Consider the following 57,213-nt stretch of genomic DNA (forward strand, 5'->3'; position numbering starts at 1 on the left):
CCACCCACGCCCGCACCGCCGACCGCATCCTGCTCCTGGTCCAGGGCCGCGTCACCGAAACCGGCACCCACCGCCAACTCCTGCTACGCGGCGGCGCCTACGCACGCCTGTACGCCCTGCACCGCCACACCGGCTGAACACACATCCACCAGGGCAGCCCCCACGCCGCACGCCCTAGGATGAACACGTGTCACCCATCACCAAGGAACTCACCGTCGGCCAGGTCGCCGAACGCGCGGGCGTCGCCGTCTCCGCCCTGCACTTCTACGAACGCCAGGGCCTCATCCACAGCCGCCGCACCGCCGGCAACCAGCGCCGCTACCGCCGCGACACCCTGCGCCGCGTCTCCTTCATCCGCATCTCCCAGCGCGTGGGCCTGCCCCTGGCCCGCATCCGCCAGGCCCTGGACGCCCTGCCCGACAACCGCACCCCCACCCCCCGCGACTGGGCCCGCGTCTCCGAACAGTGGCGCGACGAACTCGACACCCGCATCGACCAGCTCATCCGCCTGCGCGACGACCTCACCGACTGCATCGGCTGCGGCTGCCTGTCCCTGGAGACCTGCACCCTGTCCAACCCCGACGACGAACTCGCCGCCGCCGGCACCGGACCCCGCCGCCTGATGGTCGACACCATCAAGGCCGAGGACCGCTAGGGCCTCTTCCGAGGACGCCGTCCCTCGCGAGCGGTGCATCCACTTGTGCCCTGGCAAGGCCGGAGAAGACGCCGGCCCGGCCGTCGACTGAAGAGAACGCGGCGACAGTGCCGCTGGAGCGCCGCGCAGCAGGGCGCGTGTCCGCCGAACACGCCCGAGGAGCATCCGCGGGCGTTCGGGTGGGCGCTCGCCCACCGGGCCGCCCCGACGATGCGCCGCTCCCCACACCCCGGCGCGGGGCCCTGGCCCGTCCGCGCCCCCGTACAGGAGCTCCCCCGCGCCGTCTCACTCCCCAGAGGGACCCCCGCCCCACCACGGAGGGAGGCCCACACCCCCGCACGGCGCCACACTCAGACCATGACCGCCACCCGCGCACCCGCCGACCCGGCCGCCGCCCACCCCCTGGCCACCGCCACCGCCGCCTGGGCCGCCCTCTACGGACTCCTGCGCCTGTACTGGACCCTCACCGACACCCGCCCCCGGCTACCGCCCGTCGGCGACGACCTCATCGCCTTCTCCGACTGGCCCATCATCGCCCTGGCCGCCACCACCCTGGCCCTGACCGCCGCACTGACCCGACCCACACCGCCCCTGCCCGCCCGCGCCCTGATCGCCGCCGCCTGGACCACCGCCGCCCTCATCACCGCCAGCGCCGTCCTGCTCCTGCTCGACGTCGTCGCCCTGCTCCTGCTCAACACCTCCGGCGTCCCCCTCTCCCCCGCCCCCATGGCCACCCGCCTGGGAGCCCTGGCCCTGGCCCTGGCCCTCGCCCACACCCCCCCCGGCGCCCACCGCCGCTGGATCGCCGACTGCCCCCGCTGCGGCCGCTCCGCCCGCACCCGCCCCGCCCCCCCGGCCACACCCGCCTGGGCCCACGCCGCCGCCTACACCGCCATCGCCGGCTGCCTCACCCGGATCCTGGTCCAGCTCCCCTTCGGCGAGCACAGCCCCATGACCCCCACCGACCCCCTCCAAGCGGCCATCGCCACCACCGGACTGCTCCTCCTCTTCGGCTCGGCCGGCGTCCTGCTCCCCCTGGCCCTGGTCCACCCCTTCGGACGCACCTGGCCCCGCTGGGTCCCCCGCCTGGCCACCCGACCCGTCCCGCGCCCACTCGTCCTGGGCCCCGCCCTCTTCGCCACCCTGGGCATGAACACCTACTTCGGCATGAACCTCACAGGGCTGCTCCTGCGGGGCCCCGACTCCTACGGCGGCCACTTCCCCGACTGGTTCTGGTGGGCCTCCATCGGCTCCTACGTCGTCTGGGGACTGGGCCTGGCCGCCGCCACCCTCTTCTACGCCCGGCGCACCCGCCCGGCCTGCGACCACTGCCACCGGCACTGACCCCGCACACACCAGTGGCGGCGGCCCCCGGCCACCGCCACCCCCGCCCCGGACCCGCTCAGAGCCCGGCGGCCTCGTCCCTGCCCCGCCGCGCCAGCTCGTCCGCGCGCTCGTTGCCCTCATCACCGCTGTGCCCGCGCACCCAGCGCCACTCCACGTCATAGCGCGCCGACACCTCGTCCAGGCGCTGCCACAGGTCCACGTTCTTGACCGGCTTCCTGTCGGCCGTACGCCACCCGCGCCGCTTCCAGTTCGCCACCCACGACGTGATGCCGTTGCGCACATAGGAGGAGTCGGTGTGCACCAGCACCGGCAGCGGCCGCTTCAGGCTCTCCAACGCCTGGATGGCCGCCATCAGCTCCATCCGGTTGTTGGTCGTCTGCGCCTCGCCCCCGTACATCTCCCGCTCGTGGTCACCGTAGCGAAGCCACACACCCCACCCTCCCGGGCCGGGGTTGCCGCTGCACGCCCCATCGGTGTAGATGACCACCTTCTGCGTCGGCTGCCCGCCGACCTCGTCCCCGTTGTGCATGCGCCGAAATCTACCGCCCCGCGCCCCGCCGCGGCACACCACCCCGCCCCCGACAGAGCCGAAAACCAGACCAATCCACCATATTGGTCGGCCACACAGCCCATATTGGCCCCACACCACCCGCCACCAACCCCAATCCCCACCCCGCCACCGGCCACAAAACCGCTTGCCGCCACCCAGACCCGCCCACCACAATGGCCCGGCACACCCGCACATCCGCGAAAGGACCACGTGCACCTCCACGCCATCACCATCGACTGCGCCGACGCCCACACCCTGGCCACCTTCTGGTCCCAGGCCCTGGGCCACCCCCTGGACCCCGACGACAAACCCGGCGACCCCGAAGCCCTCATCCGCCTCCCCCAGGGCCCGCCCCTGCTCTTCCTGGCCGTCCCCGAACCCAAGACCACCAAGAACCGCCTGCACCTGGACCTGTGCGCCGACCCCGGCACCACCCGCGAGGCCGAGGTCGCCCGCCTGCAACAGCTCGGCGCCACCCTGGTCGAGGACCGCCGCAACCCCGACGGCACCGGATGGGCCGTCCTGCACGACCCCGAGGGCCACGAGTTCTGCGTCGTGCGCGGCGACCACGAACGCTGACACACCACACAGGGGGTGCCCCGGCCACCGCCGGGACACCCCCTGACACACCCTCCGCGCCCGGGGCTCAGCCCCCGAACTCGCGCACCAGCTCCGCCGTGCGCTCCTCGCGCCGATCGAACACGCTGTCGGCCATCTCGCTCATCTTCTTCAGCACCCGCTTGCGCTCACGCGCCGAGAGCCGGTCGATGTAGAGCCGCCCCAGCGTGTGATCGGTCTCGTGCTGCAGGCACCGCGCGAAGTAGCCCTGCCCCGACAGCACCACCTCGGCCCCCTCCCGGTCCACACCGCGCACCGTCGCCCGCTCCAACCGCCCCAGGTCCGCGTGCGGCCCCGGCACCGACAGGCACCCCTCCGACTCCACCACCAGCACGTCCTCGGCGCCGCGCTCCTCCAGCACCGGGTTGACCACGTGCCCCACGTGGCGCACACCCTCATCGTCGGGGCAGTCGTAGACGAAGACCCGCAGGTCCACACCCACCTGGTTGGCCGCCAGCCCCACGCCCTCGGCCGCGTACATCGTCACGAACATGTCGTCGATCAGCCGCGCCAGCTCCCCGCCGCCCAGCATCTCCCGCGGCACGTCGGCGCAGCGCCGGTGCAGCACCTCCTCGCCCGTCACCGTGATCCGCCGGACCCGGCCGCGGGCGGCCTCGGGCGCCAGCTCCGGGTACTCCGCCACCTCCCGGCCCTGGACGACGGCGGCTACCTGGGCAGGCGTGGACTGCTCCGACATGGTTCTACTCTCACAACGTGCTCGGGGAGACGACAGGCGGCCCAACACGCCGCCAACACCCCGAAAAATAGCACGAAACGGCAGGTCACCCCCGCGCCCGCGGGACCCTCACCGAAACCACGCGTTGCCCTGGATGAAGCACCTGGCCAGGTAGTCGCGCAGCGACACCACCACCAGGCGGCGGCGGTCGCTCTCGTGGTCCCACACCACGATCCCCGGGCCGTAGTCGGTGTGCACGTAGGCGAACTGCGGACCCATGTCCGAGTCGCCGAAGAAGATCATCTCGTCGAAGGGCGCGTACAGCTCCAGGTAGTCCGGCTCCCGCCGCATGGCCAGGTTGTCCTCCACCAGGCGCCGCGCACTCCACACCACCGCGTCCCCGTACTCGTTGGACACACCGTCGGTCTCCCTCAGCAGCGACGCCAACTCGAAGGGCAGGGGCAGCATCAGGTGCTTCTCCACCTCGGCCAGGGTCACCTCATCGGCCGGATCGTTCAGATCGGCCTCGGGATACATCTGCAGGATCAGTTCACGCCACACACTCCCGATCATCACAGGTCGTGGCAACCCACGGGAAATCGACGTCGGCGAGTTGCGCCAAAAACCCGCCAATCCGGCCCTCTCACCCCCACAAACCTCCCATCAGGGCCATACCGCCCGCCCCGGACCAGCCACCGACCCCCGCCCCCACCACGCCCGAAAAGCCCAAAAACGCCCACAACACCACCCTGCGTGACAACACCACCACACAACCGATGGAATAGACCCACCACCACCCACAAAAAAGGGCCCCACCACCACCGCGCCCACACACCACCACGCGACAGAATGGAACCATCACCACACACCAGCAGGAACGGACCGCACCACACATGGCCAACGCCCCACACCACCGAGCAGGCCCACACCACACCGGCCCGCTCACCACCCTGGCCTACCTCGTCCTGCTCATCTCCCAGAACATCGCCACCCTCCTCCTACTCCCCCTCGTCATCGCCTCCGCCGTCCTCACCCTCATCTGGATCGGCCTCCCCTTCATCATCCTCACCGCCACCCTCCTACGCACCCTCGCCGACACCCAACGCCGCACCCTCGGCCACATCCTCCACCAAGGCCGCATCCCCTCCGTCTACCGCCCCGTACCCCCCACCGGCCTCGTCCCCCGCGCCGGCGCCATCATCACCGACCCCGCCACCTGGAAAGACCTCCTCTGGCTCGTCTCCACACCAGCCAGCGTCTCCCTCATCCTCATCCCCGCCGCCTTCCTCGCCCACGGCACCCTCCACCTCCTCTTCACCCTCAACACCCTCCTCCACCTCATCCCCGCCTTCCCCCTCTACGGCTTCTACACCCCCACCAACCTCCCCCAAACCCTCCTGCCCCTCCTCACCGGCGCCATCCTGCTCTACCTCGCCTACATCACCACCCCCCGCGCCATCACCCTCTACATCCGCTTCAACCGCCTCCTCCTCTCCCCCACCGAAAAAGCCCGACTCACCGCCCGCGTCGCCCACCTCGCCACCAGCCGCGCCAACACCATCGACACCCAGGCCGCCGAGATCCGCCGCATCGAACGCGACCTCCACGACGGCGCCCAAGCCCGCCTCGTCGCCCTCGGCATGAACCTCGGCATGGCCGAGAACATCGTCGAAACCGACCCCGAAACAGCCCGCACCATGCTCGCCGAAGCCCGCGAGACCACCCGCCACGCCCTCATCGAACTCCGCGACCTCGTCCGCGGCATCCACCCACCCGTCCTCGTCGAACGCGGACTCCACGGCGCCGTCCACGCCCTCGCCCTCACCCACCACCTCCCCATCAGCGTCACCATCGACCTCGACGGCCGCCCCGCCGACCCCGTCGAATCCGCCGCCTACTTCGCCATCGCCGAGCTCCTCACCAACACCGTCAAACACTCCAGCGCCACCCACGCCTGGATCCACATCAACCACGGCCGCAACCGCCTCGTCATCACCATCACCGACAACGGCACCGGCGGAGCCGATGCCACCCCCGGCAGCGGCCTCTCCGGCATCCGTCGCCGCCTCGACGCATTCGATGGCACGATGAGCGTCACCAGCCCCCCGGGCGGCCCCACCATCGTGACCCTGGAGATCCCGTGCGCGTTGTCATCGCCGAAGACCTTGCCCTCCTCCGCGACGGTCTGATCCGACTCCTCGAAGCGCACGACTTCACCGTCGTCGCCGCCGTCGACAACGGACCCGACCTCCAAGCCGCCCTCACCGAACACAAACCCGACGTCGCCGTCGTCGACGTCCGCCTACCCCCCACCTTCACCGACGAAGGCCTCCAAGCCGCCCTCGGAGCCCGCGCCCAGGTCCCCGGCCTGCCCATCCTCGTACTGTCCCAACACGTCGAACAGCTCTACGCGCGCGAACTCCTCTCCGACGACACCGGCGCCGTCGGCTACCTCCTCAAGGACCGCGTCCTCGACATCGGCCAGTTCATCGAAGCCGTCCGCCGCGTCGCCGACGGCGGAACCGCCATGGACCCTGCCGTCATCTCCCAACTCCTCGCCCGCCAGGACCAGAGCGGCCCCCTCGCCCAACTCACCCCCCGCGAACGCGAAGTCCTCGCCGAAATGGCCGAAGGCCGCTCCAACTCCGCCATCGCCGGACGCCTCTACATCACCGAAAAGGCCGTCAGCAAACACATCAACAACATCTTCACCAAACTCGACCTGCCGCCCTCCTCCGACGACAGCCGCCGCGTCCTCGCCGTCCTGGCCTACCTCAACGGCCAGTAGACCCCGCACACGACGAAGCCGCGGCCCCCACCCACCGGGACCGCGGCACACCACACCCGCTACGACTCGCGACGCACGCGGTACAACCCGTCGATCTCCTCCGCGAACGCCCGCAACACCGCCTCACGCCGCAACTCACCCGACGGCTGCACCAGCCCCGACTGCGACGTGAACTCCTCCGCCAACACATGGAACGACCGCACCGCCAGATGCCGCGGCACCGAACGGTTCGCCTCGTACACCAACCCCTGCACCTCACGCAACAGATCACGGTCCCCCGCGATCTCCTCCGGCGCCATCGACAACGGCCGCCCGTTCACCAACCGCCAGTACTCCAACTGGTCACGCACCAACGTCACCAGCGCACTCGCGAACGGCCGCCCCTCCACGATCACCAACACCTGGCTGATCAGCGGATGCGCCCGCAACCGGGCCTCGAACTCCGCCACCAGCTCCGCGTCCGAGCGCTCACCCGGCTCCTCCACCACCGGCTCCGGCGACCACGACTCCACCGCCACACGCTCCTGCGCCGGCCCCACCGCCACACCCGGCTCCGCACGCTCCACCACGGCACCCGCCGCCGAACGCGCCGCGAACCGGCCCGGCACCTCGGCCATCGCCGCCTGCGCACGCAACCGGCCACGCAGACTCACAAAACCCGCGTCGTCGACCTCCACGGCCACACCCGTGGCCAACCACCCATCGCGGAACGCGCTCCGCGAGCCCTCCACATCCCCCCAGTAACCCGAGAACACCCCGCCACCACGCACATAGGCCTCACCCTCCGGCGAAACCCACAGCTCACGATCGTCCAACAGACGACCCACCGTCCCCGACACACGGTCCCCCACCGCGTTCGCCGAGAACGCACCCGCCGTCTCCGGCGTACCGAACACCTGCATCACCGGCACACCCACACCGCCGAAGAACGCGTCCAACTCGTGCGACAGCCCGCCGCCCCAGCACACACCCAGATGCACCCGGTTGCCGAACAGCTCCCGCACCCGCACGAACGACCAGCCGTACATCGACCGCGACAGCCGCCGCCACGCACCCTTCTTCGGCGACTGGTCGAAGTCCACCGCCGCCGCCACCGACGCGTTGAACGTCGCCAGCGAATCCCACCCCGTCGACTGCGCCCGCTCACGCTCCACGGCGAACACCGACTCCAACTGCGCCGCCGAACACACCAGCACCGTCGGCCGGAACGAGGACACACCCGCCATCAGCGTCCCCGGCGCCGTCAACCCCACACGCACCCGGCCCACCACACACGCCAGCAACGACGCCAACCCCTGGACCTGCGTCAACGGCAGATCCAACAGCGCACTCGCCCGCCCCGGATCCAACTCCGACAACCGCGGCCACATCCGGTCCACCAACGACGCCGCCGCCGTCAACAGCGCACCGTGCGAGAGCACCACACCCCGCGTCTCCCGCGAAACCGTACTCAGCGGGTACAACACCACCGCCGCGTCCTCGGGCCGCGTCTCATCACGCCGGAACCGCACCGACGTCGCGTCCATGTACGCACCCAGCGACACCACACCCGGCAGATCCGGCTCCAACCGCCACACACGCCCCAGGTCCGGCAGCTCCCGCTGCAGACCCGTCACCGTGCCCAACAGCCGCTCACCCTCCACCAGAGCAGCCGCGGGACGCGTCTGACGCACCACGTGCACCACACGCTCCGCCGAAGCCGACGGCTCCAACGGCACCACCACACCGCGCACCGACCACACCGCGAACGCGACCCGCACCCACTCCTGGTGCGAACCGGACACCACCAGCACCCGGTCGCCCTCACCCACACCGGCAGCGATCAGCCCCTTGGCCACCGACGTCACGTCCGTGGCGAACTCACCCGCCGTCCGACGCCGCCAACCATCGCCCACCGGCACCGAGAACAGTTCGGCATGCGCGTCACCGGACGCCCCCTCGTACACCAGGTCGCCCAGCCCGGACATCGCCCGAGCCCGCACACCGGGGGTGACACCAGCCTCGCCCATACCCACTCATCCTCTGCCACATCAGAAGGCGGACCAGGCACAGACCGGAGCCGCCTCAATCGGGGAATAGAGCCCTACTGTGCCCACAATCCCCTGTTCAGGCAACCCGACGCAGTCAGGAGGAAACAAGGCATCGTGTGGTTATCGGACCTTCGACCGAACCGTCCACACGAACGCCACCACCGACAGAACCGACGCACCGGCCATCACCGCGGCCATGCTCACCAACGACGCCTCACCCGACGGCGTCATCCCCGCCAGAGCGGCCACACCACCGCCCAGCGTGAACTGCATCGCCCCCATCAGAGCCGACGCCGTCCCCGCCACGGCCACCGGCTGACCGTCCAGCGCCGTCACCGTCGAGTTGGGGAAGATGAACCCGACGCTGAACATCATCAGCGCCAACAGCCCCACCGTCACCCACAACGTCGCCACACCGGTCAACGCCAGCACCAGCAGGGTCACCACCGCCACCAGCGCCAGCGCCAGACCCAGCCCCAGACGCCGCAGCGTGTCCACCCGGCCCACCAGCAGACCGTTCGTCTGCGTCCCCGCCATCATGCCCAGCGAGTTGATCGCGAACAGCCACGCGTACGTCTGCGGGGAGGCACCGAACTCGTGCTGCGAGACGAACGAGAACGCCGACACGTATGTGAACAGCATCCCGAAACTCAGACCCAGCGTCAGGACCGGCCCCATGAACCGGGCCTGACGCACCAGCCCGCCCACGGTCCCGGCCAACAGCCGCGGACCCTGCGCACGCCGCTCCTGCGGCGGAAGGCTCTCCGGCAGCCACACCAACACCAGCACGAAGCTGATCGCCGCCATCGCCGCCAGCACCCAGAAACTCACCTGCCACGGACCCACCAGCAGCAACTGCGCACCCGCCAGCGGCGCCAACAGCGGCGCCAACATCATCACCAGGGCCAGACGCGAGAAGAACCGCACCGCGTCGTCACCCTTGAACAGATCGCGCACGACCGCCCGGCCGATCACCGCACCCGCCGCACCGGCCATGCCCTGCACGAAACGCAACGCGATGAACACGGTCACGTTCGGCACGAACACGCACAGCACCGACGTCACGGTGAACACCGCGACACCGACCAACAGCGGAGTACGCCGCCCGAAGGCGTCGCTCATCGGTCCGATCACCAGCTGGCCCACGGCCAGACCGAGCATCATCGCGGTCAGCGTCAGCCCCACCTGGGCCTCGCTCGTCCCCAACTCCTCGGTGATCTGGGGGAACGCCGGGAGGTACATGTCGGTCGCCAACGGCCCGGTGGCCGTCAGCACTCCCAACACCATCACCAGTAGCGCGACGGACCGCCGCGTCGGCGTCCACGCGGGGGGCGCGGCGGCGCCGGGGGCGGAACCGGTGCCGGCGGGCGTGGCGGGGGGCGACTTCGGGGACTGCACAGGCACTCCAGAGGGAAACGTCTACGGAAGCCGGCCTGGGAGCGTGCCCACCGGCGGGGACCACTCCCATACCAACACTCCGAGGGGGACGATCGCCTCCCCTTTATCCCCCGCAATACCTGTGATGTCCGTTACGCGAGGCCCGGAGCGGGCCGGATCAGCGGACCAGCCGGTCCAGCAGGCGCTCCACCTCGACCCGCGGATCCTCCGTCAGTCCGCCGTGGATCGGACCGGGCTGCACGATCGTGCTGCGCGGCGCGGTCAGCCAGCGGAAGCGCTGACCCGGCCGTTCACGACCGGCCGCACCCGCCTCAGCACCGCCCCGGCACAGCGACTCCACCGCGGCCAGCGCCCGCCGCACGCCCTCGACGTCCGCTTCGGGGTCCACCGCGAGCAGCCGCCGCTCGTCCAGGGCCGACCGGGCGGCCAGGAAGGCGCGCTCCTGGCAGTACACGATCACCCCGGCGTTGACGCACTCGCCGCGCTCCAGACGCGGGACGACGCGAAGCAGGGCGTACTCGAACACCGCGCGGTCGCGTTCCTCACCGACCCGTCCGGTGGTCACCGCGTCGCTGTACCGCTCGACCCCGCTCACGCGACCACCTCCGGCAGCCAGGAGCGGTCCGCCGCCCGCGTGAGCAGGTGCCGCTTGTACGCCTCGCGGACCGCGTCGGGCCCGTCGAACCCGGGCTCGTCGGCCAGCCACACGTCGGGGACCAGGGCCAGGACGTCGGTGAGCAGCCGCTCGTCGACCAGGGGCGCCATCCGTGCGTCCGCGGCGGCCAGGTCGGGAGCGCACCCGGCCATCACGTGGTCGGAGGCGTCGTAGGGGCGCAGGGCGAAGCGGTCGGCCCCCGCCCAGTTGTGGTGGAAGATCAGCGTCGCCCCGTGGTCGATGAGGTAGGGCTCCCCGTGCCAGAGAAGCATGTTGGGGTTGCGCCAGGAACGGTCGACGTTGCCGATGAGGGCGTCGAACCACAGCACGCGGCCGGCGAAGAGGGGGTCCACGTCGTAGGCCAGCGGGTCGAAGGCCAGCGAACCCGGGAGGAAGTCCATGCCCAGGTTCAGTCCGCCGCTGGCCTTGATGAGTTCCTGCACCTCCGGGTCCGGCTCGCTGCGGCCGATCACCGGGTCCAGTTCCACCCGCGCCAACTCGGGCACCGGCAGCCCGAGGGCCCGGCCGAGTTCGCCCGCGACGACCTCGGCGACGAGGGTCTTGCGGCCCTGCCCGGCCCCGACGAACTTGACGACGTACATGCCCAGGTCGTCGGCCTCGACCAACCCGGGAAGCGATCCGCCCTCGCGCAACGGCAGCACGTACCGCGTCACGCTCACCTTTTTCAGCACCACGCCAGCATAGGCACCCCGCGACACGGTCGAGCCGAACCGCTGAGCCGAACGGACAGGCACGCACGCCACGGCCCCCCGCGATCACCGGGACCGGCCGCCGGACGTGCGCTTGTCGGACGCTGAACACGTTCTAGGTACCACCCACGACCGGAGACGACACGCCCGAATCCGCATGCGGGAAAGGTAAGAGAGGCGGGCGGCGTAGCCGCGCGATCTAGTTGTTGAAGTTGCTTCTACAGAAGCAGCGCGCCACCTTTACGACGTAGATTTTTAAAGCGGATGACGCGAGGGAAGACACCTCCGGAAGGATCCCGTCCGCCCCACCGCCCGGCCTCGCCCCGCGCTCGTCCCCTGGGAGGCCGCCCGCGACGCAGGCCCCCGACGACTCCCCCCGCCCGCCCCGACGGACACCTGCCCGGGACACGGTCCTGTCCCCCGGCGTGCGCGGGTCGACCCGCGCACGCGCCCCCGCACCACGCACTCCGCCGTCAGCGCGCTCCGGGTCGCCGCGACTCCGCTACAGGTTGTCCTCCGGCGGGCCGCCCCAGCCGTCCTCACCGTCGGACGGCCCCACCGAGGGCACCGGCGTCGGCTCCGCGGGCTCGCCCTCGCCCTCCTCGGCCGGTTCCGACTCCTCCCCCGAGGGCTCGGTCTGCTCCATCTCCGGCTGGGTCACGGGGATCTCCGGCGGCGGGAACTGCAGCATCCACAGGTACAGGACCGTGACCAGCAGCAGGAGCACCAGCAGGACGGCGCCCAGGCCGCCGATCAGCCACCAGTTCCCCTCCCCCGCCGCGACCGCGCTGTCGCGGCGGCCGGCCCAGGGGGCCCACCGCACCGCGGCGCCGCCCCGGTGCCCCGCCCAGTGCGGCAGCACCACCGGGCCGCGCGCCGCGACCCGGCCGGACCGGGCGGCACGCTCCAGCAGGGACCCGGCGCCGACACCGTCCTCGGCCAGGGGCACCGCCGCCCACAGCGCGCCCCGGCCCCGGGTACGGGCCGCGACCACGCCGTCCTCGGCGCGGACCGCCTCGGTGAACTGTGCCCTGGCCTGGTCGTCGACGCCCGCGCCGGAGTCCAGGACCGCGATGCTCACCCGCTCGCCGGAGGAGTCGCGGCCGACGTAGACCACCCCGAGCGCGGAGGAGCCCATCCGGCCCTCCAGACGGAACCGTCCGAGTTGGCGTGGATCACCCTCGTTCAGCCCCAACGCGCGAACCGCCACGTCAAGCCCCTCTCACCGTCGCCGCCCCGTCCCACGGGCGCGTCATCTCCCCGTCCGTGGGGAACGAAGCGGGTAGTGTCGCCACAGGCGGGTGATCACCACCATATTCGGCGTCACCGATGCAGAACGTCCGACGCGGCCGCGCGCGAGCGCGGTGGACGCGCCGCACGAACCATGAGCGCGGAGGCGGCCCCCAGGGCCCGTCGCCACGACCACCACCCGGAAGGAGGAGGGCGCTCCCACTCTGGCCCGCAGGGAACGCGCCCGAGAATCCATGGCAGAAACCTCACCCGGACACGGTGCCGCCCCCTCACCGGCGTCGGAGAGCACCCCGGGCGAGCCGACCCGGCTGCTGCGTGCCGCACTGCACGAGGTGTCGACGGTCATCGTCGGCCAGGAGCGGATGGTGGAGCGCTCCCTCATCGCCCTGGTCGCCCAGGGGCACTGCCTCATCGAGGGCGTGCCCGGCATCGCCAAGACCCTGGCCGTGTCCACGCTGGCCAAGGTGACCGGCGGCTCCTTCGCCCGGATCCAGTTCACGCCGGACCTGGTGCCCTCCGACATCGTCGGTACGCGCATCTACCACCCCTCCACGGAGAAGTTCGACGTCGAGCTGGGGCCGGTCTTCGCCAACTTCGTGCTCGCCGACGAGATCAACCGGGCTCCGGCCAAGGTGCAGTCGGCCCTGCTGGAGGTCATGGCCGAGGGGCAGGTGTCCATCGGCGGCACCACTCATCCCCTTCCCTCCCCGTTCATCGTCATCGCCACACAGAACCCGGTGGAGTCCGAGGGCGTCTACCCGCTCCCCGAGGCGCAGCGCGACCGCTTCCTGATGAAGGTCAACGTGGGCCACCCGCGCGCGCACGAGGAGATGGAGATCCTGCGGCGGATGAGCGGCACGCCGCCCACCGCGCACCAGGTGCTGGACCCGGTCACGCTCAGCGAGCTGCAGTCCGACGCCGAGCGGGTGCACGTCCACCAGCTGATCGCCGACTACATCGTGCGCCTGGTCATGGCGACCCGGGAGCCGGAGAACCACCAGATGTCGGACCTGCGCCAGGTGCTGGAGGTGGGCGCCAGCCCGCGGGCCACCCTGGGCCTGGTGGCGTCGGCGCGCGCCCTGGCGCTGCTGCGCGGGCGCGACTACGTCCTGCCCGACGACGTGCGCGTCCTGGCGCACGACATCATCGCGCACCGGCTCGTGCTGACCTTCGACGCGCTGGCGGACGGGATCAGCGCCGAACAGGTGGTCGACCGCATCCTGGCGACCGTGCCGGCGCCGCGGGTGATCTGGGACGAACCGCCCAGCGGGGAGTCGGCCTCCTTCGCGTCGGCGAGGTAGTCCCCCGTGAACATGCCCGCGATCGGGACCGATCCACGCCTGCGCGCCGCCCTGCGCCGCCTGGACCTGCGCATCGTGCACCGCCTGGACGGGCTGCTGCACGGCGAGCACCTCGGGTTGCGGCTCGGTCCGGGCTCGGAGGCGGCCGAGGCGCGCCTGTACCAGCCGGGTGAGGATGACGTGCGGCTGATGGACTGGGCGGTGACCGCGCGGACCGACACCCCGCACGTGCGCGACCTGGTGGCCGACCGCGAACTGGAGAGCTGGACGCTGTTGGACATGTCCCCGAGCATGGACTTCGGGACGGGGGAGCGCTCCAAGCACGATGTGGCCGTCGGCGCGATGGTGGCGGCCAACCTGCTGACGCAGCGGGTGGGCGACCGGTTCGGCGCGCACTTCCTGCACCGGGGGAACATCCGGCGGTGGCCCGCCCGGTCGGGCAAGGAGGCCCTGCTGGCGCTGCTGGCCACGATCGCGGCCGCGCCGACGGGTGACGAGCGCGAGCCCTCCCCGCACCGGGCGACCCTGGCCGACGCGATCGAGGACCTGGTCCGCACGCGTCGGCGGCGGGGGCTGCGGGTGGTGGTCTCGGACTTCCTGGACACGCCGGCCTTCGGCGGGGAGGTCCTGTGGGAGCGGCCGCTGCGCCAGTTGGCCCAGCGCCACCAGGTCCTGGTGGTGGAGGTGGTCGACCCCCGGGAGCTGGACGTGCCCGACGTCGGCGACGTGGCCCTGCGCGACCCGAGGTCGGGGCGCGTCAAGGACGTCCGGCTGACCCGGTCCGTCCGCGAGCGCTACCGGCGGGCCGCGGCGGCCCAGCGGGAGGCGGTGCGCGATGCTCTGCGCCGTTGCGGGGTACACCACCTGATATTGCGGACAGACCGTGACTGGGTGGTAGATATCGCCAGATTCGTGATCCATCAGCGGCGCACGGCCCACCACCTGGCGCGGCACACACCGGGAGTGCCCCGGTGAGCCGCGACGGACACACGCGGGCACGACGACGGAGCGGGAGCGGCCCGCAGGGAGCCGACGCACGGGGGACGAACCGATGACCTTTCTGGAACCCACGCGGCTGTGGTGGCTGCTGCTCCTGATCGTGCTGGTCGTGGCGTACGTGTTCGCCCAGCGCCAGCGCCGCGAGTACACGGTGCGCTTCACCAACCTGGAGCTGCTGGACCAGGTGGCCCCGCACCGCCCCGACCTGCGGCGCCATGTCCCGGCCGCGCTGTTCACCCTCACCCTGGGGATCCTCATCACGGCCATGGCGGTGCCCGCCATGCCGGTGGAGGCGCCCCGGGAGCGGGCGACGATCATCGTGGCGGTGGACGTGTCGCTGTCGATGGCCGCGACCGACATCGAGCCCGACCGGCTGGAGGCCGCCAAGGAGTCGGCGCAGGGGTTCGTGGACACGCTGCCGGACCGGTTCAACGTGGGGCTGGTGGCGTTCTCCTCGACGGCCACGGTGGTGTCCTCGCCCACGCAGGACCACCAGGCGGTCATCGGGTCGATCGAGAACCTGCGGCTGGGGCCGGGGACCGCCATCGGCGAGGGCGTGTTCGCGTCGCTGGAGGCGATCCGGACCTTCGACGAGGACTCCGAGGAGGATCCGCCGCCCTCGGCGATCGTGCTGCTCTCGGACGGGGAGAACACCAGCGGGCGCGAGATCTCCCAGGCCGCCTCGGCGGCGGGCGAGGAGGAGGTGCCGGTGTCGACGATCGCGTTCGGCAGCGGCGCGGCGATGATCGAGATCGACGGCTACCAGGTGCCCGCCGACATCGACAAGGACGCGCTGCGCGGCCTGGCGCAGGACACCGAGGGGCACTTCTACGAGGCGGAGAACGAGACGGAGCTCACCGAGGTCTACGAGGACATCGGGTCGTCCCTGGGGACGGAGTTCGTCCACGAGGAAATCGTCACACGCTTCGTCCTGGTGGCCATCGTGCTGTCCATGGCCACGGCGGTGACCTCACTCCTGTGGTTCCAGCGGCTTCCGTGACGTCCGGGCGCGGTGGAGCCGCGGCCCCACCCTCCGTATCGTGATTTTGGCCACATCCCATTAGGCGGGGTTTACACCTTTTACGTCGTCCTTACGGGTTAGCGTTGGCATGTTTTGTCCTGCCAGCCAGTTGAGGAACGATGCCGAACATACCCGCAGCGCCCATGGCGATCTGCTTCGACCTGGACGACACCCTCATCGATGACGAAGCGGCGTCGTCCACCGGTCTGCGCGCGGTCATGGACCGCCTCGGACACCCCGACTTCACCGCGGCGCGCACCCTCTGGGACGTCCAGACCGAGATCTCCTTCGGCGCCTACCTGCGCGGCGACGTGAGCCTGGACCAGCAGAGACGCGACCGGATCCGGGCCCTGGCCGTCCAGGCGGGCCACGCCGAGATCGCCGACAACCACTGTGACGACCTCTACCGCCTCTACCTGGACGCGCACCGCTCGGCGTGGCAGGTCTTCCCCGACGCCATCCCCACGCTGCACGCGCTGCACTCCTCCGGCTACCGCCTGGCCGTGGTCACCAACGGCATCGAGGCACTCCAGCACGCCAAGCTCCAGGCCCTGGAGCTGTCCCCGTACTTCCACGCCGTCGTGTGCGCCGACACCGCCGGCTCGGGCAAGCCCGACCCCGCGATCTTCCACATGGCCGCCCAGCGGCTCGGTGTGACCCCCTCCGACTGCTGGCACGTCGGCGACCAGATCCAGTCCGACGGCGTCGGCGCCGTCGCCGCCCGCATGCACCCGGTCATGGTCGACCGCCGCGGCCGCCAGCGCTTCGAGGGCGTGACCACCGTCGCCAACCTCGACGAGCTGCTGCGGCTGGTCGGACTGCCCAGCGTGGCCGCCACGGGCTCGCTGTGACCACTGTGCCCTCGGGCGAGCCGGCCCGGCGCGTCACCACGCACCTCGTGGTCCCGGGCCCCGCCCTGCTGGGCGCGCGTGTGCTGTTCGGCCAGGATCCCGCCGACGTCGCCCGCACCCTCGGGCGGCTGGCGGCGCAGGAGTCCCTGGTCGCCGTCGACGTGCTCACCGACGTGGTCACGGCCCCCGACGGCACCCCCTGCCAGGTGGACCGGATCGTGTTCGCCACACCCGCCACGGTCGGGCACTGGCCCGCCGTGGCCGCCTCGGTCCAGCGGTCCGTGGCACCCGAGCGGGTCCTGGCGGAGGAGGAGCCCGGCCGGCGGTCCCGGCTGAGCCGTCTGGCCTCCTACGGCATCGTCACCGACCCCGCCGGACGCATCCTGCTGAGCCTGATCGCCGAGGGCTTCCCCGGCGGAGGCACCTGGCACCTCCCGGGCGGCGGCGTCGACCCGGGCGAGGACGTGCGCGGAGCCCTGCGACGCGAGGTCCTGGAGGAGACCGGCCAGGAGGGCGTGGTCGGCCGCCTGATCACCGTGGCCAGCCACCACCGCGTCCCGCCGACCGGCACGGAGGTCTACGCGGTCTGGGTGTTCTCGCACGTGCACGTCCCCCGCCCGGGCGAGCCCCGCGTGCTGGAGGTGGCCGGTTCCACGGCCGACTGCGCCTGGTTCACACCCGAGGAGGTGGTCGGGCTGCGCCTGTCCACGACCGCCAAGCGCGGCCTGGCCTACCTGGTCGCCCACACCCGCTGACATCCCGCCCGCGCCGGCTCTCCCCCGCACACGGGGCTCAGAGGAGCGCGCGATCCCTCCCACCCCGCCCCGCGCCTCGGGAACCACGGCAGGGTCGAAGGCGGCCGTTCAACCTGGCCCCAGGGGGTCGGCTCGGGGCGCGCCAGTGTTCACTCAAGGACGCGGAGCCGCCTCGAGGCGGACCGCATCGCAGATGTCCGTCGAAGGGTGGCGGGCGAGGGCGTGGAGGCCCGGGAAGACGGTCCCCGGCCGCCGTACAGGGGGTGTTCTCCCGAACGCCCGGTAACAGGACAAGTAAGCGCAGTCTCCGTCAGCGGGTGTGTGCGAGGACCTCCTTCGGCCAGAGGGCGCACGTCCACCAGGCTCCGATCGCGGCGCAAGCGGTGCCGGGAGAGCAGCGCATTGGGAGACGTGGATGTCCCAGCCCGGCTTCGTTTCCTCGTGCACGCCGACCTGCTGCACGCCTGGACCAAGACGCGACCCTCAGCCCGTGCACGAGGCGTCCTCGGCTTCGATCTCCATCAGGTCCTGCACCGTCATGCCGTCCGGAAGGGCCTCATCGTGCTCCTTGAGCGCCTCGCCCTCGGGGGCCCGGGCACTCGCCTGCGGGTGCCTCGTCGGAACTCCGCGGGTTCGCGTGCGGCTCGGCGCGCGCCAGCTCGCGCGCCAGCGCCCCGACGGTCTCACCCATCATCCGGCCCTCGAAGGTCCCCTCGCCCCGCAACAGGGGTTCGGGCGAGGTGCGGCGCGCCTGGGCCGATTCCACGCGGCCCCCGCTCTCGCCGTTGCCGACCACACCGCCGTCGGCCGGGACCACCGAGTTGCTGTCCAACCCCATCCACATGGCCGGCTGGGGCTCGTCGCCCGGCGTGCAGCGGGCCTCCTCCCAGTCGATCGCGATGACGTAGTCGTGGCCCACTTCCACGCGCGGCTCGTCCTGGGTGCCGATCGGCCTCATGTCGTCCACGCCGCCGGTGAACACGAACCCCCACGTGGGGTACTCGTACGTCTCCGGTGCCGGCCGCGCCGCGTCGGGTGCCGACCACAGGACCCGCCGCACGTCCAGGGTGACCGTGCGGCCGACCATCCCCTCTCCGCGCTCGACCTCGACCGGTAGCGGTTCGTGGACCACCTCATCCACGACGCTCGCCAGGATGACGTGGTCGGCGTTGGTCACCCAGTCCTGGGCGGTCTCACCGGATTTGCGATAGGAGGCAGCGGCGTTCGTCAGGGGCAACTCGTCGGGGTCGGGTTCGTAGGTCGCGACGTTGAATGCGACCGTGGCCGCGACCGCGGCTGTGCCCATACCCGAGGCGATGAACACCCGGGTGCGCTTACTGATGCGAGACATGGCGGATCCTCCCCGGCTGGTACGTGGCATCGATCATGGCCCGAAGACCAGACATCCGCGCCGAATCGAAGTTCGACAGCTTCGGTGAGGACAGAGCCCCGTGTCGGAGACCCACCGCGTGTCCCGTCTCGTGGCAGCCAGTCCTCGGTCGTACGCAACGTAGCCCCGGATGCGCACGTACTGCTGGCCAAACCTGGCGCTGTAGCCGTTGACGGCGTCGTCGAACCAGGTCACGCCCATCACGTCGGGGGGCACATTGTCGACCCGCCCCTCCTGGTGGACGATGTCCGTCTCGCCCGGGCCGGAGAGAACCGGGGCGTCACCGTCAACGATGTAGAGGTCGGTGGGGCCGTAGTCCCGGTTCATGGTGTTGATGACAGCACCGCGGTCAGGGCTTTCCAGCTCGAACGCGTCCGCTCTGTCCATGTGGTGGTAGGTGTCGGTGTAGTCGGTGCGGCAGGGCACGTTGCTGTCAATGTTCTGGGGGTCCTGGATCCAGCGATCGTTGGGGGCGCTGGCTGTGGGGAACATGCCGTCGGTGGCCAGAGCTGCGGCCACACCGGCGGTGCCGGGTGAGGCCGCCACGGCCACACCGAGAACAGTAGCCATACGACGTCTGAGAATCCGCATGAATTGCATTCAGTAGTCAATAATAATGAACGCCAGTCGCACACTAGAGTAAAAGCACCAAATCGGAACTTGATCATGCGAAGTGGTCCAGGCTCGGAATGCGCCTACAGGCGCAGCCTGTACCTCTCCCGGGCCCACCACACGGCGGCGCCGAGGCCCAGCACCGCCAGCCCGGCCATCCCCACCGGCAGCGGCAGGCTGCACGCCAGGACCACGCACCCGACCAGGCCGACGACCGGCACCACCAGCGGCGGCCGGGTCTCGTCCGGACCCAGGCGCAGCGCGGAGGCGTTGGTGATGGCGTAGTACACCAGGACCCCGAACGCGGAGAAGGCGATCGCCCCGCGCAGGTCGAAGAGCAGCACCAGCACCAGCACCACGGCGCCGACCAGGATCTCCGCCCGGTGGGGGACCCCGTGGCGCTCGTGCACGACGGCCAGGGCGCGCGGCAGGTGGCCGTCGGCGGCCATCGCGGCGGTCGTGCGCGAGACCCCCAGCACGAGGGAGAGCAGCGCCCCCAGGCTGGCCACGGCGGCGCCCGCGACCATGACCGGGACCAGGGCCGGGTACCCGGCGACCAGGACCGCGTCGACCATCGGCGCGGTGCTGGTGGACAGGCGGTCGCGCCCCAGCACGATGAGCAGGCCGGTGCCCACGGCCATGTACAGGGCCAGGACCCCGCCCAGGGCCAGCACGATGGCGCGCGGGATGGTGGTCTCGGGGTCGCGGACCTCACCGCCCAGGGTGGCGATGCGGGCGTACCCGGCGAAGGCGAAGAAGATCATCCCGGCCGAGCCGAGCAGCCCGAAGGATCCCGGCCAGGGCCCCAGCCCCTCCACCTGGGCGACGAGGGCCAGGCGGCCGCTGAGCACCATGGCCGCGATCGCGACCGCCAGCGCCGCCAGCACCAGGACCACCAGGACCTTGACCACGAACGTGGAGCGGCGCACCCCCCGGTAGTTCAGGGCGGTGATCGCGACGACGGCGGCCGCGGCCACCGGGCGCTCCCAGCCGGGCAGCGCGTAGGCGGCGAAGGTCAGCGCCATCGCCGCGCAGGAGGCGACCTTGCCGACCACGAACGACCATCCCGCCAGGTAGCCCCACAGCTCGCCCAGCCGCTCGGTGCCGTAGACGTAGGCGCCCCCGGACTGGGGGTGGCGCGCGGCGAGCCGGGCCGAGGAGACCGCGTTGCAGTACGCGACGATCCCGGCGATGAGGATGGCGACCGGAAGCCAGGCGCCCGCGCCGACCACGGCGGGGGCGAAGACCGAGAACACGCCCGCGCCCAGCATGGCGCCGGCGCCGATGGCGACCGCGTCGACGGTACCGAGGACCCGGGCGGGTCCGGCCTGGGGTGACGAGGTGGTCAACGGGTCTCCTTGCGTGAGTACGCCCGGCTCGCACCGGGTGGCAACGCGCTTCTCCCCGGACTCCTCCGGCAAAGAGCACAGCGGTACCTCGGACGCGGCGGCCGCCTCCGTCCCGACGAGTCCTCCGTCCCTTCCCCGGCCGCCCTGCACTGGTGCCGACACGGCGGCGGTCCGGGATCCCGGAGGCCGGGACGCGCGTCCCGCCATCGGGGCGGGAGCCGTGTCCGACTTCCGAGTGTGCCCGATGCGGGTGACCACCGGGCCCGAACCGCCCGAGGCGCGGGTGGCCACTTTCGGTCTGATCGGTGACACAGGGCACACGGAGCGGCCCCCGGCCGGAGCCGGGGGCCGCGGGGCCGGCGCGGTGGGTCGCGCCGGTGGCGGTGGGTCAGGTCGGACGCCAGGGCGTACCGGTGTTGTCGTTGATGTCCTCGGCCGCGACCTGGCGGAGCTGGCGTGAGAGGTCGGACAGGGCGCGCGAGACGGCGAGCTCCTCCCCGATCTCGGGTACGTCGAGGTCGGCGGGGTGTTTGCGAGACATTCCGTGCCCTCGGAGCGCCGTCCCGTCGTCGGCGACCAGGCCGACTTCGGCCCAGGTCCGCGCGGTGTCGCCCTCGGTCTCCTCCGCGACGACGACGTCGACGTCCCAGCGCTTCATGGTCTGCATGGCTTGCGTCTCCTCCGTGTCCGCGCCCGTGCGGCCGGGCCTGTGTTCGATGTGCGCGTCCGGCCCCGGGTAGACCAGGGCGTCGTGCCCGCCGACCGCGTCCAGCCAGTGCACCTGGTACGGCGGGGACCCGCCGTCGCCCTGGACCTTGGTGACGACGCCCGTCCGGCGGTGGGTGTCGGCACGCGGGCTCTCGACGACGAGTCGGTCTCCTACCTCTGCTCGCATGTGTTCCCCCACGAGATGGTCGGTTACCTCCATCTTCCGCACCCGGTGGTCCCAGGTGCGGGGTCTTGGAGATTTCGTATCCGGCAGGTGGAGAGGTTTTTGCCCGGCCGGAGCGGGGAGCGCGTCCTGGTAGCGTCACGGCGTGGCCCAGCACTACTTCGACTCCGATCCCGACGCCGCCAGCCGGCCCTCCACGGCCGACCTGGTCCTGCCCGACCTGCACCTGCGGCTGCACACCGACCGCGGTGTGTTCTCGCCCGACAAGGTCGACCTGGGCACGCGCGTGCTGTTGGAGACCGTCCCGGCGCCGCCCGCGCGGGGGCGCCTGCTGGACCTGGGATGCGGTTACGGGCCCATCGCGCTGACGATGGCCTCGCGCGCCCCGCGGGCGCGGGTGCTCGGCGTGGACGTCAACGCGCGCGCGGTGGGGCTGGCGCGGCGCAACGCGGCCGAGTACGGGCTCGCGCACGCGCGGTTCGCGGTCGTCTCCCCCGAGGGCCGGGCGACCGCCGAGGAGGCCGCGCCCGCCGCCGGGGAGCTGGAGGGGCCCTTCGACGCGGTCTGGTCCAATCCGCCCATCCGGGTGGGCAAGGACGTGCTGCACGCGATGCTGCGCACCTGGCTGGGGCGGCTGACTCCGCAGGGCACGGCCCATCTGGTGGTCCAGCGCCACCTGGGCGCGAACTCGCTCCAGAAGTGGCTGGACGCCCAGGGCCTGCCGGCCGAGCGCGTCGCCTCGCGGGCGGGGTTCCGCGTCCTGGCGGTACGCCGTGGGGCGTGACGCGCGTTCGTGCCGTCGTCCCTGCTCCGGCCCGCGCCGGTGTGTCCGGCCCCCGCGTGCGGGGCGGGCGCCCGACCAGTATCCTGATGCGAACACCGATCCCCGGGACCGCCCGGGCAGAACCCGCCGAGGAACACACCGCAGTTGAGCACGCAGTTGCGTCCCACCGACGTCAAACGCCTGAACCGCCAGTGGCGCAGGCGCACCGAAGGGCGTCTGGCCCTTCTGGTGGAGTCCGTCACCCAGCCGTACAACCTGGGGTCGATCCTGCGTACCTGCGCGACCTTCGGCGTCGACCGGCTCTGGCTCACGGGCAACAGCGCCGACCCCGACGACCCCAAGGTCGGCAAGACCGCGCTGGGCACCGGCGCGAAGGTGGCGCACACGCGGACCGCCTCCACCGCCGACGCCCTGGCCGCGGCGCGCGGTGAGGGGTTCAAGGTCGTCGCGGTGGAACTGGCCTCCGGCGCGGTGCCGCTGCACGCCGCCCCGCTGGAGCCGGACGTGTGCCTGGCCGTGGGCGCCGAGGACCACGGCTGCTCCCCCGCCCTCTTGTCAGGCGCGGACGCGGTGACCTACATTCCGCAGATCGGCCGGGTCGGATCGCTGAACGTGGCCGTGGCCACCGCGATCGCCCTCGCCGAGGCCCGGCGGCGCGAGTGGGCGGCCTTCGGCGACGAGGCCGACGCGCCCGTGGGGAACTGAGCGGGAACTTTTCGCCCGCCTTTCAGCGTCTTTCTGACACATGGACCACTTCGGTCACAGCAACAACGCGCACCCGCGCAGAGAGAGGAACAGTGGACCCGTCCCGAAGTACCGACAGCATCCTGAACGGATGCTGTGACACAGACGACGAGCCCCCTTCTACGGAGGGTGCGCACCCTCGTAGAGGTCCGAGCCCGAAGCGGATCCAGGCGGTGCGTGCCCGATGATGAGCACCGTCCTCAGTATCGCCTTCGGCATCCTGGTGGTCCTCCTGATCACCGTGGCGACGGGATACTTCGTCGCCCAGGAGTTCGGCTACATGGCCGTGGACCGCTCGCGGCTGCGAGCGAGGGCCGCGGCGGGCGACGCCGGGGCCAAGCGGGCCCTGGGCATCACCAAGCGAACGTCCTTCATGCTCTCCGGCGCCCAGCTGGGCATCACCGTGACCGCCCTGCTGGTCGGCTACGTGGCCGAGCCCCTGATCGGTAACGGCGTCGGCGAGCTCCTCGGCGCCGTCGGTGTCCCCACGGGAACCGGCGTGGCCATCGGCATCATCCTGGCGCTCCTGTTCTCGACCATCGTGCAGATGGTCTTCGGTGAGCTCTTCCCCAAGAACCTGGCCATCGCCCGGCCCGAACCGGTGGCGCGCTGGCTGGCGCTGTCGACGGGGATCTACCTCAGGATCTTCGGCCCGCTGATCTGGCTCTTCGACCAGGCCGCGATCCTGCTGCTCAAAGCGGCGCGGATCGAGCCGGTGGAGGACGTCCAGCACGCGGCGACCGCGCGCGACCTGGAGAGCATCATCGCCGAGTCCCGGGCCAGCGGGGATCTTCCCCCCGAGCTGTCCACGCTGTTGGACCGCACCCTGGACTTCCACGAGCGCACCGCCGGGCACGCCATGATCCCGCGCCCGGAGGTGGCCACCGTCGAGGAGGGCGACCCGGTCAGCCGGGTCGTGGAGCTCATGGCCTCCGACCACTCGCGCTTCCCGGTCCTGGGCGCCGGTGTCGACGACATCGTCGGCGTCATCTGCCTGCGCGACGTCCTCGCGCTGGGGGACCGCGACCTGGCCGAGACCAAGGTCAGCGAGGTGGCCAGGCAGACCGTGATGCTTCCCGTGTCGCTGCCGCTGCCGGCCGCCCTGAACCAGCTGCGCGAGGCGGGCGAGGAGTTCGCGTGCGTGGTGGACGAGTACGGCGGTCTGGCCGGCGTCATCACGACCGAGGACCTGGCCGAGGAGCTGGTCGGCGAGATCGCCGACGAGCACAGCCCCGCGGAGGAGTCCCCCTCCTACCTGGAGGGTGAGGGCTCCTACCTGGTCCCGGGCGGACTGCACGTCGACGAGGTCGAGCGTCTGCTCGGCCACGACCTGCCCGGAGGGGACTACGAGACCCTGGGCGGTCTGGTCGTGCACGAGCTGCACCGGCTCCCCGAGGCCGGTGACACGGTCTCCATCGCCCTGCCCCGGCCGCCCAGCGCGCACGACGAGGACCCCGACATGCGGTTGACCATGGTCGTCAGCGCGGTACAGAGGCACATTCCGCACACCGTGGAGCTGCGGCTGCACGAGAGGTCGGACGAAGAGTCGCAGGAGGCGTCGGCATGAGTGACATGAATGTGTGGGTGGCACTCGCGCTGACCGTCGTGATCATCGCGCTGAGCGCCTTCTTCGTGGCGATCGAGTTCGCCCTGGTGGCGGCGCGCCGCTACCGGCTGGAGGAGGCCGCCGAGTCCAGCTTCTCGGCGCGGGCCGCGGTCAAGAGCGCCCGCGACCTGTCGCTGCTGCTGGCCGGGTCGCAGCTGGGGATCACCCTGTGCGCCCTGGCGCTGGGCGCGATCTCCAAGCCCGCCGTCCACCACCTGCTGGAGCCGCTGTTCGGCGGTCTGCCGCAGGCGGTCGGGTACGTGGTCTCGTTCGTCCTGTCGCTGATCGTGGTGACCTTCCTGCACCTGGTCGTCGGTGAGATGGCGCCCAAGTCGTGGGCGATCTCGCACCCGGAGAAGTCGGCGATCATGCTGGCCGTGCCGATGCGGGCGTTCATGTGGTTCACCCGTCCGCTGCTGCTGATGCTCAACGGCATGGCCAACTGGTGCCTGCACCGGCTGGGCGTCGAGGCGGTGGACGAGATGTCGGCCGGGCACGGCCCCGAGGACGTGCGCGAGCTGGTGGAGCACTCGGCCAAGGCCGGTGCGCTCGACCCCGAGCGCCGCGCCCAGCTGGCCACGGCGCTGGAGGTCAACTCCCGTCCGCTGAGCGAGATCGTCACACCGCGCGAGGAGATCGCGTCGGTGTCCCCGGACTCCGGGGTGGACGACATCAAGCGGGTGTCGCGGGAGTCCACGCACCTGCGCCTGGTGGTGATGGACGGTGACGAGCCGGTGGGTGTGCTGCACGTGCGCGAGGCGCTGACGAGTCCGGCGGGCACGACCGCCGCCGACCTGATGCGCCCTGTGCTCACGCTGTCCGCGGACACGCCGATGTACGCGGCGATGGGCATCATGCGCGAGAGCCGCAGCCACCTGGCGCTGGTGGAGGACGACGGTCTGATGGGCCTGGTCACGCTCCAGGACATCCTGGACCGGCTCCTGCTCCTGGAGGCCGCCGCCTAGACGGCGCGCCACCCGACATGACGAACGGCCGCCCGGGCGCAGTGCCCGGGCGGCCGTCGCGTTGTCGCGTCAGGCGGTGGTCACCGAGAGGTTGACCTCGATGTTGCCGCGGGTGGCGCGGGAGTAGGGGCACACCTGGTGGGCGGCCTCCACCAGCTCCTCGGCCTTGGCCTGGTCCTGGCCGGCGATGGTGACGGCCAGGTCGACGACCAGGGTGAGGCCGTCCTCGGCCTTGCCCAGGGAGACCTTGGAGTCGATCGTGGAGCCGTCGATCTTGACCTTGGCCTCGCGGGCGACCTTCTTCAGGGCGCCGTGGAAGCAGGCGGCGTAGCCGACGGCGAAGAGCTGCTCGGGGTTGGTGCCGGAGCCGTCGTCGCCACCCAGGCCCTTGGGCACGGAGAGGTCGACCGACAGGCGGCCGTCGTCGGTCTTACCGGATCCGGCGCGGCCCTCTCCGGTCACGGTGGCGTTGGCGGTGTACAGGATGTCGACGGACATGTGTTCCTTTCGTGCCCCGCGGACGGGGCCGTCGTGTGGTGCGGCTGGTCGGTCCTTCCGGCGGGCCGGACGCCTCAGCCGGTGTGTCGGCGCCCGGCCGACTCCACCGAGCGGGTGATCTCGTCCAGGGCCCGGCGGAGTTCCCCCGCCCGGCCCGGGGACAGGCCCGCGGTGCACAGGAGCCGCTCGGGGATGTCCTGGGCGCGGGCGCTGAGGGCGCGGCCGGCCCCGGTCGCGCTCACCCGGACGACGCGTTCGTCGTCGGAGTCGCGCTCACGGGTCAGGAGTCCCGCCTGCTCCATCCGGCGCAGCAGGGGCGAGAGCGTCCCCGAGTCCAGGTGCAGGGCGTGGCTGAGGTCCTTGACCGTGAGGCCGTCGCGCTCCCAGAGCGCGAGCATGACCAGGTACTGCGGGTAGGTCAGGCCCAGGTCGTGCAGCAGCTCCCGGTAGAGCCCGGTGAGGGCGCGCGAGGCCGCGTAGAGGGAGAAGCACAGCTGGTTGTCCAGTGCCAGGGGATCGCCCTCGTCGGTGTCGGCCACGGTGCCCCTCCCCGCGTCGTCGGTCGGACCCTCGAACACGCATGACGCTACCAGTATTGGTTGCTCACAACAAGATTGACCACAACATTTCTTGGCCGCCGGTCCCCGCGTCCGGGGGCGCGGGGACCGCAGGGGTTCAGAGGAAGCGCACGCCCTGGGCGAGGGGGAGCTCTCCGCCGTAGTTGACGGTGTTCGTCGCCCGGCGCATGTAGGCCTTCCACGAGTCCGATCCGGACTCGCGTCCGCCGCCGGTGTCCTTCTCGCCGCCGAAGGCGCCGCCGATCTCCGCACCGGACGTGCCGATGTTGACGTTGACGATCCCGCAGTCCGAGCCGGCCGCGGACAGGAACCGCTCGGCCTCCGACTGGTCCTGGGTGAAGATCGACGACGACAGCCCCTGGGGCACGCCGTTGTGCAGCTCCACCGCCTCCTCGAAGGTCCGGTAGGTCAGCACGTACAGGATCGGCGCGAAGGTCTCCTCCCGCACGATCTCGCTCTGCGCCGGCATCCGCACCACCGCGGGCTCCACGTAGTAGGCGTCCTCGGCCGCCTCCGCCAGGCGCCGGGCGCCGCCCACGAGCACCTCGCCGCCGTCGGCCTCGGCCCGCGAGAGCGCCTCGCGCATCCCGGCGTACCCGCGCTCGGAGACCAGCGGCCCCACCAGCGTCTCCTCGTCGAAGGGGTCGCCCACGCGGTCGCGCAGCTGCTTGTAGGCGTCCACGATCCTGTTCGTGACCTCCTCGGCCACGTCCTCGTGCACGATCAGGCGGCGCAGCGTCGTGCAGCGCTGGCCCGCCGTCCCCGCCGCGGAGAACACGCTGCCGCGCACGACCAGGTCCAGGTCGGCCGAGGGACCGACCACCGCCGCGTTGTTGCCGCCCAGTTCCAGCAGGCAGCGCCCCATGCGGGCGGCCACCCTCGGCGCCACGGTCCGGCCCATCGCCACCGAGCCGGTGGCCGACAGCAGGGCCACCCGCTCGTCCTCGACCAGCGCCTCGCCGACCTCGCGCCCGCCCAGGACGACGTGGTGGACGCCGGCCGGCGCGCCGACGTCGGCGGCGGCGCGGGTCAGGAGGCCGTGGCAGGCCAGCGCGGTGAGCGGAGTCGAGTCCGAGGGCTTCCACACCACGGTGTTGCCGCACACGAGCGCCACGCAGGTGTTCCAGGACCACACGGCGACGGGGAAGTTGAAGGCGGTGATGACACCGACCACGCCCAGCGGGTGCCAGGTCTCCATGAGCCGGTGCCCGGGGCGCTCGGAGGGCATCGTGCGCCCGTAGAGCTGCCGGGACAGACCCACGGCCAGGTCGCAGATGTCGATCATCTCCTGGACCTCGCCCAGGGCCTCGGAGTGGATCTTGCCGGCCTCCACGGTCACCAGGGCCGCCAGGTCCTCCTTGTGCTCGCGCAGCAGCTCGCCGAGCCGGTGGACGAGCCGGCCGCGCACGGGCGCGGGGGTGTCGCGCCAGGCGGTGGTGAAGGTGTCCCGGGCGGCGGTGACGGCTCTTTCGGCGGAGGCCGGGGTGTCGAACTCGACAGGGAAGAGGATCTGCCCGGTCAGGGGGGTGCGCGCCACGCCGGCCGCGCCGACGGGTTCGCGCAGGCGCTCGACCCCGCACCGGGCCAGAGCGGCACGCGCGCGCTCGGCGAGGTCCCGGGTGTCAGGGAGGGCAGCGGTGTCCATGGGTATCTCTCTCCGTTGAGAGGGCAGCGGTCACTACACACCCTGCCAAGTCCGCGGCCCCCGGTCCAGCCCCGGTGTCAGGTTCGGCGCCTCGCACCGCTCCCCCCGCAGCGGCGGACTTTCCGGAACGTTAGACTCGCCGGGGCCCGTTCCCGACACTAGAGTCTGCGACCCCGTGCACCACCATCCCACTCCCGAAGAGGAACGCGCCGGACTCCCCGAGCCGCGGCGGATCCTGGCCCGCTCCGGCTTCGGAGCGGCCGAGCCGCTGTTCGCCGCCGACCTGCGCGCGTGCCAGGACCTGCCCCAGGCGTGGGGAACGGTCTCCTCCCACGCCTCCCGCCTGTGGACCGAGGCCGCGCGCACCGGGCCCGGCGGGCCCGACGACCGCCCGCTGTACTGGGCCCGGCTGGTCCTGGCGGCGCGGCTGCGCGCCTGGCGGCCGGGTTTCGAGCTGTCCGACCGCGAGCGCGGGGAGCTGCTGCACCTGTGGGAGACGTCCTCGCGCGGCATCAGCGACCTCGACTTCCCACCGGGCGACAGGTGGATCCGGGTGGTCGTGACCGGGTTCGACCCCTTCCACCTGGACGAGGACCCCGGCTGCTCCAACCCCTCGGGCGCGGCGGCCCTGGACCTGAACGGCTGGACGTTCGCGGTGGGCGAGCGCACCGCGATCGTGCGCACGGCGGTGTTCCCGGTGCGCTGGGCCGACTTCGACGCGGGTCTGGTGGAGGAGGCCCTGGCGGGCCGGTACGCGCGGGCCGACGCGGTCATCACCCTGAGCCGGGGGCGCCCCGAGCGCTTCGACCTGGAGGTGTGGAACGGCTCCTGGCGCGGCGGGGGCACCGACAACCTGGGCCGGGCGCGGACGGGGCGCGTTCCCGCGCCGGGGCCCGACGCCCCGGAGTGGACCCGGTCCTCGCTGCCGGTGGAACGGATCGTGGAGCGGGCGCGGGGGCGCTTCCCCGCCGTGGCCAACACCGAGGTGACCGAGGTGCCCGCGGGCGGCGGCGACCCGGTCGTGCGGGCCCAGGGCCCCTCCCCCGGGTCGGCGGCCCGGCGCGGGGGCGGCGGCGACTACCTGTCCAACGAGATCGCCTACCGCAACACGCTGCTGAGCGAGCGGGCGGAGCGCGACGTGCCCGCCGGGCACGTCCACGTGCCCAGGACGCGCCGCCCGGAGGAACACGCCGACACCCTCGCCCAGATCAGGGCGATCGTGGCGGCGGCGGTCGGCTGAGGACCGGGCCGGACCACAACACGTTGACCAAATTGTCACATTTGACACACAAACCGTCGCGCTAAGTGATGTGACTTCGGCTCGGCTCCGATAGTGTCCCCCTCGTGGTTGACACCTCACTGCGACGAAAAATCTCTGTCTGCGCCGCCATGGGACTGCTCCTGGTGCCCGGCTGCCATGCCGCCGACGACGGCCTGCCCTTCGCCGAGGCGATCGGCACGCCCCTGGAGGAGGTCCCCGGTGTGGTGGCGGGCTCCGGATCGGTGACCGCCGACCACAGCGTGGTCGACTACCGGTATCCGCGCCTGGGCGGTTCCCATCCGCTGACGATGGAGATCCGCACCACCATGGCCGAACGGCAGACGGCGTTCCTGGAGGACCTGCCCGAACGCGGCACGCCCGAGCTCAGCCAGGACACCACCATCCTGGCCATGTCGGAGGAGGTCGTGGGCGCCCGCCTCACCTCCGTCACCCGAAGCGGCCTGCGCGAGACGCACACGGCCACCACGCTCTGGTACGCGGCCGAGGGCGAACGGGTCCTGCCCTGGACCGCCCTCTTCCGCGACGAGGCCGCCCTCGAACAGGCGCACCTGCACCTCGCGGACGTCCTGACCGAGGGCTACCACCTGCCCGTCGAGCAGCTGCCCGGCCTGATCGGCGAGGTCTTCGCCCGGGCCGGCGCCGAAGCCGACGCCGTGGCGGAGCCGGCCGAGGGCGGGGCGCTGGCGGACCCGGCGGCGACGCCCGTGCCCGACGCGGCACCGACGCCCGAGGAGCCGACCGTGCCCGGGGAGGGTGAGCCGCTGGACCTCGCCGACCCGGAGCAGGCCTGGACGGCCGCCGAGGAGTGGGCCGGCTCCCCGCTGGAGGACCTGGCCTTCAGCACCTCCGGCGGTCTGGTGGCGCGCATGGACCCCGACGACGTGCCGGGGGCGGGCGGCGGCGAGGTCCTGCTGCCCGTGGAGGCCGAGGACGCCGAGGAACTGCTCTCCGGCCTGGGCTTCCAGGCCCGCGACGCCGCCCTGGCCGGCAACGACGACGTGCCGCCCCTGGGCGAGGGGCTGACCGCCCAGGGCAGCGAGCTGAACTGCCAGCGGCTCAAGTGCGTGGCGCTGACCTTCGACGACGGCCCCGGTGAGCACACCGAGGAGCTGCTCGACATGCTGCAGGAGTACGACGCCACCGCGACCTTCTACGTGCTGGGGTCACTGGCGGAGGAGTTCCCCGAGGTGCTGGAGCGCACGGCCGCCGAGGGACACGAGATCGGCAACCACAGCTGGAAGCACGACGACCTGTCCGGGATGTCCGAGGCCGGGGTCGCCAAGGACCTCGAACGCACCAACCGCGCGGTGGAGGAGGTCATCGGATCGGAGCCGCTCACGCTGCGCCCGCCCTACGGGGCGCTGAACGGCACCGTCCGCCGGTCGGCCGACATGCCCATCATCCTGTGGGACGTGGACACCCTGGACTGGCAGAGCCGCGACACCGCGATGATCTCCGAGCACGCGCTCACCCACTCGGTGCCCGGCAGCGTGGTGCTCTTCCACGACATCCACCAGACGTCGGTCGACGCGATCCCCGCGGTCCTGGAGGGCCTGCACCGGCAGGGGTTCCACTTCGTCTCCGTCACCGACCTGTTCCACGGCGAGCTGGAGCCGGGCGACGTCTACACCGACGCCCAGCCGACGTAGGGACGCGCACGACGACCAAGATTTTTTACCCGTTCTCGGACGCCTCAAAAGCGCAGATCGTCACTTTTTACCTTCGAACGCCGTTTTCGTGACGAAACGCAGATACATTCGATGCGTGAACGCGACACTCTCATCCCAGCGCATCCTCGTCCGGTCCGCGGTCGCCGTCGTATCCGCGGTGAGCGCCTGCGCCGCTCTGGCCGCGCCCGCCGCCGCGGCGGTGCCGGACGTCCCCGGGCCGGCCGGGTACGCCACGTCAGCGGTGGTCGGCGGGCTCAGCGGAGGGCCGCTGGACTGCGCCCAGCTCAAGTGCGTGGCCCTGACCTTCGACGACGGCCCCGGTGAGCACACGGACGAGCTGCTGGACACCCTCGCCGGGTACGACGCCCAGGCTACCTTCTACGTCCTGGGCTCCAAGGTCGCGGGCAACACCGGCACCCTCCAGCGGATGGTGGAGGAGGGGCACGAGATCGGCAACCACTCCTGGGACCACGCCGACCTGGCCACGCTCTCGGCCGGCGCCGTCGAGAAGGACATGGAGCGCACCAACGAGGCCATCCGCGAGGCGACCGGGACCGAGCCCGTGACCATGCGCCCGCCCTACGGCTCGCTGGACGACACGGCGCGCTCGGCCATCGACCAGCCCATGGTCCTGTGGGACGTGGACACCCTGGACTGGCAGAGCCGCGACGCCGACGCGGTCACCGACGTGACCCTGGACGAGACCGCCCCGGGCAGCGTGGTGCTCTACCACGACATCCACGAGTCCACCGTCGAGGCGGTACCCGAGGTGCTCAAGGGCCTGCACCGGCAGGGGTACCACTTCGTCACGGTCGACGAGCTGTTCGCCGACACGATGAAGCCGGGCGACCTGTACACCGACGCCCGGCTCTAGGGCTCTGAGGCTCTGGGGCAGCGCCCGCCGCACACGCCCCGGCACCGGCGGGGCCGCCCGGGGCACGGCACACGCCCCGGCTCCGGGGTCAGAGCATCCTGCGCAGCAGGCGCTCCTTGAGGTCGGTGATCGGCGCGTAGGCCACCCGCATGGTGTCCAGGCGCAGCGACTTGTCGAGCACCGACTTGGTGTGCGAGAAGGTCTCGATCGAGGCGGCGGAGTGGTAGGCGCCCATCCCGCTCTCACCGACCCCGCCGAAGGGCAGGTCGGGGACGGCCAGGTGGGCGATGGGCAGGCCGAAGGCCAGCCCGCCCGAGGAGGTCTCGGTGGTCAGGCGCCGCTTGGTCTCCTCGGACTCGGTGAAGGCGTACAGGGCCAGCGGCTTGTCGCGCTCGTTGACGAACGCGATCGCCGCGTCCAGGTCGGGGACGCCGATCACGGGCAGGATCGGTCCGAAGACCTCCTCGGCCATCACGGGCGCGTCGGCCGGGACCCCGCCCAGGACCGTCGGGGCGATGTAGAGGTCGTCGCGGTCGTGTTCTCCTCCGGCCACGACCGTGCCCGAGTCCAGCAGGGCGGTGAGCCGGTCGAAGTGGCGCTCGTTGACGATGCGGCCGTAGTCGGCGCTGCGGGCCGGGTCCTGGCCGAACATCTCGGTGATGGCCGCGGCGAGTTCGCGTTCGAGCGCGGGGGCGCTGTCGCCGATGGCGAGCACGTAGTCGGGTGCCACGCAGGTCTGGCCGGCGTTGGTGAACTTGCCCCAGGCCAGGCGGCGGGCGGTGGTCGCCGGGTCGGCTCCCGGCTCGACGATGGCGGGGCTCTTGCCGCCCAGTTCCAGGGTGACCGGGGTCAGGTGCTTGACCGCGGCGGCCATGACGATGCGGGCCACGGCGCCGTTGCCGGTGTAGAAGATGTGGTCGAAGCGCTGCTCCAGCAGGGTGGTGCTCTCGGGCACGCCGCCCTCCACCACGGCGACCGCCTCGGTGTCGAGGTAGCGCGGGACCAGGTCGGCCAGGGCGGCCGAGGTGGCCGGGGCGAGCTCGCTGGGCTTGACCAGGGCGGCGTTTCCGGCCGCGAGGGCGCCGACCAGCGGGGCCAGGGCCAGGTTCACCGGGTAGTTCCACGGGGCGATGATCAGCACGGTGCCCAGCGGCTCGCGCACGCGGCGGGCCCTGGCGGGGGCCAGGGCCATGGGCACCGACACCCGCTGGGGGCGCAGCCACGACGCCAGGTGCCTGAGGGTGTGGTCGATCTCGTTGACCACGAACCCGATCTCGGTGGTGTGCGACTCCACCGGGCTCTTTCCGAGGTCGGCCCTGAGCGCCCGCTCCAGGGTGGCGCGCTCCTCGGTGAGCAGTCGGCGCAGGGCGCGCAGCTGGGCGCGCCGCCAGGCCAGGGGCTTGGTGCGGCCGTCGGCGAACGCGGAGCGCAGCCGGGCGACGGTCGCGACGATGTCGGCGGTCGTGACGATGTCGGCGGTCAGGGGTGCACTGGTGGCCTCGGTGTTCGACATGGGCTGATACTAAACGAAAGCTTTTCGTTTCGATAGGGACGCTCGCGTAGGATTCCGGTCATGACCACCGACCATCTGCCCGAGGCGTCCGCCGCCCCCGCCCGGGGACGGCCGCGGGACGCCGCACGGGACCGCGCGCTGATGGACGCCACCCTCGCCGAACTCCAGGCGCACGGCTACAGCGGCCTGACGACGGCCGCCGTCGCCAAACGCGCCGGGGTCTCGACCGCCACCCTCTACCGCCGCTGGCGCTCCAAGGAGCACCTGGTCGTGGGGGCCGCCCAGGCCTGGGCCGAGGACCTGGGGCCCGACGTCGACCACGGCGGTCTGCGGGCGGATCTGGCGGCCCTGCTGCACGACAAGGCCGACGCGCTGGACGGCCCCTCGGGCCGCCTCCTGCGGGCCGTCCTGGGTGAGGCCGCGCACAACCGGGCGCTGGCCGACGTGCTCTTCGACGCCTTCGTCCTGCCGCTGCAGAACCGGGTCTCGGCCCTGCTGGTCCGCGCCGCCGCCCGCGGCGAGATCGAGCCGGTGGCCGATCCCCTGGTCGTCGGCGAGATGGTCATCGGTCCGATGGTCAGCCACACCTTCCTCATCCCGCACACGCCCGGCGCGAGTCCGGGCGCGGACATGGCCGAGCGCCTGCTCCCCTACCTCCTGCGCGCCCTGGGCGCTCGCGACCGCTGACCCGGTACCGGACCGGGGGCGGCCGGCACGGCGGGACACCGGATCAGGGAAACGACCTGTCCCTGGCCAGGGCCCCTCTGCCCCCGTTGTGGGCGGTCCCGGCGCGCTGTACGTTCGCCTGGCCCCACCAGTGAGCGGGCGCGGACCCCCTGCGCGCCCGAGGAAAGGTGATCGCCGTGGCACCACGCCCACGCCGGCTCGGGGCGGCCGCCGCCCTCGGGCTCGGCCTCCTCCTGTGCACGTCGACGGTCTCGGCCGCTCCGGCCCCCGCCGACCTCCTGCCCGTCCCCCTGCCCGACGTCGAGGGCCCGCTGCCGAGCGCCGTGCCCGGCGACCCGGCCGCCGACGACATCGGGGACACCGCCCCGTTCTTCGCGACCGACGCCGACCTGGAGGCCCACGGCTACGTCGAGGAGGAGTTCCTGGTCTCGGGCACCGCCCGTCAGTACTCCGACGGCGCCGCGGACTCCGAGCACCCCTACCGGACGCGGGTGGTCGTGCGCCGGCCCGCCCAGGAGCGCGACTCGAACGGGACCGCGCTGGTCGAGTGGCAGAACGTGACCGCGGGCTACGACATCGACGCCCTGTGGGCGCCCAGCTCCGACCACATCATGCGCTCGGGCTACACGTGGGTGGGGGTCTCGGCCCAGAACGTGGGCGTGTCCCACCTGGCCGGGTGGAGCCCGGCCCGCTACGGCGACCTGGACGTGACCGACGGCGGGACGGTCGGCGACGACCAGCTGTCCTACGACGTGTTCGCCCAGGCCGCCCAGGCCCTGCGGGTCCCCGGCGGCGGGCCCCTGGCCGGCGGCCTGGAGTACGACGGGGTCCTGGCGATCGGGGCGTCGCAGTCGGCCGCCAGGATGACGGTCTACCACGAACAGGTCCTGCCCCACACCGAACCGGTCTTCGACGGGTACGGCTTCATGGTGGGCCCGGCGCCCTCGGGCGAGCGCCCCGAGCCGGTCTTCCAGGTGCTCTCGGAGACCGACGTCGCCGGATCCGTGCCGCGGGAGGACACCGACACCCTGCGGGTGTGGGAGGTGGCGGGCGCGGCCCACTCGGGCTGGGCCGGGCGCGCGGCGCGGGCGGACCTGGAGGAGCGCGACCTGGGCGGGCAGACCGAGTTCGAGTGCGCCGACCCGCCGTTCAGCCGGGTTCCGTTGCAGCATCCGCTCAACGCCTCCTACGACCACCTCCGGGACTGGGCCGCCCACGGGACCCCGCCGCCCGGGGCCGATCCGATCGAGCGGACCGCCTCGGGCGAGATCCTGCGCGACGAGGACGGGCACGCGCTGGGCGGCATCCGGCTGTCCCAGCTGACGGCGCCCACCGCTCTCAACACGGGCACCAACCGCGCGGCCGACCCGGACAGCGCGTTCTGCTACCTCTTCGGCACGCACCTGCCCTACGGCGAGGAGGAGCTGTCCGAGCGCTATCCGACGCGCGGCTCCTACGTGTCCGCGGTCGTGCGCTCGGACGTGCACAACGTGCGCTCGGGCTACCTCACCCGCGCCGACGCCCGGGAGAACCGGCACACGGCCGTCCGCTCGGGCATCGGCGGCCGGCACTAGCCGGCGGCGCCCGCGACGTCTAGGGGACGATGACGGGCGTCCAGTACGGGTGCTCCATGGAGTGGCGCTGGTCGTCGGGGAGTCCGTGGCCGTCCGGGTCCGGCTCCCCGGTGACGAGCCAGTCACCGAAGCCCACCCGGGCGACGGGGTCCCACTCGATGACGTGGCCGTGGACCTCCGTCCGTTCCAGCTCCAGTCCCTGGCCGTCCTCGACGCGCTCCTCGGCGAGGACGTACACCTCGACGGTGGAGGCGCCGGCGGTGCGCCACATCACACCGATCGGCGTGATGCGGTGGGACGAATCGGGGGAGGGATACCTTTCCGGGTCGAAATCCGCGCCGACCGAACGCGCCGCCTCGGAGATATCCACCGCGCGCTCGGACAGGAATTCCGTGCCCACCGATTCGGGGTCCGACTCCTGGTCATCGGCGTGGTAGACGGTGAGGGCTCCGCCCAGTTCACCGGTGTCGTTGGTGGAGATCGCGCGCAGGTAGGCCAGGACCATCGACACGCCGCCCTCGGCCTCACGGGAGAACTCGACCGGGTAGCTGTCCTGCATCCTGCCTCCGCCCTCCCGTGGTTCGAAGGCGGCCAGATCGACGTTGTCGGGCGGGGGCGGGCCGTCGGGATCGCCTGTCCCGTCGGGGCCCTCGGAGCCGGAGGGGTCGGTGGCGTCGCCGCCCCCGTCGGCCGGAGCGGTGAGCACGGTGCGGCCGTCGCCGGATCCGGCCGAGCAGCCGGACACCAGGACCAGACTGACCAGGACCGGGCCGAGCACGGGTGCCAGGGCGCGGCCCGCACCTGCTGTTCCTCTGGCCCCGATCCGTCGTGCCACGGGTGGAGTGAACGAAATTCCGGCGATCTCTCCGGTCGGCTCGAACGGCATGGGTCTCATTTTCGGCATCGTCGGCTGAATTCTCTTCCGATTTATATGGAGGGCACCGGATTTATATCATCCGTGCCCAGCCGACGACATTTCCGGGAGGTTAATCGTGGCTCTGCCGCACACGGCGGAGCCCCGGACCTGCGGTGGCGGGTCCGGGGCTCGGTGCGGCCGGTGCGGAGCGGCGTCCCTACCGTGCGGGCAGGACGCGGCCGGCGACCTCGCCGAAGTCCACCCGCGTCCCGCCGGGTCCCGGCGCGGTGGCGGTGATGGTGACCTCGTCGCCGTCCTCCAGGAACGTGCGCTCCGTACCGTCGGGCAGGCGCAGCGGTTCCCGGCCGGCCCAGGTCAGCTCCAGGAGGCAGCCGCGCTGGCCCGGTTCGGGGCCGCTGACCGTGCCGGAGGCGTAGACGTCCCCGGTGCGCAGGGAGGCGCCGTTGACGGTCATGTGCGCGAGCTGCTGGGCGGCGGTCCAGTACATCAGCTCGAAGGGCGGCCGGGACACGACGTGCCCGTTCAGACGCACCTCCAGGCGCAGGTCCAGGCCCCACGGCCGCGAGCCCCGGAGGTAGGGCAGCGGCTCGGGGTCCTGGGCCGGCTGCTCCACCCGGGCGGCCGACAGGGCGGCCAGCGGCACGATCCACGGCGAGACCGAGGTGGCGAACGACTTGCCGAGGAAGGGGCCGAGCGGCACGTACTCCCAGGCCTGGAGGTCGCGCGAGGACCAGTCGTTGAGCAGGAAGACCCCGAACACGTGGTCGGCGAAGTCGTCGACGGCCACGCGCCCGCCCATGGGGCTGGGCGCGCCCACGACGAACCCGACCTCGGCCTCGATGTCCAGGCGGGCCGAGGGGCCGAACACGGGGGCCGGTTCGGTCGGCGGCTTGCGCTGGCCGGTGGGCCGCACGATGTCGGTCCCCGAGACCACGATGGTGCCCGAGCGGCCGTGGTAGCCGATCGGCAGGTGCCGCCAGTTCGGGGTGAGGGGCTCCTGCTCGGGCCGGAAGATGCGGCCGACGTTGCTCGCGTGGTGTTCGGAGGCGTAGAAGTCCACGTAGTCGGCGACGGTGAACGGCAGGTGCAGCGAGACCGAGTCGCGCTCCACCAGGTGCGGGCGCACGGCCGCCTCGTGGACCGGGTCGGTGAGCCAGGTGGTCAGGGCCTCGCGGACCTGGTCCCACACCGGTCGCCCGGCCGCCATGAGCGCGTCGAGCGAGGGGCCCGCGACGGTGTCGGTGAAGGGGGCGCCCACGGCGCGGGCCGCCGCGCCCAGGTCCAGGACGTGGGCGCCCACGGCCACGCCGGTGCGCGGCGCGGGGTCGGCGGCGGTGCTGAACACCCCGTAGGGCAGGGTGGCGAGTCCGAAGGGCGCGTCCGGGTCGAGGTCGAGCCAGCTGTCGGGCATGGGGGTCGCTTCCTGGTCGGTGTCGGGTGGTCAGTGGGTGCGGGCCGCGGGCAGCGCGCCGAGGACCACGAGGTCCTCCAGCGGCTCGGTGACGCTGCAGGTGCCGAAGGAGCGGAAGGCGTGCCGGACGGACGCGGCCTCCTCGCGGGTGAGCGCGCCGATCCGTGCGGCCACCGCCGGCCCGTCGCGCTCGGCCAGCACGCCGGCGGCCTCCTCGGGGTCGGCGCCCGCCACCAGGGCGTGGGTGGCCAGCAGCACGTTGAGGAAGCCGTGCTGTTCGAACCCCTCCGCGGTGGTGTGGCGGACGGCGCGGTGCAGCCCGGCCGTGCACTTGAACGGCACGCCCGCCGCGACGGCCGCGTGCAGCAGCCGGGCGAGCTCCGCCTCGTCGGGGTGGGCCTCGGGGACCAGGCCTCCGGTGCGGTACTTGGCCCGGTGGCCGGTGGCGGCCAGGGCCGCCAGGTCGGCGTTGACGTCGCCCACGCGTGAGAGCTCGACGTAGCCCTCGGCGCCCTCGGGCAGGTGCCGGTCGAGTTGCTCGGCCGCGTCGCCGGCCCGGCCCGGTTCGGCGGCGACCTCCACGGCGGCCAGGCGCAGCCCGGGGTCGGCCCGGACGGCGGCCACCGCGGATTCGACCGCGTCGGGCCCGCCGGGCACGGTGACGACGACGGCCAGCGGATCGTGCCGTGCGTCCTCCCTGCTCAGGAAGGTGCGCAGCTCGGCCGTGCGGGCGTCGGAGACCACGAACGGCCCCACGTAGAGGGCGCGGCGCCCGGCCAGGTGGGCGCGGTGGGCGGGCACGGCCTCGCCCATGGGCGCGTTCCCGGGCGGGAAGAGCGCGGCGTCGTCGAACAGGTGGGCGTACAGGGCGTCGCTCATGGGGTCGCCTCCCCCCGTGCGCGGGCGCTCACCGGCGTCCTCCGGCCCAGGTCCACGCGTAGCCGCCGTCGTCGCAGGCCCGGCCGCCCTCGCCCAGGTCGAGCGGGCGGAAGGTGTCCACCATGACGGCCAGTTCGTCGAAGTAGTGGACGCCGACGCTGCGCTCGTAGGCGCCGGGCTGGGGGCCGTGGGAGTGTCCGCCGGGGTGCAGGGAGATCGATCCCTGGCCGATCCCCGAGCCCTTGCGTGCCTCGTAGTCGCCGCCGCAGTAGAACATGACCTCGTCGGAGTCGACGTTGGAGTGGTAGTAGGGCACGGGGATGGACTCGGGGTGGTAGTCCACCTTGCGGGGCACGAAGTTGCAGATCACGAAGTTGTGCCCCTCGAAGACCTGGTGGACGGGCGGCGGCTGGTGGACGCGGCCGGTGATGGGCTGGAAGTCGGCGACGTTGAACGCGTAGGGGTAGAGGCACCCGTCCCAGCCCACGACGTCGAAGGGGTGGGTGGGGTAGGTGTAGCGGGTGCCGGAGATCCCGCCGGGCCCGTCGCCGCGGTGCTTGATGAGGACGTCGACCATCTCGTCCTCGGCCAGCAGCGGCTCGGTGGGTCCGCGCAGGTCGCGTTCGCAGTAGGGCGCGTGCTCCAGGAACTGCCCGTAGCGGGACAGGTAGCGCTTGGGCGGCGCGATGTGGCTGTTGGCCTCGATGGCGTAGGCCCGCAGCGGCCCGTCGCCGGTGGGCACCCAGCGGTGGGTGGTGGCGCGGGGCAGGATCACGTAGTCGCCGCCGCCGACCTCCAGGGCGCCGAACACGGTCTCCACGCGGGCCGCGCCGGACTCCACGTACACGCACTCGTCGCCGATGCCGTTGCGGTACAGCGGCGAGGGCGCCCCTGCGACCACGTAGGAGATGCGCACGTCGTCGTTGCCCAGGACGAGGCGGCGCGACTCCACGACGTCGGCGGCCTTCCAGTCCTGGTCGGAGAACAGTTCGTGCAGGCGCAGGTGGCGGGGGACCATCGGCGCGTTGGGCGTGCGGGTCAGGTCCGGCACCGGCCATGGCGCGGCGTCGGCGATGGCCGAGGGGATGGCGCGGTGGTAGAGCAGCGAGGAGTCGCTGGAGAAGCCCTCCTCCCCCATCAGTTCCTCGTAGTACAGCCCGCCCTCGGGGTTGCGGTGCTGGGTGTGGCGGGTGTGGCGGGTGCGGGGCACCTCGCCGACGTGGCGGTAGTGGGCCATGGCGGTGATCTCCTTACCGTGGGCTGGGTGCGTGCGTGGCGGGAGCGGCCCCCGGGCCCGGGGGCGTGCCGTCGGTGCGTGCGGAGCCGTGGGCGCCGTCAGTGCTTGCGGCGCCTTCGGTGCCGTCAGTGCGCGCGGTGCCGTCCGCGGCTTCGTCCCGGTCGGCGCTCCCGGCCGCCGGGCGGACCGCGGCGCCCAGGGCCGTGCGCACGGCCCGGCGCAGGGCCTCGGTGTCGGTCCCGGCCAGGACGGCGGCGACGTGGGCGTCGGGGCGCACGAGCCAGACCTGGCCGGGCTCGGGGGCCAGGGCGGCGGCCAGGGCGCCGGTGGTGTCGATGTCGTCCAGGTACAGGGCGGTGACGGGGGCGTGGGTGGCGTCCTGGGCGGCGCCGCGCACGCGGGCGAGGAAGCCCGCCCGGTCGGCGGCGGGTACCGCGCCCACGAGCAGGGTCAGCCCCTCCCGCAGCAGGGCGCGGATCCGTGTGGGCCCGGGGCCGCCCGGGAGCGTGACGGGGGCGTCGGGCAGCATGACGCCGGGGCAGGGGGCCGGGGCCCGCCCCCGGGGCGGCCGGCCGCCGAAGGGCCGCTCGGGGCACGGGGTGGTCAGGGCGGAGTCGGTGTACCAGAAGGGTTCGGCCAGACGCCCCGAGTCGACCTGGGCGTGGACGCCGTCGTCGGTCAGGGCCCGGTCCAGGACGCTGACGCGCCGCTCGCGCTCGGCCTCGTCATGGGGCACGAGGAAGCGCATGGTGGCGCTGGTGACGTCGGCGTTCTCCAGCGCGGCGGCGTGGCGCTCGGTCTCGTAGGTCTCCAGGAGTTCCGGCGGGGCCCATCCGGCGCGCACGTAGGCGAGCTTCCAGGCGGCGTTCTCCGCGTCCTGCACACCGGAGTTGAGGCCGCGCGCCCCGAAGGGCGCCACCAGGTGGGCGTTGTCGCCCGCCAGGAGGACGCGCCCCGCACGCATGCGGTCGGTGGTGCGGGTGTGGAAGCGGTACACCGAGTGCCACACGATCTCGTAGGGCGTGTCCCCGATGATCTGGCGGATGCGGGCGTCCAGTCGGCCGCTGGAGCGCTCGGTGTCCAGGTCGAAGTCCGGGGGGACCTGCCAGTCGATCCGGAAGACGGAGCCGGGGCAGGGGTGGATGAGCACCTGGCGGCCGGGGTTCCACTCCGGGTCGAAGTAGAAGCGGCGCTCGCGCTCCCAGCCGGGCAGTTCCGCGCGGATGTCGCAGATGAGGAAGCGGTCGTCGAAGGAGGTGCCCTCGAAAGACGCGCCGATCGCCTCGCGCACGACCCCGCCGTGGGCGCCGAGGCAGGACAGGGCGTGGGTCCCGCGCAGGTCCACGGGCCCCTCGGGTGTGTCGCAGGTGACGGTGACGCCCTCGTCGTCCTGGGTCAGGCCGCTGACGCGGTGGTCCCACCGCACCCGGACGCCCGCCCGGTCCAGGAGTTCGTCGAGCACCTGTTCGGTGCGGGACTGGGAGATGTTGACGAAGGGCGGCAGGGGTGAGGCGCCCGGGTCCGGCAGGCGGACGCTGAACAGCTCCTGGCCGCGGTAGAAGGTGCGGGCGGTGTCCCAGGTCAGGCCTTCGCGGACGATGGTGCCGCCGCCCAGCCAGTCCCAGACGTCCAGGACGTCGCGCTGCTGGCAGATGGCCTTGGACCCGACGGCGTCGCGTGCCGGGCGGCCGTCCACGACCAGGACGGGGACGCCGCGCCGGGCCAGCAGCAGGGCCGCGGTCTGGCCCACGGGGCCGGCGCCGAGCACCAGGACCGGGTCGGCGGCGGGTTCGGACGGACTGCGGGGAGCTGGGGGGCGCATGGTGGCTCCGTTCTGGGATCGGTGGCGGGCGGTGGTCGGTGGTCGTCCGGCGCGGGGGCGGCCGGACCGACCCGGGTCAGTCCTGGAGCCGGTCCCAGACCTCGCGGTCGCGCTCGGCGGTCCAGATCACGGGGCGCTCGATGCCGGAGAACTCGTCCCACAGGCGCGAGACGTCGAAGGGCAGGCAGTGCTCGAAGATGGGCCAGTGCCCGTAGGTGCCCTCCAGCGCGCCGTGGGCGGCGGTGAAGGCCTCCTTGAGGGTGCCGCCGCGCTCGTGGACGGCGCCGACCTCGCGGATCATGGTGGTGAGGAAGCCGCGGGTCTGGGCGATGGCGGCGTCGACCTGGTCGCGGCCCCGGGTGACGGCGCCGCGCCCGCCGACGAGCATCTCCGCCTCCAGCGCGGCGACGGCGTCCAGGGTGGGGCCGGCCCAGTCGTGGTGGAAGGCGTCGCCGGTGTAGAGCGCGGCCTCGGCCTCGACGAGGTCCCCGGCGAAGAGGATGCGGTGCTTGGGCAGCCAGGCGACGATGTCGCCCTCGGTGTGGCCGCGCCCGAAGTACTCCAGGACCAGTTCACCGCGGTCGCCGCCCAGGTCGATGGTGGTGCGGTCGGCGAAGGTCTGGGTGGGCCAGGTCAGGCCGGGGACGGAGTCGGGGTCCTTGGCCAGGCGCGGCATGCGGCCGAACTCGCTGGCCCAGTCCTCCTTGCCGCGTTCGCGGATGAGTTCGTGCGTCTTCTCGTGGGTGAGGATGATCTCGGCGTCGAAGGCGCTGGCGCCCAGGACGCGGACCGCGTGGTAGTGGGACAGGACCAGGTAGCGCACGGGTTTGTCGGTGTGCTCGCGCAGCAGGGCGAGCCAGTCCCGGGCGGCGGCGGGGGTGGCCAGGGCCTCGAAGGCGACGACGAAGTCCTCGCCCTCGATCGCGCCCACGTTGGGGTCGCCCTCGGCGGTGAGCGCGTAGACACCGTCGGCCAGGATCTCCAGGGTCTGCTGCTTGGCCTCGGTGTCGGCGGAGGAGGCGAACGGCTTGGCTGCCATGGTCGAAGGCCCTTCACTCGCGCGGGCGGCGGTCACCGCCCTTATGATCAAACATTTGATTAGTTGGACCATAACGTGTCCCGCACCACACCCCCAAGAGGGGAAGAAGAGGTGATGTGGTGATACACGTCACAGCCACAGACTACTGTCCGTCCCCGCGGGTGTCCCCGAGGCGCCACCGCGCGCCGGTGGCGCCCGCACCCGACCGGTCCCGGATGTCGATGTGTCCGCGCGCTCCGCGGACTCCCCTGCGACGCGGCGTCCGCGGAGGACGCCCTAGTCTGGGTCCGTGACCCACAACACCGCTCCCCCCAGCGATCTCACCTTCTGGTCATTCGTGGACTACGCGGTGCAGAAGGCCGAGCAGGAACTACCCTCCGTCAACGCCGACGCCATGCGCCTGGTCCTCACCCTCAACCGGGCGACGAGCATGGTGATCTACGACCTGGAGTCGAGCGTCCACCGGCCGCGGGGCCTGACCTGGCCCGGGTTCCGGGTGATCTTCGCGCTGTGGCTGGCGGGCCCCATGGAGGCCAAGACCACCGCCGAGATCTCGGGGATGAGCCGCGCCGCGCTGTCCGCACTGCTCAACACGCTGGAACGGGACGGGCTCATCCTGCGCGAACGCGCCACCCACGACCGCCGCGCCCTCCAGCTCAGCCTCACCGAGGACGGCTACCGGGCGATCCTGGGCGGCTTCCGCGCGCACAACCGGCGCGAGAGCGCCTGGGCCGAGGCCCTGGAACCCGCCGAGCGCCAGGAGCTCGTCCGCCTCCTCAACAAGCTCATGGCCGGCTCCACCGAGGCCAAGGCCAAGTTCCGCAGCTGAGGAGGTCCGGCCCGCGGCCGGAATTGGCCCTTGAGCCCGCCGCGGCCGGCTGTGAGCATCGGGGCATGGACGACTCCCAGCGCGCGCGGCTGCACGCCGCCCAGCAGCAGTTCGCCCCTCAGACCACCTACCTCAACACGGCCACCCACGGACTGGCGCCCCTGCGGGCGACCCGGGCTCTGGAGGAGCACGTGCGCGAGGTGGCGTCGGGGCGCTTCTCAGCCGACTCCGCCGACCCGGCCATCGCGGCGGTCCGCGCCGCCTACGGGCGGATCACCGGGGTGCCCGCCGAGCGGATCGCCATCGGAACCCACGTCGCCCAGTTCGCGGGGACCGTCGCCGCCTCCGTTCCCGCGGGCGCCGAGGTGCTCGCGCCCGCGCACGAGTTCGCCTCGGTGGTCTTCCCCTTCATGGCCAGGGAGGGCGTCACCGTCCGCGAGGTGCCCCTGGACCGGCTGCCCGACGAGGTCGGTCCGGACACCGCCCTGGTGGCCGTCTCGGCCGTGCAGTCCGCGGACGGGGCGATCGCTCCCCTGGAGGACCTGATCTCCGCCTGCCGCGCCCACGGTGCCCGGCTGATGGTGGACACCACCCAGTCCGCCGGATGGCTGCCGGTCCCCGCCGAGCGGATCGACTACACCGTGTGCAGCGCCTACAAGTGGCTGCTCGGGCCGCGCGGCGCCGCGTTCCTGACGGGTACGGCCGAGGCGCTGGCGGAACTGGCGCCGCTCGCGCCGAACTGGTTCGCGGGCGCGGAGCCGTGGGACTCCCTCTACGGCGGGCCGCTGCGGCTGTCCGAGGACGCGCGCCGCCTGGACCTGGCGCCGGTGTGGGCGGCGTGGATCGGTCTGGCCCCGGCCCTGGAGCTCATCGAGGAGGTCGGAGTGCAGACGATCCGCGCCCACAACGCCGCACTCGGCGACCGGCTGCGCGCCGCGCGGGACCTGGAGCCCACGGGATCGGCGATCGTCTCGCTCCCGGCCCCCGAGGGGGCCGCCGAGCGCGTGGCGGAGGCGGGGGTGGCCGTGGCCGTGCGCAACGGGCGGCTGCGCGCCTCGTTCCACCTGTACAACGACGAGTCCGACCTGGACCGCCTGGTCAAGGCCCTGGGCTAGGGCGTGTTCCGTCCCGCCCCGCACGTCCGGTCGGGCGTGCGGGGCGGCGGCGCTGGTCCGCGGGTGGGGTGTGTGGGAGTGCGGTCTAGAAGATGACGGCGCACAGCGGCGCGTGCGGGACGCGCAGCGCCGCGTCGAACCGCTCGGCCGCGCCCGGGGTGTGCTCGGTGATCACGCCCGCGGCCAGCTGCGCCGCCAGCGTGTTCTGGCCCAGGTAGGCCGCGCCGAGGTGGGACACGTCCATCGACAGGTCCGGGCCGCTCTCGGTGGCCTCGGCCCGGGCGGCGTCGCGGTCGGCCTTGAGCCTCCAGCGCCCGGCGTTCCAGGGCGCGTGGCGGTCGGTGAGCTCCACGACCGTCTCCACCGGAGCGGCGTAGCCGCGCTCGGACAGGGCCGCGCGCACGTCGACCAGGCGTATCCACAGCGCGGTGCCCGGGACGGCGCCGATCCGCTGCCGGTCGGCCGCCAGCGCCCACAGCGGATCGTCCACTGCGGCGGAGCCGAAGACGACCTTGGCGACCAGGTCCCGGGAGAGGACGTGCTCGTACAGCGCCACGCGGGCGGCGGGGGTGGTGGAGACCATCTCCTGGACGCGCAGTTCGCTCCGCGGGCCCGTGTGTCCCCAGTCGGCCCGGACCCGGTAGAGGGCGTAGCCCTGGGGGCCGCCGGGTCCGTCCACCAGGGCCGCGCGCAGGGGGCCGTGGTCGCCCCGCTCGTCGCGCTCGTCGCGCAGCACGCGGTCCCACCAGGCCTCCGAGCGCTGGAAGCGCCCGATCCGGGTGGCGGCCTCCTGGCGGAAGAGCGCCTCCAGCTCATCCCGCACCCGGCCGGGGTCGGTCAGGCGCACGGTCAGCTCCGGGTCGCGGGGCGCGTCGGCGCGCAGCGCGGCGTGGGGGGAGGCGATGGACAGCTCCGCCTCCATGGAGGCGGCCCCGTACCCGAACCGCCCGTAGATGCCGCCCTCGCTGGCCCAGAGCGCCGCGACGCTCTCACCGGCCCCGCGCAGGTCGGCGAGCTGGCGGCGCATGAGCGCGCTCAGGACGCCGCGCCGCCGGTACGTGGGCCACACACCCACGCCGGTCACGCCCGCGACCTGGCGCGGGCCGCCCGGCATCGCCATCTCGAAGTCGAAGGAGTTGACGGCGCCGACCACCTCGTCGCCGTCCACGGCCACCAGGATCCGGTCGAGGCCGGATTCGCCGATGATCGGCCGGAGCCGCTCCACACGGCTCTCCACGTCCACCGGGGACAGCAGCGCCTCCCCCACCACCCTGGCCACCTCGGGGAACTCGTCGCCACCGATGCCGCGCACGGTCCAGTCGTCGGGGCGCCTACCGGACGGACCGGTTACGGAACTGTTCGTCATGCACGCATGCCTACCAGGCGCGCCGCGGCTCCGGCCACAGGTTTTCCCGCGTGCGAGTAACGGCGTGTCGAGACGGGCAAGCCTTCCTTGTGACGCACTCGACCACCACCCGCCCCGACCGCAGCGACCGCCACCCCGTCGGTGGCCGACCCAGACTCGTGGTGGGGGTGGACGCGGGCGGCACGAGCGCGCGCGCCCTGGTCACGACGCTCACGGGCCGACGGCTCGGTGAGTCGTGGGCCGGCGGGGCCAACCCCAACGCCCACGGGGCCCAGCACGCGGCCGCCCAGCTCGCCGAGGCGGTCGAGGGCGCCCTGGACCAGGCGGGGCCGCGGTCGCGCGGCGCGGTCGCCACCGTCGTCGTGGGGCTGGCCGGGGTGTCGGCGCTGCGCGACTCCGATGTGCGCGCGGCCATGGAGGGCGCGCTGGCCGAGGCGGGCCTGGCGTCCGTGGACAGCGTGTTCACCGGTGACGACGAGATCGCCTTCGCGGCGGGGACCGCGGTGCCGGACGGAACCGTGCTCATCGCGGGCACGGGGGCCATCGCCACCAGGATCGTGGCCCGGCGGCGCGACCGGTCGGCCGACGGGATGGGCTGGCTCATCGGGGACGACGGGTCGGCGTTCTGGATCGGGCACCAGGCCGCCAAGGAGACCGCCCGACAGCTCTCGCGCGGCGGGGAGCTGAGCCCGCTGGCGCGCTCGGTGGCCAAGGAGGTGATCCCGGGCCAGCGGCCGGTCGACGGACACGACCACCTGCCCGAGGAGCACGCCCGCAACTTCGCGCGCACCCTGACCGCCGCTCCCCCGGTCCGGCTGGCCGCGTTCGCGCCGATGGTCAGCCGGGCCCACGAGCAGGGGGACCCGGCGGCCGAGGTGATCATCAACGCCGCTGCGGGCCATCTGGCCCACTCGGTGCACCAGGTACGCACCCCGGGCGAGTGCCGGCCCATCGTCCTGGCCGGGGGCGTCCTGCTGCACTCCGGCCCCGTCCGCGAGGCGCTCACCCGCAAGCTGGCCCTCGGGGCCGTCGGATCGCGGATCGTCCTGGCCGGTTCCACCGCCGGGGGCGCGGCCTGGCTGGCCGCGCTGCGGGCGGGCGCCGAGGAGTCCGACCACCGGCTGCACGAGGCGTTCACGCTCGGCGAGGGGGACCGCGACCGCACCGGCGCCGCCTGAGCACGGGGGCGTCGGCGCGGGAGCGTCCCGGCCCCTTCCTAGAGTTCCAGGTTCTCCAGGGCGATGAGGTAGGCCTCGCCGAAGGTGGGGAACTGGATGATGGAGTCGGTCAGGACGGACAGGGGCAGGCGCGCCCGGATCGCCAGGGCCGCGGTGTGGATCCACTCCGAGGCCAGCGGCGCGAACGCCCACGCCCCCACCAGGACGCCCCGCTCGCGGTCGGCGACCAGGCCCAGGGTGCCGCGCGGATCGGTGGCGTAGGTCCAGGGGCGGGCCAGGGTCGCGGGCAGGTCGGCCTCGGCGGTGACGGTGTCGATCCCCCGCTCGCGCGCCTGGGCCTCGGTGAGTCCCACGGCGGCGATCTCGGGATCGGCGAACACCACCCGCGGCACGGCGGTGTAGTCGGCGGTGCGGTCGCCGCCGAGGATGTTGTCGGCGACCACGCGCCCCTGGTACTTGGCGACGTGGGTGAACAGCGCCCGTCCGGTCGCGTCGCCGGTGCCCCACAGGCCCGGCGCCGCCCGGCAGTGCTCGTCCACGACCAGGCCGGTCCGGTCCAGTTCGACGCCGGCCTCCTCCAGGCCCAGGCCGTCGGCGCGGGGGCGCCGCCCGGTCGCGAGCACGACCACGTCCGTGCGCACGGTGGTGCCGTCGGACAGCTCCGCGACGACCTCGCCCGCCCCGCGCGCGACGGAGGCGACCTCGGTGCCGGTGCGCACGGTGATGCCGTCGCGCGCGAACTGGTCGGTGACCAGGGCGCACAGGCGCGGTTCCTCGCGGTCCAGCAGCCGGGGGCCGCGCTGGACGACGGTCACGTTCGTGCCCATCCTGGCGAGGAACTGGCCGAGTTCCACGCCCACCGCGCTCCCCCCGATCACCACGGCCCGCCGGGGGACGTCGGTCAGGGTGGTGGCCTCGCGGTTGGTCCACACGGTGGCGGGGTCGAGGTCGTCCAGCCCCCGCACGGGCGGGCGGAGCGCGGCCGAGCCGGTGGCGACCACCACGTGGTCGGTGCTCACCTCGGTCCCGCCGACCTCCACCCGCCAGGGGTCGCGCCCGGTGACGCGGCCCCGGCCCCTGAGGACGAGGGCGCCCTGCTCCTGGTACCCCTCGGCCTGGGCCGAGTCGTCCAGGTGGCGGATCATCTGGTCCCGGTAGGCGCGCAGTGAGGGCCAGTCCAGGCCCGGCCGCGACAGCCCGGCGGTGCCGTCGGCACCCGCCCGGGCCTCCGGCGGGCGCAGCAGCGTCTTGGTGGGGACGCAGGCCCAGTAGGCGCACTCGCCGCCGATGAGTTCGCGCTCGGCCACCGCGACACGCCGGCCCGCGGCGAGCAGGCGGCTCGCGACCGTCTCCCCTCCGGGGCCCATGCCGATCACGACCGCGTCCATGTGTTCCATGCCTGGCTCCGTCCACCGTCCGTCGGGGTCGACTCCGATGGTGTCCGCTGGGCGGCGCGTCCGGAAGACCCGACACGCGCGCCACCGGGCCGGGCCGCCGACCGACCGGCCGCTCACCCGTGGGCGTGCCGGTCCACGGCCTGGTCGGGAGTGAGGTCACGGCCCCGACGGCGCTCCTTGTCCATGACACCGGCCTCCAGCGACGCCCCCACGCGGGACTCGATCCGGTCGACGTCGCCGCGTTCGGCCGCGGGCAGCGGCGCGCCCACGGAGTCGCGCAGGGCCTCGGCGGCGCCGAGCAGACGGGCGGCGTGCGCGTGGTCCCCGGCCAGCGCGCGGGCTCCCGCCAGGCCCTCCAGGGCGAGGGCCACCGCGCGCGGGTCGCCCGTGCGGCGCGCGGCGTCCAGGCCGCGCAGGTGGTGCGCCTCAGCACCGGCCGCGTCCCCGTCCTGTTCGGCGGCGAAGCCCAGCTCGGCGAGGATGAGCGCCGCGCCGAAGTCCGATCCGGCCCGCAGGTGCCAGTCGAGCCAGGCGCCCAGGTGCTCGCGCGCGGCGTCGGTGTCCCCGCGGCGGCGCGCGATGAGCCCGAGCCCGAGGACCGCGGACTCCTCCCCCACCACGTGGCCGTGCTCGACCGCGATGCGGCGGGCGCGTTCGTGCAGGTCCTGGCTGCGGTCGAGGTCGCGCTGGAGCAGGGCGACGCGTCCCAGGGAGGTGAGCCGCTCGCCGACCTCGGTCCACAGTCGGAGGGCCTCGGCCGTGCGCAGCGCGGCGCGGTGGTGGCGGGCGGCGCCGTCGAGGTCGCCGGTGACCTCGGCGTGGGTGCCGAGGAGGAAGGTGGCCAGGGCCTGGCCCCACCGGTCACCGAGTTCGGTGAACAGGGCCAGGGCGCGATCGGCGTGTTCGCTCATCGCGGCGAGGTCGCCGCGGGCGAACGCCCGGCGGGCCGTGCTCGCCACCAGCGCCGCCGCGACCCAGGGCTCGGTCCGTCCGCGCACACCCGCCCGGACGCGTCGGGCGAGGTCGTCGCCCTCCTCTCCCGTGGAGAAGCCGTCGCGCACGTGCAGGAGGTACCAGGCGGCCCGCAGCCGGGCGTCGGAGTCCGGGGCGCCGGTGACGGCGGGCGCGCCCGGGCGGCTGCCACCGATGCCGTTGGCCAGTCCCTCGCGCCACAGGGCGGCCGTCCGCCGTGCTTCGCCGTCGGTGTCGCCGTCCGCCGGTGCCAGGGCCAGGGCGGCGTCGAGCGCGCGCACCCCCTCGGCCAGGCGCCCGCGCATCACCCAGTACCAGGCCTGGGCGTTGACCAGGCGCAGGGCGGCCCCGGCCGCTCCGGCGGCCACGGCGGTCTCCAGGGCGAGGCGCAGATTCGCCGACTCGCCGTCCAGGTGGCGCAGCCACCGCCGCTGGTCGGCCGTGCGCAGGTGGGGATCGGCGCGTTCGGCCAGGTCGGTGTAGTGGTCGAGGTGGCGCCGCCGCACCGCGGTCTCCTCGCCCGCCTCGCGCAGCCGCTCGGCCGCGTAGGCGGCCACCGACTCCAGCAGCCGGTAGCGCGGCCCCGCCTCGCGGGCGGCCACGGTGACCAGGGAGCGGTCGACGAGTCCGGACAGCAGGTCGAGCACGCGCGGGAGGGGGACGCCGGCGTCGGCGCACACGGCTTCGGCCGCCTCCAGGGTGCATCCGTCGGCGTGGACGCTGAGCCTGCGCAGGACCGCCCGTTCGGCGTCGGCCAGCGGCTCCCAGCTCCAGTCCAGGACGGCGCGCAGGGTGCGCTGGCGGTCCGGTGCGTCGCGCGGCCCCTGGGAGAGCAGGGCGAAGCGGTCGTCCAGGCGGGCGGCGAGGGCCCGCACGCCGAGGGCGCGGACCCGGGTGGCGGCCAGTTCCAGCGCGAGCGGCACGCCGTCCAGGCGGCGGCACAGGGCGGCGACCGCGTCGGCGTCCTCGTCGGTGATCTCGAAGCCGGGGTCGGCCGCGGCGGCGCGCGCGGCGAAGAGGCGGACCGCGTCCGCGGCCCGGACGGCCTCCGCCGGGGCGCCCGGGGCGGGGACGGCGAGCGGCTGGACGGGCCAGAGGTGTTCGCCGGTCAGCGACAGGGGCACCTGGCTGGTGGCCAGGACCCGTACACCGGGCGCGGAGCGCAGCAGGGCGGCGACGAGGTCGGCGACCGGCTCCGCCACGTGTTCGCAGTTGTCCAGGACCAGGAGCGCGCTCCGTGCGCGCACGGCGTCGGCGAGGCGGTCCACGGGAGGGGCGCCCCCGGAGGCGGGGAAGGGGCTGGTGGCGGCGGTGTCGTCGCGCACGTCCAGAGCGGCCGCCACGACCGCGGTGACGGCCTCCAGCAGGCCCGGCGCGCCGGGCCGGGCGGTGACCCCGGAGAGTTCGACCAGGTGCACCCCGTCGGGCGGCGCGGCTCCGTCGGCCGCCGCCAGTGCGAGCCGGGTCTTGCCGACACCGCCGGGCCCGGTGAGGGTGACCAGGCGTGCGGTGGCGAGCAGGGCGCGGATGCGGGCGATGTCCTCGTCGCGGCCGACCAGGGAGCTGGCGGGGACGGGCAGCCCCGGCCCCCGCCCCGCCCGGACCGCGCGCGCGGGGGCCGGAGTCGCGCCCAGGGCGGGGTCCTGGGCGAGGATCGCCTGGTGCAGGGCGACGAGGTCGGGGCCGGGTTCCAGCCCGAGGTCGTCGGCCAGGTGGGCGCGCAGGCGCCGGTAGGACTCCAGGGCCTCGGCCTGGCGCCCGGAGCGGTAGAGCGCGCGCATGTGGGCGGCGCGCAGGCGCTCGCGCAGGGGGTGGCGCTCGACGAGGTCGCCGAGTTCGTCGGCGACCAGGACGTGCTCGCCCAGATCCGTGCGCGCCTGGGCCTGGTCCTCCAGCGCGGTCAGGCGCTGCTCCTCCAGACGGGTGACGGCGGCGCGCGCAAAGGGGTGGTCGGCGACGTCGCCGAAGGCGGGGCCGCGCCACAGGGCCAGTGCGTCGCCGAGCAGGGCGGCGCGGGCGGCCGGGCCGGCGGCGGCGCGGGCCCGGGTGAGCAGCGCCTGGAAGTCCTGGGCGTCGACGTCCTCGGGTGCGGCGTCGAGGAGGTAGCCGGGGGCACGGGAGACCAGGAGCGCGCGGGCGCCGGGTTCGGCGTCCTCCAGGGCGCGGCGCAGCTGGGAGGCGCGGGTCTGCAGGGAGGCGGAGGGGTGGGCGGGCAGGGCGTCGCCCCACAGGGCCTCCACCAGCCGGTCGGCGGGCACCACGCGGCCCGGGTCGACCAGCAGGCCGGCCAGCAGGAGCCGGACCTTGACCTCGGGGACGCGCACGGGCCGCCCCTGTGAGGTCCACACCGCCAACGGACCCAGAACACCGAATCGCATGCGGCAAGCCTAGGACCCGTTCGGTGCGGGCCGTCCGTCGCACAGGACGCCCCGCGCCGCAGGCGCCCGTGGGGGTGAAGGGCCACGGCCGGACGACGGGAGCGACGGGCAGGCCCATGTCGGGCGGCGGCGAGACGGCCGGGACGACGGGCGGACGGCCAGGGCGGTAGCGGGCCACGGGCGAGCGCGTCCGGGGCGCTGGGGAGCGACCGTTCGACCGGGAGGGCGAAGGGCCGAGGGGCGCCCCCGAGTGGCCGGGCGAACGGGGTGTGCCGTGCGGGCGCGCGTCGGAGGCGGGGCACACGGCCTCGACCTGCGACTTCAGGCGCCCTTCCGGTCGTCCTGAGCGGATCCGGAGGAAACCCGAAGCCCTCCTCGCCACGGTGTGTGCATCAGCCGGACGGTGAGGGGAGCGGGACATGGACGGGACTCGGCCGCGAATGGCGATCGTGATCGGCGGGGGCGGAGCGCCCCGGTTCGAGGCCGCGGTCGCGGACTGGCTCACCGGACTCGCACACGCCGGTACGGGCCTGGAGGCGGCCACGATCGACCTGGCCGCCGCCTGTCTGCCGGCGGACCCGCCTCCGCTCGGTGCCCCCTCCGGCGATCCGGACGCGGACGGTGCCCCCGGCACGCGGCCGTGCTCGGTGCGCGACCTGGCGCCGTGGCTGGCCGGGGCCGACGCGTTCGTCGTGGTCACCGCCGAGTACCACCACGGCGTTCCGGGCCCGCTCAAGACGGCCGTCGACTGGTTCGACGCCGAGTGGTGGGCCAAGCCGGTCGGGTTCTGCTCCTACGGCGGGCACGCCGGGGGCTCGCACGCCGCGCACCAGCTGCGCGAGGTCTTCGCGAGCGCCCACGCCGTCCCGGTGCCCGACCCGGTCGCCGTGCGCTCCCCCGACACCGCGCTCCTGGCCGGAGCCGCACGGCACGCCGAGGGCATGCTCCGGCGGCTCGACTGGTGGGCCCGCGCCCTGCGGTCGGCCCGCGACCGGTGTCCTCCCGCGTTCTGACGTCCGCGCGGCGCCTCAGGCGCACGCGACACCATCCATCTCCGAAGGGACATCCCTCTCATGACCTCGCACGACTCCCACACCGCGGCGCCACGGGCGACCGTACGCAGCTGGCTGGGGCTGGTGGTGCTGCTACTGCCCACCGTGCTCCTCTTCCTCGCGATGACCGTCCTGTTCCTGGCCACCCCCTACATCGCCGTCGATCTGGCGCCGAGCAGCGGACAGCTCTTGTGGATCAACGACATCTACGGGTTCGTGATGGCCGGGTTCCTGGTCACCATGGGCACGCTGGGCGACCGGGTGGGGCGCCGGCGCCTGCTCCTGGCGGGCGCGGCGGTGTTCGGCGCCGCCTCGGTGGCCGCCGCCTACGCCCCCGGGCCGGAGGTCCTGATCGCCGCACGGGCACTGATGGGCCTGGGCGCGGCGGCGCTGATGCCCGCCACCCTGTCCCTGATCACCACCATGTTCCGCGACGAACGGCAGCGGGGTGTGGCCATCGGACTGTGGGCGGCCTCGGTCTCGGTGGGCGTGGCCCTGGGCCCCCTCGTGGGCGGGCTGCTGCTGGAGTCCTTCTGGTGGGGCGCCGCCATGCTCGTGGGCGTGCCGGTGATGGCGCTGGTGCTGGTCGCCGTGCCCCTGCTGGTCCCGGAGTACCGCGCTCCGAGGGCGGGCCGCCTGGAACCGCTCAGCGTCGTGCTGTCGCTGGCCGCCCTGCTCCCGTTCGTGTACGGGATCAAGAAGCTCGCGGAGACGGGTCCGGCCGTGCTGCCGGTGGCCGCCCTGGTCGCCGGGGTGGTCTTCGCGGTGGTGTTCGTCCGCAGGCAGGCACGGCTGGCCGACCCGCTGCTGGACATCCGGCTGTTCGCGAACCGGACGTTCAGCGGGGCGCTGGGCGTGTTCATGCTCGCGGCCGTCGCCCTGGGCGGGATCTACCTGCTGTTCACCCAGTACCTGCAGCTGGTGGCCGAGGAGTCGCCGCTGCGGACCGGGCTGTGGATCCTCCCGGCGGCGATGGCGCTGGTCGTGGTGTCCGCGGTGACCCCGGTGCTGGCGCGCCGCGTGCGGCCCGCCCTGCTCATCGCGGCCGGGCTGGCGCTGTCGACCGCGGGCTACCTCGTCATGACGCAGGTCGGTTCCGAGGCCGGTCTGGGCCTGCTGGTCACGGGCTTCTACATCCTCTATCCCGGCATCGCGCCGACCATGGCGCTGGTACCCGGTCTGGTCATGGGCGCGGCCCCGCCGGAGAAGGCCGGTGAGGCCTCGGCGGTCGAGAGCACCGCCAGCGACCTGGGCGTGGCGCTCGGTGTGGCCCTGCTGGGCAGTGTGGGCGCGGCGGTCTACCGCCTCCACGCCGCCGAACCGGCGCGGGCCGCGGGAGCGGAGGCGGAACGGGCGGGCGAGAGCCTGCCCGGGGCGCTGACGGCGTCCGAGCGGATGCCCGCCGACGCCGGGGCGGCGCTGGTGGACTCGGCGCAGGCCGCGTTCACCGACGGGCTCAACGCGGCCGCGTGGGTCGCGGCGGCGCTCTCCGCCGTGGGCGCGGTCCTGGCGCTCACGCTGCTGCGCCACGTGCCGCCGACCGGGTCCGCCGCCGTGCCCGAGGAGGCCGCGCCGGTGGCCGCGGGACGCGAACGGGAGGACAGCGGGGTGTGAGATCCGGGCCGGGGCCCGTCGCGGCACGCGCCGCGACGGGCCCCGCCACGCGTGCGGGGCCAGAGGTGCGTGTGACCCCGGAGGTACACAGGGGCGTGGCGTGCCCAGGTCCCAGGCCCGCAGGAGCAGGGATCGGCCCGGAGCCAGAGGTCCCGGTGGACCCGGCGGTACGCACGGGGTCCGGGGGCACGTGCCCGACCAGGGGCGCGTGCGGCGTGTCACGTCTGGAACGTGCCGGGGCGCCGCCGGAGGCGTGGTGTACTGGCGGGTCGACACCGCCAGCATCCCCGGAAGGACGCCGTCCCGGCGCACACGCATGTCCACCCAGACCCTTCTCCTCGTCCTCGATCTCGTCGGGATCTTCGCCTTCGCCCTGGACGGCTCCCTGACGGCCGTCCGCACCGCGCGCGTGGACATCGTCGGTGTCATGTCGCTGGGCGTGATCACCGCCATCGGCGGCGGGATCATCCGCGACGTCCTGCTCGGCGTGACGCCCGCGACCTTCCAGGACTGGCGGTACCTGGTGACCGCGCTGGCCGGAGCGACCCTGGCGTTCTTCCTCAGCCGCCAGCTGGACCAGCTGAGCAAGCCGATCCTGCTGTTCGACGCCGCGGGCCTGAGCCTGTTCGTGGTGATCGGCGCGACCAAGGCGATGGAACTCGGGTTCGGTCCGCTCCAGGCGACGATCCTGGGCGTGATCACCGGCGTGGGCGGCGGCACCATCCGCGACGTGCTGCTCAACCGGGTCCCGACGGTGCTCAGCGCGAACTCCCACCTGTACGCCGTCCCGGCCACGCTCGGCGCCGGGTTCGTGGTCGTGGTGTCGGTCTTCGGCCTGGGCGCGGGCTGGGTCGCGGTGGTCGGCGCCGTACTGTGCTTCGTGGTGCGCGTGCTGGCCCTGCGCTACCGGTGGAACGCCCCGTCCCCGCCCGGGGCTCCGCCGCTGTAGTCCAGGGCGCGCGCGGCCGTGCGCCGCAGGACCGCGACCATGGCCGGGACCGGGTCGGTCACCCGTCCGCGGTGGACGGCGAAGATCTCCCGCGCCAGGCTGGCGCCCCGCAGCGGACGGCCGACCCAGCCCCCGCCGCGGGCCGCACCAAGGATGCTGCGCGGGATGAGCGCCACGCCGACACCCGCCTCGATGAGCGCCAGGGCCACCTCGTAGTCGCGTGTCTCGTAGGTGACGTTCAGGCGCACCCCGGCGGCCGCGGCGGCGTCGTCCAGGGTCACCCGGTTGTGGATGCCCGGCGCTCCGCAGATCCACTCCTCCTCGGCGAGGTCGGCCAGGGACGGGTCCCGGTCGGCGATGGGGTGCCCGGTGGGGGCGACGACCATGAGCGGGTCGACGAGGATGCGCTCCCGGTGCAGGCCCCGGGTGGCGGGCAGGGGCGCGCCCGGGTAGCGGTGGGTGATGAGCAGGTCGAGGTCGCCGGAGGTCACCAGGTCGTAGCCCCCGGGCGGTTCGATGTCCGACAGCGACAGGCGCACGTGCGGGTGCTCGCTGCCGAACGCCGCGAGCGTCGCGGGCAACAGGACCTTGCCCGCGCTGGCGAAGGCGCCCAGGGACAGGCGCCCCGGCGGCTCGCCCGCCACGGCCCGGACCGCGGCCTCGGCGTCGCGGAGCTGGCCCAGGACCCGTTCCCCGTGGTCGAGCAGGACCAGGCCCGCCTCGGTGAGCGTGGCCCCGGTGCGTCCGCGTTCGACGAGCGGGCAGCCCACCTCGCGCTCCAGCTTGGTCAGCTGCTGGGAGAGGGCGGGCGGGGTGAAGGAGAGCCGCTG

Annotated in this window: 51 protein-coding genes and 1 pseudogene (1 of these 52 only partly in view); 26 read left to right on the top strand and 26 right to left on the bottom strand. The window is 73.2% G+C overall.

What is annotated here, in order from left to right; translation table 11 throughout:
* From ADL05_RS32445 to ADL05_RS14670, 3 genes and pseudogenes are all read left to right on the top strand, one after another.
* Positions 1-137: pseudogene (locus ADL05_RS32445) on the top strand (ABC transporter ATP-binding protein); the annotation flags it as partial.
* Between the two features lie 50 nt (positions 138-187).
* Positions 188-655, top strand: coding sequence for a redox-sensitive transcriptional activator SoxR (soxR, locus tag ADL05_RS14665; protein ID WP_053617522.1), 468 nt, complete (start codon positions 188-190; stop codon positions 653-655).
* A gap of 357 nt (positions 656-1,012) precedes the next feature.
* A complete protein-coding gene (locus tag ADL05_RS14670) occupies positions 1,013-1,999 on the top strand; it encodes a hypothetical protein (RefSeq protein WP_053617523.1) in 987 nt (328 codons plus the stop codon).
* Positions 2,000-2,057: 58 nt separating this feature from the next.
* Here the strand turns inward: ADL05_RS14670 and rnhA are convergent, their stop codons facing one another.
* Positions 2,058-2,531 (bottom strand): ribonuclease HI, encoded by a 474-nt coding sequence (gene rnhA, locus ADL05_RS14675; RefSeq protein ID WP_053617524.1) that lies wholly within the window; start codon positions 2,529-2,531, stop codon positions 2,058-2,060.
* 231 nt (positions 2,532-2,762) lie between these two features.
* Here rnhA and ADL05_RS14680 point away from each other — a divergent pair, with 231 nt between their 5' ends.
* On the top strand, positions 2,763-3,131 hold the full coding sequence (locus ADL05_RS14680; RefSeq protein ID WP_053617525.1) for a VOC family protein: 369 nt from the start codon (positions 2,763-2,765) through the stop codon (positions 3,129-3,131).
* Between the two features lie 67 nt (positions 3,132-3,198).
* Here the strand turns inward: ADL05_RS14680 and def are convergent, their stop codons facing one another.
* Both def and ADL05_RS14690 read right to left on the bottom strand, forming a co-directional pair.
* Positions 3,199-3,867, bottom strand: coding sequence for a peptide deformylase (gene def, locus ADL05_RS14685; protein ID WP_053617526.1), 669 nt, complete (start codon positions 3,865-3,867; stop codon positions 3,199-3,201).
* A 108-nt stretch (positions 3,868-3,975) separates the two neighbouring features.
* Positions 3,976-4,419 carry an SMI1/KNR4 family protein gene (locus ADL05_RS14690; protein ID WP_053617527.1) on the bottom strand — a complete coding sequence of 148 codons (444 nt, stop codon included), beginning with the start codon at positions 4,417-4,419 and terminating at the stop codon, positions 3,976-3,978.
* A gap of 320 nt (positions 4,420-4,739) precedes the next feature.
* Here ADL05_RS14690 and ADL05_RS14695 point away from each other — a divergent pair, with 320 nt between their 5' ends.
* Positions 4,740-6,035 (top strand): sensor histidine kinase, encoded by a 1,296-nt coding sequence (locus tag ADL05_RS14695; protein ID WP_053617528.1) that lies wholly within the window; start codon positions 4,740-4,742, stop codon positions 6,033-6,035.
* Positions 5,987-6,634: a response regulator transcription factor gene (locus ADL05_RS14700; RefSeq protein WP_053617529.1), complete on the top strand. Its 648-nt coding sequence runs from the start codon at positions 5,987-5,989 to the stop codon at positions 6,632-6,634. Before ADL05_RS14695 ends, ADL05_RS14700 begins: the two co-directional genes overlap by 49 nt.
* A gap of 59 nt (positions 6,635-6,693) precedes the next feature.
* Here the strand turns inward: ADL05_RS14700 and ADL05_RS14705 are convergent, their stop codons facing one another.
* The 5 genes from ADL05_RS14705 to ADL05_RS14725 all read right to left on the bottom strand — a co-directional run bounded on the left by ADL05_RS14705 (position 6,694) and on the right by ADL05_RS14725 (position 12,637).
* Entirely contained in the window at positions 6,694-8,643 is a 1,950-nt protein-coding gene (locus ADL05_RS14705; protein WP_053617530.1) for an AMP-binding protein, read from the bottom strand.
* Positions 8,644-8,784: 141 nt separating this feature from the next.
* On the bottom strand, positions 8,785-10,062 hold the full coding sequence (locus ADL05_RS14710; RefSeq protein ID WP_369800941.1) for a multidrug effflux MFS transporter: 1,278 nt from the start codon (positions 10,060-10,062) through the stop codon (positions 8,785-8,787).
* A gap of 157 nt (positions 10,063-10,219) precedes the next feature.
* A complete protein-coding gene (locus ADL05_RS14715) occupies positions 10,220-10,657 on the bottom strand; it encodes a DUF3037 domain-containing protein (RefSeq protein WP_053617531.1) in 438 nt (145 codons plus the stop codon).
* Complete coding sequence (locus ADL05_RS14720) at positions 10,654-11,409, bottom strand: HipA family kinase (protein WP_197285805.1); 756 nt, start codon at positions 11,407-11,409, stop codon at positions 10,654-10,656. Before ADL05_RS14720 ends, ADL05_RS14715 begins: the two co-directional genes overlap by 4 nt.
* Positions 11,410-11,929: 520 nt before the next feature.
* Positions 11,930-12,637 carry a hypothetical protein gene (locus tag ADL05_RS14725; RefSeq protein ID WP_053617533.1) on the bottom strand — a complete coding sequence of 236 codons (708 nt, stop codon included), beginning with the start codon at positions 12,635-12,637 and terminating at the stop codon, positions 11,930-11,932.
* Positions 12,638-12,911: 274 nt separating this feature from the next.
* Here ADL05_RS14725 and ADL05_RS14730 point away from each other — a divergent pair, with 274 nt between their 5' ends.
* The 5 genes from ADL05_RS14730 to ADL05_RS14750 all read left to right on the top strand — a co-directional run bounded on the left by ADL05_RS14730 (position 12,912) and on the right by ADL05_RS14750 (position 17,605).
* Positions 12,912-13,979 carry a MoxR family ATPase gene (locus ADL05_RS14730; RefSeq protein ID WP_053617534.1) on the top strand — a complete coding sequence of 356 codons (1,068 nt, stop codon included), beginning with the start codon at positions 12,912-12,914 and terminating at the stop codon, positions 13,977-13,979.
* 6 nt (positions 13,980-13,985) lie between these two features.
* Complete coding sequence (locus tag ADL05_RS14735; protein WP_053617535.1) at positions 13,986-14,954, top strand: DUF58 domain-containing protein; 969 nt, start codon at positions 13,986-13,988, stop codon at positions 14,952-14,954.
* A 76-nt stretch (positions 14,955-15,030) separates the two neighbouring features.
* Positions 15,031-15,978 (top strand): VWA domain-containing protein, encoded by a 948-nt coding sequence (locus ADL05_RS14740; protein WP_053617536.1) that lies wholly within the window; start codon positions 15,031-15,033, stop codon positions 15,976-15,978.
* A gap of 140 nt (positions 15,979-16,118) precedes the next feature.
* The gene (locus ADL05_RS14745) at positions 16,119-16,850 is read left to right on the top strand and encodes an HAD family hydrolase (RefSeq protein WP_053617537.1); all 732 of its coding nucleotides are present in this window, start codon (positions 16,119-16,121) and stop codon (positions 16,848-16,850) included.
* Positions 16,847-17,605, top strand: coding sequence for an NUDIX hydrolase (locus ADL05_RS14750; RefSeq protein ID WP_053617538.1), 759 nt, complete (start codon positions 16,847-16,849; stop codon positions 17,603-17,605). The genes ADL05_RS14745 and ADL05_RS14750 overlap by 4 nt, the downstream gene beginning before the upstream one ends.
* 556 nt (positions 17,606-18,161) lie before the next feature.
* Here ADL05_RS14750 and ADL05_RS14755 read toward each other — a convergent pair.
* The 4 genes from ADL05_RS14755 to ADL05_RS29740 form a co-directional block, all read right to left on the bottom strand.
* Positions 18,162-18,956: a hypothetical protein gene (locus tag ADL05_RS14755; protein WP_053617539.1), complete on the bottom strand. Its 795-nt coding sequence runs from the start codon at positions 18,954-18,956 to the stop codon at positions 18,162-18,164.
* Positions 18,957-18,989: 33 nt separating this feature from the next.
* A complete protein-coding gene (locus ADL05_RS14760; protein WP_197285806.1) occupies positions 18,990-19,565 on the bottom strand; it encodes a hypothetical protein in 576 nt (191 codons plus the stop codon).
* Positions 19,566-19,690: 125 nt separating this feature from the next.
* Positions 19,691-20,956, bottom strand: a complete 1,266-nt coding sequence (locus tag ADL05_RS14765; RefSeq protein WP_053617541.1) for an APC family permease — start codon at positions 20,954-20,956, stop codon at positions 19,691-19,693.
* A gap of 388 nt (positions 20,957-21,344) precedes the next feature.
* Entirely contained in the window at positions 21,345-21,851 is a 507-nt protein-coding gene (locus ADL05_RS29740; protein WP_082376410.1) for a dsRBD fold-containing protein, read from the bottom strand.
* 142 nt (positions 21,852-21,993) lie between these two features.
* On the opposite strand from ADL05_RS29740, the gene ADL05_RS14775 reads away from it, so the two are divergent.
* From ADL05_RS14775 to ADL05_RS14790, 4 genes are all read left to right on the top strand, one after another.
* The gene (locus ADL05_RS14775; protein WP_053617542.1) at positions 21,994-22,632 is read left to right on the top strand and encodes a class I SAM-dependent methyltransferase; all 639 of its coding nucleotides are present in this window, start codon (positions 21,994-21,996) and stop codon (positions 22,630-22,632) included.
* 144 nt (positions 22,633-22,776) lie between these two features.
* Positions 22,777-23,337, top strand: a complete 561-nt coding sequence (locus ADL05_RS14780) for a TrmH family RNA methyltransferase (protein ID WP_053617543.1) — start codon at positions 22,777-22,779, stop codon at positions 23,335-23,337.
* A 223-nt stretch (positions 23,338-23,560) separates the two neighbouring features.
* The gene (locus tag ADL05_RS14785) at positions 23,561-24,943 is read left to right on the top strand and encodes a hemolysin family protein (protein ID WP_053617544.1); all 1,383 of its coding nucleotides are present in this window, start codon (positions 23,561-23,563) and stop codon (positions 24,941-24,943) included.
* Positions 24,940-25,947 (top strand): hemolysin family protein, encoded by a 1,008-nt coding sequence (locus ADL05_RS14790; protein WP_053617545.1) that lies wholly within the window; start codon positions 24,940-24,942, stop codon positions 25,945-25,947. Before ADL05_RS14785 ends, ADL05_RS14790 begins: the two co-directional genes overlap by 4 nt.
* 69 nt (positions 25,948-26,016) lie before the next feature.
* Here ADL05_RS14790 and ADL05_RS14795 read toward each other — a convergent pair whose 3' ends face one another.
* The 3 genes from ADL05_RS14795 to ADL05_RS14805 all read right to left on the bottom strand — a co-directional run bounded on the left by ADL05_RS14795 (position 26,017) and on the right by ADL05_RS14805 (position 28,668).
* The gene (locus ADL05_RS14795; protein ID WP_053617546.1) at positions 26,017-26,445 is read right to left on the bottom strand and encodes an organic hydroperoxide resistance protein; all 429 of its coding nucleotides are present in this window, start codon (positions 26,443-26,445) and stop codon (positions 26,017-26,019) included.
* Positions 26,446-26,519: 74 nt separating this feature from the next.
* Positions 26,520-26,984 carry a MarR family winged helix-turn-helix transcriptional regulator gene (locus tag ADL05_RS14800; RefSeq protein ID WP_053617608.1) on the bottom strand — a complete coding sequence of 155 codons (465 nt, stop codon included), beginning with the start codon at positions 26,982-26,984 and terminating at the stop codon, positions 26,520-26,522.
* 136 nt (positions 26,985-27,120) lie between these two features.
* Positions 27,121-28,668 (bottom strand): aldehyde dehydrogenase family protein, encoded by a 1,548-nt coding sequence (locus ADL05_RS14805; protein WP_053617547.1) that lies wholly within the window; start codon positions 28,666-28,668, stop codon positions 27,121-27,123.
* A 175-nt stretch (positions 28,669-28,843) separates the two neighbouring features.
* Between ADL05_RS14805 and ADL05_RS14810 the strand changes: the two genes are divergently transcribed.
* The 3 genes from ADL05_RS14810 to ADL05_RS14820 all read left to right on the top strand — a co-directional run bounded on the left by ADL05_RS14810 (position 28,844) and on the right by ADL05_RS14820 (position 32,494).
* Entirely contained in the window at positions 28,844-29,908 is a 1,065-nt protein-coding gene (locus ADL05_RS14810) for a pyroglutamyl peptidase (RefSeq protein ID WP_053617548.1), read from the top strand.
* 149 nt (positions 29,909-30,057) lie between these two features.
* Positions 30,058-31,599: a polysaccharide deacetylase family protein gene (locus ADL05_RS14815; protein ID WP_053617549.1), complete on the top strand. Its 1,542-nt coding sequence runs from the start codon at positions 30,058-30,060 to the stop codon at positions 31,597-31,599.
* A gap of 115 nt (positions 31,600-31,714) precedes the next feature.
* Entirely contained in the window at positions 31,715-32,494 is a 780-nt protein-coding gene (locus ADL05_RS14820) for a polysaccharide deacetylase family protein (RefSeq protein ID WP_053617550.1), read from the top strand.
* 88 nt (positions 32,495-32,582) lie between these two features.
* Here the strand turns inward: ADL05_RS14820 and ADL05_RS14825 are convergent, their stop codons facing one another.
* The gene (locus tag ADL05_RS14825) at positions 32,583-34,007 is read right to left on the bottom strand and encodes an aldehyde dehydrogenase family protein (protein ID WP_053617551.1); all 1,425 of its coding nucleotides are present in this window, start codon (positions 34,005-34,007) and stop codon (positions 32,583-32,585) included.
* Positions 34,008-34,067: 60 nt separating this feature from the next.
* Between ADL05_RS14825 and ADL05_RS14830 the strand changes: the two genes are divergently transcribed.
* Both ADL05_RS14830 and ADL05_RS14835 read left to right on the top strand, forming a co-directional pair.
* On the top strand, positions 34,068-34,694 hold the full coding sequence (locus tag ADL05_RS14830) for a TetR/AcrR family transcriptional regulator (protein WP_053617552.1): 627 nt from the start codon (positions 34,068-34,070) through the stop codon (positions 34,692-34,694).
* A gap of 176 nt (positions 34,695-34,870) precedes the next feature.
* Complete coding sequence (locus ADL05_RS14835; RefSeq protein ID WP_231640757.1) at positions 34,871-36,268, top strand: alpha/beta hydrolase domain-containing protein; 1,398 nt, start codon at positions 34,871-34,873, stop codon at positions 36,266-36,268.
* A gap of 19 nt (positions 36,269-36,287) precedes the next feature.
* On the opposite strand, the gene ADL05_RS14840 is transcribed toward ADL05_RS14835, so the two are convergent.
* The 6 genes from ADL05_RS14840 to ADL05_RS14865 form a co-directional block, all read right to left on the bottom strand.
* Positions 36,288-37,103: a hypothetical protein gene (locus ADL05_RS14840; RefSeq protein WP_156365853.1), complete on the bottom strand. Its 816-nt coding sequence runs from the start codon at positions 37,101-37,103 to the stop codon at positions 36,288-36,290.
* Between the two features lie 238 nt (positions 37,104-37,341).
* Entirely contained in the window at positions 37,342-38,556 is a 1,215-nt protein-coding gene (gene fahA, locus ADL05_RS14845) for a fumarylacetoacetase (protein WP_053617554.1), read from the bottom strand.
* A 30-nt stretch (positions 38,557-38,586) separates the two neighbouring features.
* A complete protein-coding gene (locus tag ADL05_RS14850; protein ID WP_053617555.1) occupies positions 38,587-39,435 on the bottom strand; it encodes a hypothetical protein in 849 nt (282 codons plus the stop codon).
* Positions 39,436-39,463: 28 nt separating this feature from the next.
* Positions 39,464-40,672 carry a homogentisate 1,2-dioxygenase gene (locus ADL05_RS14855; RefSeq protein WP_053617556.1) on the bottom strand — a complete coding sequence of 403 codons (1,209 nt, stop codon included), beginning with the start codon at positions 40,670-40,672 and terminating at the stop codon, positions 39,464-39,466.
* Positions 40,673-40,685: 13 nt separating this feature from the next.
* Positions 40,686-42,494, bottom strand: a complete 1,809-nt coding sequence (locus tag ADL05_RS14860) for an FAD-dependent monooxygenase (protein WP_082376413.1) — start codon at positions 42,492-42,494, stop codon at positions 40,686-40,688.
* Positions 42,495-42,570: 76 nt separating this feature from the next.
* A complete protein-coding gene (locus tag ADL05_RS14865) occupies positions 42,571-43,533 on the bottom strand; it encodes an MBL fold metallo-hydrolase (RefSeq protein ID WP_053617557.1) in 963 nt (320 codons plus the stop codon).
* Between the two features lie 289 nt (positions 43,534-43,822).
* Here ADL05_RS14865 and ADL05_RS14870 point away from each other — a divergent pair, with 289 nt between their 5' ends.
* Positions 43,823-44,362: a MarR family winged helix-turn-helix transcriptional regulator gene (locus ADL05_RS14870; protein ID WP_053617558.1), complete on the top strand. Its 540-nt coding sequence runs from the start codon at positions 43,823-43,825 to the stop codon at positions 44,360-44,362.
* Positions 44,363-44,427: 65 nt separating this feature from the next.
* Complete coding sequence (locus tag ADL05_RS14875) at positions 44,428-45,477, top strand: aminotransferase class V-fold PLP-dependent enzyme (RefSeq protein WP_053617559.1); 1,050 nt, start codon at positions 44,428-44,430, stop codon at positions 45,475-45,477.
* Positions 45,478-45,562: 85 nt separating this feature from the next.
* Here the strand turns inward: ADL05_RS14875 and ADL05_RS14880 are convergent, their stop codons facing one another.
* Positions 45,563-46,843 (bottom strand): GNAT family N-acetyltransferase, encoded by a 1,281-nt coding sequence (locus tag ADL05_RS14880; protein ID WP_053617560.1) that lies wholly within the window; start codon positions 46,841-46,843, stop codon positions 45,563-45,565.
* A gap of 167 nt (positions 46,844-47,010) precedes the next feature.
* Between ADL05_RS14880 and ADL05_RS14885 the strand changes: the two genes are divergently transcribed.
* On the top strand, positions 47,011-48,021 hold the full coding sequence (locus tag ADL05_RS14885) for an N-acetylglucosamine kinase (protein WP_053617610.1): 1,011 nt from the start codon (positions 47,011-47,013) through the stop codon (positions 48,019-48,021).
* A 38-nt stretch (positions 48,022-48,059) separates the two neighbouring features.
* Here ADL05_RS14885 and ADL05_RS14890 read toward each other — a convergent pair whose 3' ends face one another.
* On the bottom strand, positions 48,060-49,418 hold the full coding sequence (locus ADL05_RS14890; RefSeq protein WP_053617561.1) for an NAD(P)/FAD-dependent oxidoreductase: 1,359 nt from the start codon (positions 49,416-49,418) through the stop codon (positions 48,060-48,062).
* 113 nt (positions 49,419-49,531) lie between these two features.
* Positions 49,532-52,768, bottom strand: a complete 3,237-nt coding sequence (locus ADL05_RS14895; protein WP_053617562.1) for a BTAD domain-containing putative transcriptional regulator — start codon at positions 52,766-52,768, stop codon at positions 49,532-49,534.
* Between the two features lie 440 nt (positions 52,769-53,208).
* Here ADL05_RS14895 and ADL05_RS14900 point away from each other — a divergent pair, with 440 nt between their 5' ends.
* The 3 genes from ADL05_RS14900 to ADL05_RS14910 all read left to right on the top strand — a co-directional run bounded on the left by ADL05_RS14900 (position 53,209) and on the right by ADL05_RS14910 (position 56,383).
* Complete coding sequence (locus tag ADL05_RS14900) at positions 53,209-53,781, top strand: NADPH-dependent FMN reductase (protein WP_053617563.1); 573 nt, start codon at positions 53,209-53,211, stop codon at positions 53,779-53,781.
* A 60-nt stretch (positions 53,782-53,841) separates the two neighbouring features.
* Complete coding sequence (locus ADL05_RS14905; RefSeq protein ID WP_053617564.1) at positions 53,842-55,434, top strand: MFS transporter; 1,593 nt, start codon at positions 53,842-53,844, stop codon at positions 55,432-55,434.
* Between the two features lie 316 nt (positions 55,435-55,750).
* Positions 55,751-56,383 carry a trimeric intracellular cation channel family protein gene (locus ADL05_RS14910; protein WP_053617611.1) on the top strand — a complete coding sequence of 211 codons (633 nt, stop codon included), beginning with the start codon at positions 55,751-55,753 and terminating at the stop codon, positions 56,381-56,383.
* Here ADL05_RS14910 and ADL05_RS14915 read toward each other — a convergent pair.
* A protein-coding gene (locus ADL05_RS14915; RefSeq protein WP_053617565.1) for a LysR family transcriptional regulator crosses the window boundary here: on the bottom strand, positions 56,338-57,213 show its 3' portion. 69 nt of this gene lie beyond the right edge of the window; only the last 876 of its 945 coding nucleotides appear in the window; its start codon lies off the right edge, out of view — the gene reads right to left on this strand; the stop codon is at positions 56,338-56,340. The genes ADL05_RS14910 and ADL05_RS14915 overlap by 46 nt on opposite strands.

Source organism: Nocardiopsis sp. NRRL B-16309 (assembly GCF_001279585.1).
In the GTDB taxonomy this organism is placed as follows: Bacteria; Actinomycetota; Actinomycetes; order Streptosporangiales; family Streptosporangiaceae; genus Nocardiopsis.

Coding starts and splice junctions, on each gene's coding strand:
- ADL05_RS14670 (WP_053617523.1), top strand. CDS start 1,013: ATGACCGCCACCCGCGCACCCGCCGACCCGGCCGCCGCCCACCCCCTG.
- rnhA (WP_053617524.1), bottom strand. CDS start 2,531: ATGCACAACGGGGACGAGGTCGGCGGGCAGCCGACGCAGAAGGTGGTC.
- def (WP_053617526.1), bottom strand. CDS start 3,867: ATGTCGGAGCAGTCCACGCCTGCCCAGGTAGCCGCCGTCGTCCAGGGC.
- ADL05_RS14690 (WP_053617527.1), bottom strand. CDS start 4,419: ATGATCGGGAGTGTGTGGCGTGAACTGATCCTGCAGATGTATCCCGAG.
- ADL05_RS14695 (WP_053617528.1), top strand. CDS start 4,740: ATGGCCAACGCCCCACACCACCGAGCAGGCCCACACCACACCGGCCCG.
- ADL05_RS14705 (WP_053617530.1), bottom strand. CDS start 8,643: ATGGGCGAGGCTGGTGTCACCCCCGGTGTGCGGGCTCGGGCGATGTCC.
- ADL05_RS14730 (WP_053617534.1), top strand. CDS start 12,912: ATGGCAGAAACCTCACCCGGACACGGTGCCGCCCCCTCACCGGCGTCG.
- ADL05_RS14740 (WP_053617536.1), top strand. CDS start 15,031: ATGACCTTTCTGGAACCCACGCGGCTGTGGTGGCTGCTGCTCCTGATC.
- ADL05_RS14745 (WP_053617537.1), top strand. CDS start 16,119: ATGCCGAACATACCCGCAGCGCCCATGGCGATCTGCTTCGACCTGGAC.
- ADL05_RS14755 (WP_053617539.1), bottom strand. CDS start 18,956: ATGTCTCGCATCAGTAAGCGCACCCGGGTGTTCATCGCCTCGGGTATG.
- ADL05_RS14760 (WP_197285806.1), bottom strand. CDS start 19,565: ATGGCTACTGTTCTCGGTGTGGCCGTGGCGGCCTCACCCGGCACCGCC.
- ADL05_RS29740 (WP_082376410.1), bottom strand. CDS start 21,851: ATGCGAGCAGAGGTAGGAGACCGACTCGTCGTCGAGAGCCCGCGTGCC.
- ADL05_RS14785 (WP_053617544.1), top strand. CDS start 23,561: ATGATGAGCACCGTCCTCAGTATCGCCTTCGGCATCCTGGTGGTCCTC.
- ADL05_RS14790 (WP_053617545.1), top strand. CDS start 24,940: ATGAGTGACATGAATGTGTGGGTGGCACTCGCGCTGACCGTCGTGATC.
- ADL05_RS14795 (WP_053617546.1), bottom strand. CDS start 26,445: ATGTCCGTCGACATCCTGTACACCGCCAACGCCACCGTGACCGGAGAG.
- ADL05_RS14805 (WP_053617547.1), bottom strand. CDS start 28,668: ATGGACACCGCTGCCCTCCCTGACACCCGGGACCTCGCCGAGCGCGCG.
- ADL05_RS14815 (WP_053617549.1), top strand. CDS start 30,058: ATGGGACTGCTCCTGGTGCCCGGCTGCCATGCCGCCGACGACGGCCTG.
- ADL05_RS14825 (WP_053617551.1), bottom strand. CDS start 34,007: ATGTCGAACACCGAGGCCACCAGTGCACCCCTGACCGCCGACATCGTC.
- ADL05_RS14830 (WP_053617552.1), top strand. CDS start 34,068: ATGACCACCGACCATCTGCCCGAGGCGTCCGCCGCCCCCGCCCGGGGA.
- fahA (WP_053617554.1), bottom strand. CDS start 38,556: ATGCCCGACAGCTGGCTCGACCTCGACCCGGACGCGCCCTTCGGACTC.
- ADL05_RS14850 (WP_053617555.1), bottom strand. CDS start 39,435: ATGAGCGACGCCCTGTACGCCCACCTGTTCGACGACGCCGCGCTCTTC.
- ADL05_RS14855 (WP_053617556.1), bottom strand. CDS start 40,672: ATGGCCCACTACCGCCACGTCGGCGAGGTGCCCCGCACCCGCCACACC.
- ADL05_RS14860 (WP_082376413.1), bottom strand. CDS start 42,494: ATGCGCCCCCCAGCTCCCCGCAGTCCGTCCGAACCCGCCGCCGACCCG.
- ADL05_RS14865 (WP_053617557.1), bottom strand. CDS start 43,533: ATGGCAGCCAAGCCGTTCGCCTCCTCCGCCGACACCGAGGCCAAGCAG.
- ADL05_RS14875 (WP_053617559.1), top strand. CDS start 44,428: ATGGACGACTCCCAGCGCGCGCGGCTGCACGCCGCCCAGCAGCAGTTC.
- ADL05_RS14880 (WP_053617560.1), bottom strand. CDS start 46,843: ATGACGAACAGTTCCGTAACCGGTCCGTCCGGTAGGCGCCCCGACGAC.
- ADL05_RS14890 (WP_053617561.1), bottom strand. CDS start 49,418: ATGGAACACATGGACGCGGTCGTGATCGGCATGGGCCCCGGAGGGGAG.
- ADL05_RS14895 (WP_053617562.1), bottom strand. CDS start 52,768: ATGCGATTCGGTGTTCTGGGTCCGTTGGCGGTGTGGACCTCACAGGGG.
- ADL05_RS14900 (WP_053617563.1), top strand. CDS start 53,209: ATGGCGATCGTGATCGGCGGGGGCGGAGCGCCCCGGTTCGAGGCCGCG.
- ADL05_RS14905 (WP_053617564.1), top strand. CDS start 53,842: ATGACCTCGCACGACTCCCACACCGCGGCGCCACGGGCGACCGTACGC.
- ADL05_RS14910 (WP_053617611.1), top strand. CDS start 55,751: ATGTCCACCCAGACCCTTCTCCTCGTCCTCGATCTCGTCGGGATCTTC.